The following is a 57,671-nucleotide window of genomic DNA, read 5'->3' on the forward strand; positions in this document are numbered from 1 at the left end:
TCAACTTATATCCCACCGATTATCCGGCAAACGTCAGGCCGCTCGATCAACGGGCGGCCCGTTCGCTTCAAGTAACTGATTCCTGCTTACTCCGCTTGAAATAGGATCCGGGCATCGCCCCAATCCGCGTGATCCCAATCCGTTCCGTTGCCGCCGTTCGTGACGACGAGCTTCAACTGCTGCGCACCGCTAATATCGACATCGATATCGATCGTATCCGAATTCGCATCCATGACGCCGCTGTCGTAAGCAAGTACCCCGTCCAACCATACCTCGAAGGAGACAGAACCGTTGCCGTACGTCTCGTCGTCGACCCCGACGCTTGCTTGGAACTTCTCATACGCACCGCCTACCGTGTATACAATCTCAGAAGCGGCATGCGTTCCAAAACCTTTCGCATAGACTACGCCGTTCAACGTTATCGGCCGGCCATCCGAAGACTTATCGAGCTGGATGTTGCCCCAGCCTGCCGTACCGGAATCCCAAGCATAATCGCTCAAATTAACAGCCGATGTCGGCGCGTTCATTGTGACCGATGCCGGTGCGCTCGAATCCGAGCGATTGCCGGCTGCGTCCCTCGCCTTCACGGTGAAGCTGCTCGTCGTGCCCGGCAGCAGCCCTTTAGCCGTATACGAAGTTGCAGCTGCTCCTGAGGTTGTACCGATTAGGCTGTCATTACGGTATATTTCATAGCCCGTTACAACCTTGTTATCGGAGGATGCCGACCAAGAGAGAACAGCACTTGTTTCGCTCGCTGCAGCGGCCGTCAGGTTCTCAGGCGCTGTAGGCGGTGACGAGTCAGGTGCCTCCGTCGTAATGGAAAGCGCCGAGCTTGCTCCCGATACATTACCCGCCGCATCTCTAGAACGTACAGTCACGCTATACGTCGTTAATGGCGCTAGACCTGTCACCGTGTACGATGTTTCACCCGGTTCCGTCGTACCTTGCAATACTCCATCCACGTATACGTCATAACCGACGACACCCACATTATCGGATGCCGCTTGCCAGCTCAGCTCTGCCGTCTCATCGGTCTGCGACGGTGATGCCAGGCCTGTCGGCACGGCCGGTGCTTGGCGATCCGGCATTCCCGGCCTAACGAGCAAGCTCTTCTCCTTCAGGTGGGAGCGCCCTTCGTTATCCCATACGACCAGCGTTACGCGGTAAATACCCGCTTTATCATACACATAGGTCGGCGAGACGGCTGTGCTTGGCAGACCGTCGCCGAAGTCCCATAGACGGTGGGCGATCGTACCGTCGCTGTCGAACGAGCTGTCAGTGAACTTTACGGGTTCTCCTACGCGGATGAGAACCGGAGCAGAGAAGTCGGCCGCCGGCTTCTTATTTTGGAAGCCGCGCGACTGCAGCTGCACATTGCTGCCGTTGCGGAGCACGATATTGCCGGACCATTCCAGATGCTCGGCCGCAGCAGGATACGGATCCATCGTTATCCCTTTATTTCCCGTAATGAGGTTATTCGTGAAGCTCAGCCGATCAACGCCTGCGGCACCGGTTATTTCAATCGCTTTGCGGCCGTTACCCGCAATCAGATTGCTGTCGAACGTTAAGTTCTGCGAGCTTCCGTGAATCCGGACGCCGTTGCCGTCATAACCGGGATAATTCGCTTTCGGATTGCCCTCTTGCGTATTAATGAAGCTGTTCTTATAGAAGTATTGGAACTGCTCGTTCTGTCCGGAGCCTTCTCCTTGGAGCTGCATGCCCCACATGACCATGTCCTTCACGATGTTGTAGCCCCAATATTGATGCCCCGTTCCCGGCGACTGCTGAATCCCGACCTGCTGCCCGCCGTTCACGAGGTTATCGGTCGTAATCGCATCGTCCGCCATAATCTCCAGGCCGATGTTGCCGACTCGGCCGTCCTTCGGCTGAATGATATTGCGCCTAACCGCAATCTTGCTGGAGCGGACCGCGCTGATCCAGAAGTCGACTTGGTTGTCTTCAATAATGGAATTGTCCACGTTTGTATGCAATTCAATGGCGAGACCATGCTCCTTCAGCCCGGAACCCGTAATCTTATTGCTGCGCACGACGGCCCACGGACTGTTGTCGTTCACGAGAATACCGCCGCGTCCCGTATCGGCAATGACATTACCTTCAATCGTGGCATGCGAAGAGCCCCATCCGGCACGTATGCCAGCGCCCCAAATGGAAGCGATTCCAATATTGGTGATGTGATTGCCTGAAATCGTTACGTACGGCGAGTTATCAACGAACAGCGCATGCGGGCCGAATCCTTCGGTGGCGGTAAAGTCCTTCACCCGAAGGTTCTTCATGCTGTTGTCGCTGCCGCCCGACACCGCGACGGCCGACATCGCAATTAAGCTGCTATTGCCGTCGAGCGTCAAATCCGATACGGAAGCGTTCGTTACATTTTGCAAATAGATCATGTATGTATCCGACTCTGAGGTGAACTTCACAATCGACTGATTCTGCTTCGCGCCCTTAATAGCAACCCCTGACTTGCCATATACCGTGCCTGACAAATAATAGGTACCTTTAGGAATGAGAACCGTGTCTCCTGGCGATGCGGCATCGACGGCTGCTTGTATGGCTGCCTTGTCGTCCAACGTATCCGTGCCGTTCGCGCCGTACTCGGCGATGGACCTTGCCGTTCCCGCAGAGCCTGGCGATGCTTGTACTCCCGGCAGCGGTCCTGCCGCCAACAGCAGCGACAGCGACAACAATAGGCTGACCCGCGCTCGTTTGGATTTCATCACTACTATCTCTCCCTTGCCAATAGAATAGGGCGGGAACGCGGTACCCTGTCCGGGTACTTTGCTTCCGCCCTTCTATCTTGCACTATGGATTAACGCTTCGAAACTGTTCAATTCTCGATTTACTTTACTTGCAGGCTGTACATATGGCTAATAGCTGTATTATTTCAATTCCCGCTGTCGAGGCTTGTCGAGCAATTAACGGGGAAACTCCAGCTCTGCCTCATTCAGTATACGCACGAATTCCAAATCAATGGATCCATTGTTCCAGCCTCCGCTAACGTTATGGGCGAAAGGCGTCGCCTTCTCCCCCGATAAGGCGGGTATATATCCGATATAATACGAAGAAATCCGAGGATTAACTTCGAACATGAACGGTCTCCGCAGCTTAGCGCTTTGCATACGCCCATCCGTCTCAAGCATAGCTGCCCATTCCTTTGGGATTTTTACGGCGCCATACGACCGTTCCGCAAGAATAGCTTTCCATTCCATCTGAATGCGCGGGTTATAGTAGTCCATTCCGTTCGTCCGTCCGCCGTTCCTATCCCGAATAAAATAAAAGGTTAGGTCTTGAATCGTCGATCCCGGACTCATGTTCCATACGATGTATCGGCTGGACGGATCGTTCGCCCGAAGCCCCCATATATGCGGATAAACATTAATCTGAATCGCGCCGATCTCCCACTTGAATCCGTCCCAGACCCAGAAGCTCATGCCATGCTCGCTTTGATCGGTTACGAAGGGAACGAAAGCATGTCGAGCGTCCAGCTTGACGATGTCTTGTATGTTCTTCACGCCAGCTTCTGGATATTGTTTGATAATGGCTGCCGCAGCCTGCTCGGCATTAGGTAGTTCCTTCGGTTTTACTCCAATCTGTAAAAACAGTACAACCCCGGCAATAACGGCCAACAGAATCGTCATTACGATTTTCTTATTCATCGGTACGACCACCTATCTCAAGAAGCGACTCCTCAGAGACGTAGTAATAATACTGATCTCCCCTGGAGACTAATAAACCTTTGCCGTCAGACTGGATAAAGATTTCAGCATGAATGCCGCTGCCCCATCTCGGTTCCACGCCTATTAATGCGTATGGAAACCGCTCATGCCCACTGTCCCTGGATTCATAAAACCAGTCCATGCTTAGATTCATTTCCTCCGGCCGCAAGGAACTAAGCTTCGACTGGAATAATGACCGATCGAAGACAGCTTCCGGGGCTGACGGGTGGACGGATACAATACCAGCGGAATCCACGTTCGCAATATAGGTAGCAACCTCGCGTTTCGGATAAATAACCTCATGACTATAATAAGCAGCCAAGTGCGATGCCATAAAAATATAATTTGCCAAAAAACCAATCCAAGCTATCGCACGATACTGCTTCCAAGTCGTCTTTGCCGTAACGAGATAGACTACCCATACACCGAGCGGCAAGACAGCGAACTTCGCCGTCGTTCCGCCTATTGTCATCTGAATACTGAAAGCAATGATGCTTATGAAAAAAACGATCAAAGCCCGCCATAAACGAGGTTTCTCGACCGCTCGCCGATACTTTTGCCAGACTAGCGCCAATAAGATCAACCATCCAAGCAATAATCCGATAACCGCTACAACGTTCTCAAACCCTTCCAATCGAAACAACAGCACTTGATCTCCCCTTCCTGGCAGTCGCTAAAACCCCCTCTTTTTACTCTAACACGCCTGATTTGGGAATGTAATCCTTTTTATACGAAGGGGGTCATAGCCTAAAGCAAAAAAAAGGCCGTACCGTCGGCAACTTTCGTCACCCTCGGTACAGCCTATCTCCTCTTGCCCCATCTTACTCGATGTAACTATAGTCCGTGAACGTCGCGGCTTGTCCTCTGTACACACCTGCTGCGTCGATCAGATTCCAGACGGTAGCTTGCTTCATATAGAAGCGCCGCCCCGAGCTGGAAATGCGCACGCCGGTGTAATCATCAACATAACCGTTTGCCGTCACCATGGTGAAGAATCGGTCGCGTTCCTCCCGCTCCAGCGACTCCGCAGTCAAGCGCGAAGGTATGCTCGTCAGCTTGTCCCACTCCATCTCCCACAGCTTAAGCGCAAGCGCATTGCCGAAGTTTAATACAGGGTCAGCCTCCGTGCCATGCGACAAAATAACTCTTGGGGCTTGAAACAACAAGTCCGCAGCTGACGTCACATTGCTTAACGACTCTCGGTCGACGAGCTCCCTGCCTGTCCAGCGCAAGTAGCTGTCCATTATCAACAGCGCATGTGCCTCCGTTGCTCCAACGCCTGATCTTAACGAGTCCGTCATCGCTTACGCCTCCTCGTGCGCTGTCAAAGCGTCACTTGCAGGCTTTTCTCCGCGGAAAGCATTGTTATAGCAGCGTCTGCATACCGGCTTATAATCCTCGTTGCCGCCAACTTGAATCTGCTCGCCCGCATTGACCGGCTGGCCGTCTCGGAAGCGAATGACCATCGTCGCCTTGCGGTCGCAATACCAGCAGATCGTCTTGATCTCCTCAATCTTGTCCGCTTGCACGAGCAAATAGTAGCTTCCCTCGAACAACTGATTCTGAAAGTCGTTCTTCAGCCCGAAAGCCATGACGGGTATGTTCAGCTCGTCTACAACCCGCGTCAGCTCCAATATATGATGTTTCTTCAGAAATTGAGCTTCGTCAATAAGAACGCAATAAATTTGCTTATGCTGCGCTCCTGGATTAAGGAACGACTTCACGCTTTCGAACAGATCCGTTTCGTCGTGAACCGGTATCGCATCACGCTCGAAGCCTACGCGCGAGCCGACTCGGTCTACCTCGCCTCTGGCGCTGACCGATGGCGAGAATATAAGGACCGGCTTTCCTTGCTCTTCGTAGTTGTGGGCGACCTTAATAATCTCGAACGACTTGCCGCTGTTCATCGTTCCGTATTTGTAATAAAGCTGTGCCACCTGTATCTCCTCCACCTAACGTATCAGTACAACTATTATACAGGAAGATAACGGCGCAACGGACAACAACTTTACTCGTTTACTCATTTGAATCTGTTTCTGCTACTCATTAAGCAGTTGCTTTGGATTTGCCTTCTTCTTCTTCCTTGTCGCTCGACAAGAACCAGCCAAGTGCCGCGATGATGATGAGTACGATGTAGAACGTCAGCTTCCAGCCCGTCGAATGCGCGAAGTGCTCGGAAACAACGCCAATGGACGGATGTGCAAGTGTAATAACAGCCAGCTTAACGCCTACCCAGCCTACGATGAAGAACGCCGCAAGCTCAAGACCCGGTTTACGCTCCAGCAGCTTGACGAATGCGGATGCCGCGAAACGCATAATAAGCAAGCCGATAAATCCGCCAAGGAATATAACGGTGAATTGTCCAACATCCATACCGCCAAAAGTACCCAAGCCTGTTGCCGGAAGCGCTACTGCAAGCGCTACTGCTGCAAGAATCGAGTCAACGGCGAAAGCGATGTCGGCAATCTCGACCTTAACGACCGTCATCCAGAAGCTGCTACCTTTCTTCTCCTTGGCAGGTTTTCCTGCCGCCTCGTCAGCTTCGTCCTCGGCTTTCTTAATGAGAAGCTTTCGGAATATGTGGTTACATGCAATGAATAACAGGTAAAGCGCTCCAATTGCTTGAACTTGCCATACGTCCACCAAGAACGAGATGGCGAACAAGGAACCGAAACGAAGCACGAATGCTCCGACCAAACCGTAGAACAATGCTTTTTTGCGCTGCTCTTCAGGCAAATGTTTAACCATAATCGCCAAGACAAGCGCGTTATCCGCCGCAAGCAAACCTTCCAGTACGATCAATACTAGCAATACCCAACCGTACTCCAACAACAGTGATAAATCCATGCTGATCCCTCCATTTAATTTGTAGTATCTCCCGAGGCATAAAAAAAACCTCTGCCTAAATAGGCAAAGGTCTGGCTAACAACGTTGACGTTGCCAATAAAGCCGGAGAAGGTCATTCTCGTAATGACGACTTTACTGTAAAAGCTACTCCCCTTTGGAGTGTTCAGTACGCTATGCAATTGTGTAGCATTCTGATTACCGTATAGTTACGAAGCCCATATTATTTAGGTTTCAGTTTTTTTAAATTTTTTTTCCTTATATAACGGAATGCGGATAAGGACGGTTGTGCCTGCGCCAAATCGACTGCCGATCTCGACGCCATATTGCGGACCGAACTGCAGCTTGATTCGCTCATCGACGTTGCGAATGCCGTAACCTGCTTGATCTCCGCCGCTGCGCTGATTGATCGCCAGAACATGCTGCGGCTTCATGCCGACGCCGTCATCAATTATTTTAAATACAATGGCGTCCTTCTCCCGATATGCACATAATTTGATCGTTATGCAGCTTTGGAACAGCGCGTGCTCCAATATATTTTCGATAAAAGGCTGCAAAACAAGCTTAACCGTATCATACCCGTAGACATCTGCTTCTATGTCATACATAACCTCAACACGGCTGCCGTATTTGATCTTCTGAATTTCGATGTACGTCTTTGCCTGCTCGATTTCCTTCTCCACCGGAATAATGAACTTCCCATGATTGAGCGTCAGCCGGTAAAACTTAGCGAGGCCGGTTACCATCTGATCGAGCTTGTCGATCTCGCCGAACTTGCCTAGGCGACTAATTGACGACAGCGTGTTGTAAAGAAAATGAGGATTGATCTGCGCTTGAAGCGCTTCAAGCTCCGCCTCCTTCTTCTCCAGCCTTGCTTCGTACACTTCCTTGATGAGCGAGTTGATATGCCGCCCCATATCGTTGAACGCTTCAGCGATTTGGAAGAACTCGTCATTGCCCGAATATTGAATTCGCTTATCGAAGCGGCCTTCGCGGAAGGCGTTAAGCGAGCGAATGATCTTCGTTACGCGAACGGAGAAGAAACGCGAGATGAACAGGCTGATGCTGGAGAGAACGATGAAACTGCCTAAGCATATTAAAACGGTCAGCCATTTCACCTTATCGGCTTCCTTCGACAGATCCTTATGCGGAATTAAAGCAATAATCGTCCAATCGACATTCGGAAGCTTCTCCACGACAGTCAGATGCCCTCGTGACAGATCCTCCGTCCACGTTGCGTATGCCGGATAGGAGGTTTCCTTGGAGGAGGCATGAATGATCCGATCGTTTTCGTTCAAAATAATAACGCTGCTCTTGTCGCCGAATTTCCGATAATCCGCGCTGCCGGCAATATCCTTCATCCGAGCGATAATACGCATGAAGCCGATCTGTTTTTGCTTCTTGTAGTCGAACATCGGCCGAAGCAAGGAGATATTATCGTATCTCGCATCCTCCTCGATCTGGCGCCAGAAGGATCGGCTCTCAATTTTTTCCGCGTCGACTTCGCTCGACTGAAATGATTTAAACCAGTATGTATTCATGATCCGATCCATATGGAACAGCTCGAAGGAATCGACCAATAGCAATGGGTCGCTCCCCTTCGTTGGTACAGCGTATATTTCCGGATACGTCTTATTCGTAATATAAAACTTAAGCAGCGCCCGATTCGGCGTTAAGTTAATGGCGTTCTGCAGCTTCGGCACGATCGATTTCATTGTCTTGTCGTAAATGGTCCAGCTGTATTCATTCAGCCGAAGGTCATCCTGCAGCGCATAGTCCCAGTACAACTGATCGGACGTTCGCTGAAGCTGATCGATCTGATACATCATATTTTCCTTCGTCTGCGTGAGCGTGCCTTGAATGGTCGACTTCGCATGCTCCGTAATCGCTTTCACGGAAGTCGTATAGGCAAAGTAACCGATCAGAATAACGGGTATAAGTACAATAACGAGATACGATGCCATAAGCTTGTAACCAAAAGGAATCATTCGTCTCTGTCTCTTGCTGGCTGCTGCCATTGCTTCGTCTCCTCGTCCCCTCTGCGGACTGATCGCCTTTAGTTAGCTTCGTTTGCGATAATCGCCCGGCGTCATGCCGGTTGCATCCTTGAACAGCTTGCTGAAGTAGGCAAGACTGCCGCAGCCGATCTGATCGGCAACCTCGTACACCTTGAGACTCGTATCCTTAAGCAGAAGCTTCGCCTTCTCCACGCGCTTGCGCGTCATGAAGTCGCTGAAATGCTCATCCGTCTCTTCCTTAAACAACTGGCCCAGATAATTTGGAGAAAAGCTGAATGCGGTTGCCAGCTCCTTCAATGTCACGTTCTGATGCAATCTAGTATCTATATATAACTCGATTTCTCGGATTAGTTTCATATTTTTGCGCTGCTGCTTGCTTTGCAGCTTGTTGGCTAGAAGGCTTACCGTCGTCGTCAGCCAACCATGGAAGGCGTGAATGTCGTCATATTGAAACAGCTGATCCACCTGCATAGCGTCACGTTCCAGAATTACGCTCAAATCCTCGTTCAAATCGTTCAAGAACGTATCGAGCTTCGATACGATATATGTCACATAACCTTGCAATGCAGCCTTGTCGTTGCCAATCTGCTTCACATTAAAGAACAATTCATCAAGAAAATCCTTCATCCGCTCCAGTTCATGGTTGGCCATCGCAACAAGCAGGCTCTCTACGATGGCATCCAAATTAGCGGGGCTTGCTTGCGCTATATCGAACGTCGGAGCGAAGCCTGTACCGCTGTTCTTGCCTCTGAATAGGAAATACGACATCGATTGCTTAAGCGATTGCTCCCACTGCTGCTGATTGCGCTCGCGGATAAGCGTGCTGCGCACGCCGGATAACGCTTCGAATATTTCCGCATCGCCGACCGGCTTGAGCACATAGCTGCTTGCATTGACCGCAATGGCCCCTTTTGCGTAATTGAAATCCTCGTGCCCGCTTACGAATACAATCTTAAGGCCAGGACGTATCGTCTGCGCCTTGCCTGCCAGCTCGATGCCGGTCATGATCGGCATCCGAATATCGGATACGAGCACATCGACCTCGTTCTCATTAAGAAATTGAAGCGCCGAGAATCCGTCGTTGCATGCGCCGACAACCTCCATCTGCAGCTCGTTCCATGGGACGAGCATTCGTATGCCTTTCAACTCTAGCTCCTCGTCGTCCACTAGCAACACTTTGTACATGATCCCGCCTCCTTAAGCGCCGTTAAGCCCAAAGAAGAGGACATACGCCTGGCGGCGTACACCCTCTTGACCTTGAAGCCTACATGAATATATTACTTGCCGTTGATTTTCGCAACGTTTTCTTGCCATTTCGTCGTACGGTAATCAAGAACCTTTTGGAAGCCGAGACCGTCCGTCTCTTTTTTCGCTTGCTCGATCAAGCTAAGCACTTCATCGTCGCTCTTCGCGAACAGCATTTTACCGAAGTATTCAGCCGCAAGCTCAGTTACTTGCTGGTTAATGATGCCTTCCTCTGTTTCCGGAGCCGGATCGATATTATTGTACTCCGTGTTGTTGTGCGACGTCTTCCAAGCGACATTGAATTGCGCGATCGCACCCCAGTTTTGTTGTTCCTTAGGAAGCATCATTTCAATCTTCGTTTTCGAAGTATCTACATAAGTCGCGTTGCCTGCCCATACGTAGGCCTCGAGCTTCTCTTTATCCTTCTGCTCTTGCGGCGTGCTGTACCACTTGTCGTTCGGAATCGGAGCGCCGTCTGCATCGAACTCATCCCAATACAAGCCTTGCGGACCGAAGAACATAATCCGTTGACCCTCTTCGCCCGCCATCCAGTCCAGGTATGCGAAGATCGCCTCAGGGTTTTTCGCGTTCGTTGTAATAACGTTGACATTCCAGCCGAGCGCATTGTAACCATTCGGGAATACATTGTTTTTGTCTACGCCTGGCTTAACGATTGGCCAGATGAATTCATAGCCGCCGCTTGGGTCGGCGTTTTTCCACGTATTGTGGCCTTCTCTGCCGACGTTCGTTGCATTGCCGCCTACATAAACCGCTACGCGGCCTGTAGCCAGCTTCTCTTTCACTTGATCTTCCTTCTGCGTCATCGCGTCTTGCGTAATAAGTCCTTCTCTGAACAGCTTGCTTGCGTATACCATATTTTCTTTCCAAGCTTCATTATCATAGATCGTGCGGAATTTGTCTCCGTCCGGATAAGATTTCATATGGCTGTAAGCCGTCGTATTGCCTTCGCCGAAGCCTGGGAACATGACTTCCACGCCTTCTGCCGTTCTTCCGACTTCGAGAGGCACAACGTCCGGATAGCTAGCTTTCACTTGCTTCAAGTAGCTGTAAAGGTCGTCCGTCGTTTCAAGCTTCGGAGAACCAAGCTCTTTGTAAATTTTCGAGTTGACGAACCAGCCGCCATTGCCCGTAGGAGCAGCCGTGAACCAGTTCGGGAATTGATAGATTTTGCCGTCGCTTGAGCGAAGCATGTTCAGCGTCTCTTCGCCTGCCCACTTCTTCAGGTTCGGATATTTATCGATGAAGTCATCTAAAGGAACGAGCACGCCTGCTGATCTCAGACGCTCAACGTCCGGACCGCGGTCCATCATCATCGCGTCGGGAAGCTCTTTGGATGCGATCATCGTGCTTAGCTTCTGTGCAGCTGCGCCGCCGGATTGAATCGGCTCAACGGTTACTTTCTTATTCTCTTGAACCCATTTACTGTTCGGGTTAGCCCCCCATGGCTCGGTTGTCCACCAATCGTAGTTAACATAATAGGTGAAAGTGAATGGCTGTTCGCCGAATACAAAACCATTTTCTTCCTTCTTGTCGCCTTCCTTGTTGCCGCCGTTGTTGCTGCCTTGCGCAGGCTTCTGGTCGTTAGCAGGCTTGTCGTTGTTCGACGAGCATCCAGCCAAGGTCATGCTTGCGGTAACAGTTAGCGCCGTAAGTAGAACGAGCAGCTGTTTTCCTTTCATCTTTTAAACCCTCCCGTTATGTTTGTACTCTTAACTTTCATTTATCTATTCATAACCCGCCGGTAGCTAGGCGGCAGGATCGAATACTCCCATTCCAGCGCCTATTCCTTCAGCGAGCCGACGAGCACGCCTTTCACAAAATATTTCTGTACGAACGGATATACCATAATAATCGGGATTGTTGCAACCATCATTGTCGCCATCGTCAGCGATTTGGTCGTTACGCTCTGCATCCGGCTGAGCGCGTCGGCAGCGGAAGCGTTGCCCTTGGTTGCAATGGAAAGCTGCTCCGACATGATGTTCGAGTTCAGAATTTGCTGCAGCATCGTCTGTACCGGGAACAGCTCCGTCTTCGTAATGAAGATCGTCGGCGTGAACCAATCGTTCCAGTGATAGACGGCTGTGAATAATGACAGCGTAGCCAAAACAGGTCCGGACAATGGCAGTACAATCTTAAAGAAGATGCCGAACGTGCTGGCCCCGTCGATTCGCGCCGATTCCTCAAGGCCTGAAGGCAAGCCCATGAAGAATGTGCGGAATATAATCATATTGAAGACGCTGACGGCAGTCGGTATAACCATAACCATGAACTTGTTCATAAGACCAAGCTCGACGTTAAGCAGGTAGTAAGGGATGAGGCCGCCGCTGAAATACATCGTAATGACGGCGAACACCATGTAGAACTTCTTGCCCATGACGCCTTTGACCGACATGCCGTAAGCGAATATCGCCGTCATAAAAATCGATAGAATCGTGCCGGAGATCGTCCGCAGCACCGAGATATAGAAGGCAGTTACGATTCTGCCGTCTTGGAATACGATTCGATAGTTGTCCAGCGTGAACGCCCTAGGCCAGAACGTGACGCCCCCTCTTGAGGTATCCATACCGACGTTGAAGGAAATGACTGCCGCGTTCCAGAACGGATACAGCGTTGCGATTCCAAGCAGGACGAGGAATATATAGATGAAGGTATGCAAGGTTTTGTCTCCGCTGCTTAGCTTCACAAGGATTCACCACTTTTCTGAAAATAAATGACACAGCTAACGGCTACCATAGGCTCGACCCTGCTCTTCTTGCGATATAGTTCGCGCCCGTAAGAAGGCCGACGCTTATAATAGCCTTGAACAATCCGACTGCGGCTGCATAGCTGAATCGGTTGTTAATAATGCCGGTTCGATACGCATAGGTGTCGATTACATCCGCGACGTCGCGCAGCATCGGGCTTGAGCCGAGCAGGAGCAGATCGTCGAAGCCCGCGTTAAGCAGGTTGCCGATGCTAAGAATCAAGAAGATGATAATGACTGGCGTAATCGACGGCAGCGTAATGAGAAAAATTTGTTTGAACTTATTCGCGCCGTCTATAGAAGCCGCTTCATACATGCTCTGATCGACCCCTGCAATCGCAGCCAAGTAAACGATCGTCACGAATCCGACTTCCTTCCACAAGTTCGTCGTGATAATGATGGCCCAGAAGTTCTCCGGCATCGACAAGAAGTTGATCGGCTTATCGATAATGCCGAGCGCTTGGAGCAAAATGTTCAAGCTGCCGTTATCGACGGACAGCATCGAAATCGTAAAGCCCGATACGATTACCCATGACAGGAAGTGCGGCAAGTAGCTGATCGTCTGAACGATCCGCTTGAATGCCATGTTCTTCACTTCGTTCAGCATGAGCGCAAGAACGATCGGAGCCGGGAAGTTGATGACCAGCTTCAGGGCGCTGATTACGATCGTGTTGCGGATAACCCGGAAAAAGTCAGGGGAGTTGAAGAACATGTCGAAATGCTTGAACCCTGCCCAGGGACTATTCAGGAAGCCTTTGTACAAGTTGTAATCCTGGAACGCCATCAGCACGCCGTACATCGGAATGTAGTTGAAAACGAGTATGAACAGAAGCGCCGGAAAGATCATGACTTGAACTTGCCATTGCATCAGAAACCGCTTCCAAGCCGGCTTTTCCGTTCTGGCTGCCTTAACAGGCGTGTTAACGGAGACAGGTGACTGCAAGGATGATTACCCCCCATTTCTATTTGATACTGTAATTCTAATATTGTAAGCGCCCTCATTCTACTCGACAAAACAACGGAATGTATCGAAATACAACGCTTTCATTTTCCATATTGCGGACAGCAGGACATACAAAAAAAACGGCGGCGCAGGGACAAGTGCCTGCACGGCCGTTTCTCTATTTGTTAACCTTTGACCGCTCCCGCCGTAATCCCGCGCGACATTTGCTCCGTGAACAGCAGATACGTAATGACCGTAGGCAGCGCGATCATCGTCATAACAGCGAACTGGGCGCCGTAATTAGACGAGTATTGCCCGGCGAACTTCATGATCGAGAACGGCAGCGTCTTGAAGCTCTCTGACGTCAGGAACGTATTCGCCATAATGAATTCATTCCACCAGCTGATGAAATTCATAATGCACACGGTAGCAATCGCCGGCTTCGTCATCGGCAATATAATGCGGAAGATAACACCGAACACCGAGCAGCCGTCCATGACGGCGGACTCTTCGATGCTCCTCGGAATCGTTTCCAGGAAGCCCGATATGATAAGCGTGCTGATCGGCAAAGAGAAGGCGATATACGGCAAAATAAGCGACAATGGATTATCGATGAGACTAAGCTGATCGAACAGGATAAAGTTGGGCAGCAGCGTCGCATGGATCGGGACGATCATGCCCAGCATGATGAAGGAAAGCGTCGTGCCGCGCAGCTTCCATTCCATTCGCGAGAAGGCATAGCTTAGCATGAGCGATAGCACGGCGGCTACGAGTATCGTAATCGTTGTAATGATCAAGCTGTTCAGCAGAAAGCGCGGCACGCTGCCGTAAGTAAACGCATTGTGATAGTTCTGCCACTCGAGCGACTTCGGCCACTTCAGCAGACTGCTGCCGAAGAAATCGCCGCTCTTTAGGAACGAATAGTTGATGAGCCATACGAGGGGAAAAATCTGAATCAGCGCGACGATCCACAATGCGGTATGAAGGGTCGTTCGACCGAGCAGCGCACCTACGGTCAGCCGCTGCCTCAACTTCTTAGGCTGCCGCGGAGTCGCCGTGATTGGTTTGATAGCTTCCATAGACATACTCACTCCTTAGGCTAGTCTAGTTAGAATTCGCCGACATCCTTCTTGAACGCTTTGTTCATCGCGACGGTTATTAATAAACAAATGATGACGAATACGACGGATATGGCATTGCCGTAGCCGTACAAAGATGACGTGAAGGCGGACTTATACAAATAGTTTCCGATGAACTGGGTCGTATTGGCCGGTCCGCCGTTCGTCATAAGGAAGACCGTCTCCATCTGCTTGAGACAAGCGGTTACCGCAATAACGACCGCGACACGGACCATTGGCGTCAGCAGCGGAATGACCACCTTCGTGTACAGCTTCACCGGTCCTGCTCCATCCAGCTCTGCCGCCTCGAATAAATCCTTCGGTATGCCTTGCAAGCCTGCATAATAGAGCAGCAGCGCATAACCGAATCCTTGCCACATGACGACAACGATAATGCACCAGATAGCTAGCTGAGGGTCGCCGAGCCAATCCTGCTTCCAGGCAGAGAGCCCTACCCCGTCGAGTGCTTTATTTAACATCCCGTAGTTTGGATGGAATACGCTAACCCACATTTTCGAAGTAACAACAACGGAAATAACGGCCGGAATGAAAAATACGGTCAGGAACAGCTTCTCCAGCCTCCCGGCATGCGTAACGAGAATGGAGAACAGCAGCGCGATCGGATGCTGAATAAGCAGTGTCGCGGCGAGCAGCAGCAAAGCGTTCCGCAATGAACGCCAGAAGACGGGATCATGGAACAATATATTGGAATAGTTCTTGAAGCCGACGAATTCGTAATCGCCTAGCCCGGTCCAATTGGTCGTACCGTAATAAGCGCTCATGGCGATCGGAAAACAAACCATGAACAGAAACAACAATAATCCAGGCGCTACAAGCCATAATATCGTCAATCGATTGCTCAGCAGCTTATGCATGGCCACTCCTACTCCCTTACCTTGCTTAGTGAGAAAATGTAGTGAAGACAAGGAGCAGCCCAAGCGTAAACGGCTGTCGCCGTCCTATGGCGGCAACAGCTATCGTTTCGCGGTGACATATAAGCACAGTAATAAGCAGCAAATTTCATACTGTCTTATATGTGAACCTGAATTCGCCTGCTCCTTATCCGGCTTGCTATTTCAATACGGCTACCGCCGCGTCCATCTGATCAAGGAACTGCTCAGGCGTTATTTGCTTGCCGAACAGCTGCTGGTGCGCCTCAATCACCTTCGTCTTGAACTCCTCCGTTCCTTTATCGAGCACCGGGGTGCCGCTGGAGGAAGAGATCGAGCTGAATATCGAGACCAGTTCCTTCTGAAGCGATGTCTCCGTGCCGGTGAGGAACGCTTCGAATTGCTGCGCCGGCGTACCTGCGCCTGTCTGCCATACTTGCTTCGCCCAGTTCTCGGGCTTGAAGAAATATTTCAGGAAAGCGACTGCCGCTTCCGGATGCTTGGATGCGCTCGATACGGAATAACCGCCGCCGAACCACGCCGCTACATCGGATGCTTTGCCTTTGTCGGATGCCGGGTAAGGAATAGCGCCCACGTTATTGCGGAAATCTTCCGGGAAGTTCTCGTCAAGCGCGAGGCCCGCTTCCCAGTTGCCCATGATGTACATCGCGGCTTGGCCTTGGCCGAACAGGTTGCGGGACGTGCCGTAGTCTGCCGTCAGGAAGCCGTCGGCAAGCGCCTTATTCTCCGCCAGCGCAAGCAAATCTTGTGCCGCGGTCAGGAAGTCTGCATCGCCTGCGAACTTGCCAGTGCCTTCAAGAACTTGGTCGATCTTGTTGAAATCGCCCGTTGCGCGCTGAGCCGCATATTCGAACCAGATCGGCAGCGACCAGCCCTCCATCGCGTTCGTCGTGATCGGATTGATGCCTTTCGCCTTGAATTGCTTCGATACTTCGATCAGCTCTTCTTTCGTTGTCGGCGGGTTAAGGCCGTTATCCGCGAACAGCTTCTTATTGTAGTAGATGACCAGGAAGTCCGTGCTTCTTGGCAATCCGTACAGCTTGCCGCCTTGCGAGAAGCCGTCGGTAGCGCCCGCTACAAAGTTGTTTTCCGTAAAATCGCCAGGGTTCAGCTCAAGCAGCATGTTGCTGTCGATGAGCGGCTTGATGAAGGAGGACTGACCCCAAGATTGAATAATATCTGGCAACGCATCCGTCGAAGCGTACACTTTCACCTTCGCTTTGTAGGGCTCATCTTGCAGCGCCTCTACTTCGATCTTCACGTTCGGGTTTTCTTTCATATAGGCATCGATAATGTCTTGTTCGATCTTGCCTGAACCGCTTGCGCGATCGGCAAGCGCCGTGAAGAACTTCAGCGTAATTTGTTCCGGCTCCGGCTCTTTGGCCTCTTCGGTAGCCGCCGGCTTGTCGGTCGCTTTCGGAACGTTCGTGCTCTTGTCATTGCCTTCGTTGTTTTCTTTGCCTGAGCTGCAAGCCGCCATCGTGAACACGAGAATAACGGCTGCGAATACGAGCAGTAATCTTTTCATCCAAACCCCACCTTCATTTGTTTGACCAGGCATGCCCTGTTCTGCACTCATTATATCGTGTTAAGTTTCGGCAAAATATGCTTCATAATTTAGAAGAGATGCTTCATTTTTTGGATGATTGGAAAAAACCGCCGCATGAAGGAAAATTGTTGCTATACTGATTTTACTCTTACATTTCTATTAAAAAAGGTGAAGCGTATGAAGCTACTATCTCCCTCCCTGCGAAATATGCCGCTGCAGCGCAAGCTGCTGGCGCTCGTCATCCCGCTGCTGATCGTTACCGTCGGCATTACAGGCTTCTACTCGTATACGATCGCCTCCGGCGAGGTTGTCGATAAGATTCGACAAGCCCAGATGAGTATGGCACTCAAGACGAAGGACCAGCTCGATTTCGTAGCCAACAACACGCTAAGCTTCGCGAACTACCTGTTCCTCAATCCGACCGTGCAGGGCATGGTCATGAACGGCGACACGCCGCAACGGCGCGACCTGGTCTACAAGAGCCTGCTGCCGCTTATGGTAACGGGCGAGACGATACAATCGCTCATCTTGTACCCCGTACCCGGCGACGATTCCAATGGACAGCCGTTCACCATTACGCAGACCGGCATTGCAAGCGCCATTAGCTTGCCATCCTTCCAGCTGACCTCCTACTACGAACGACTGAACGCATCGAAGAGCAAAGTGATATGGGATATGCTGATCCCCTCCGACAATATATTAACGGGCGACAACCATTACAAGCTTGTCCTCATAAAGAACTTCAAGAGCTTCTACGACTATAAGCAAAACGGCGTGCTCATCCTCGGCCTCGACGCCGATAAGCTCAGCCGAAGTCTGTTCCACGACAAAGGTTACGGCCAAAACGATGGCGATGGCGCGCAGTTCATCGTGAACGAGCGGGGGATCGTGCTCGCCGCCACCGATATATCGTGGATCGGCAAGCCGATTACGAGTCTGCCTCTCGTCAAGCAGGAGCTTAGCGTCGATATCGAGGCGGGCTTGGCGCTGGACGCGCTGAAGCGGAATGACAGCTTCATCGTATCGGACTCTTATTCCGAGGTGACCGGCTGGCATACGGTCGTCATACAGGACCGCAGCACGCTCGTCGCCGAGCTGAACCATATCGGATCGGCCACTGTAACGATCATGGCGATCGTGAGCATCATCGCGATATTGCTTTCCTGGGTGATCGCCCGCGTTGTAACGAATCCGATGAAGAAGCTGATGCATTCGATGAAAGCGCTGCAAATCGGCGACTTCTCTCAGCGAGTCAGCTTCACCGGCAATGATGAGATCGGCCGGCTCGGCTACTTGTATAATTCAATGGTCAGCCAGATCAAGATGCTTATCGACGATGTATACGCATCAAGCCTTAAGCAGCGGGAAGCGGAGCTGAAGGCGCTGCAATCGCAGATCAACCCGCATTTTCTATACAACACTTTGAATCTAATTAACTGGAGCGCCGTTCAGAAGGGCGATAACGAAATTTCGGAGATGGTCGTATCGCTGTCGCAGGTGTTCCGGCTAAGCCTTAACAGCGGCAACGAATACGCCCTGCTGGAGCAGGAGATGGAGCTTGTCCGCCATTATTTGTTCCTGCAGAAAAAAAGGTATACGAGCCGCTTCAGCTTCGAAATCGAGATGGATCCTATTGTCGCCAAACTGCAAATGCCCAAGCTGCTGCTGCAGCCGCTCGTCGAGAATGCCATTATTCATGGCATTGAGCCTTCGGAAGGCAACGGCATCATCTATGTTCGGGCGTATGCCGAGCAAGAATGGGCTGTTCTTGAGGTGACGGACAACGGGCCCGGCATGCCGGAGGAGCAAGTGAAGATGCTGCTTGGCAAAGGGGGCATGCCGCTCCGCAACAGCAACACGGTCGTCTCGCATTCGGGGATGGCGTTGTCCAATATTAAGGAGCGGCTTGCATTGTTCTATGAGCAGTCGGTATTCGATATCGAGAGCAGAGAAGGCATCGGCACGAGAGTACAAGTTCGAATTAAACAGGGGGTCGACGGACATGTCGCTTAAAATGATCGTGGCGGAGGATGAACAGTCGTTCCGCGAAGGAATCGTTCGTTTAATTGATTGGCAGCTCTACGGCATCGAGATTTCGGGCGAAGCGGCGAATGGCCGCGAAGCGCTGGATATGATTATTTCCGATCCGCCCGACCTCCTGCTGACCGATATACGGATGCCATATTTGAATGGGCTTGATCTTATTCGCGAGGCGCGGGCGACCGGCGCCCAGTTCCATACGGTGCTGCTTACCGGCTACAACGAATTCGAATACGCGAAGGAAGCGATCAAGCTTGGCGTTTCCGACTACTTGCTCAAGCCTTGCATGCCGGCAGATATTATACGCGTAATTCTTGATGTGAAGGGCAAGATCGAGGCGATGGAATCGAGCGGCAACGAGGTGAAGGCGCTCAACCGGACGTGGAAACGGAATGTTCATCTGCTCAAAAATCAAATTCTGTCCCAATGGGTTCAACAGCCGCTAATGCCGCTTGAGAACCGCTCCATTGCTATGCAAGAGGTATCCCTTTCTCTCGACAATGGACCCATCCAGATCGGCATGCTCCAAATCGATTCGGGCGGCAGCTCGCGAGCGTTCGAGACGATGCAGGATCTGGAGCTCATTCGTTACGCCATGCTGAATATTGCCGGCGAATCGTTAGCTCCTCTATATGGCGGCAAGATTGAAGTATTCCGCCATGACGATGAGATGTTATGGATCGGCAGCTGCGGCCCTGACATGCCTGCGTGGCAGGTTGAGCAGTCGTTGCGCACGCTGCAAGCGAATCTGGAAGCTTTCTTGAAGCTGTCCATCTCTTTGTCGCTTAGCTCTATCCAAGCTTCTGCCGACTATGCGCACACCGGCTATCAACAAGCGTTGTCTGCGATGGAGGGACGGTTCTACCAAGGCAAGGGCGGCATCTATCTGTATAACGAATCGCCGGAACAGTCGACGTCGCGGACGTCCATTCTCGACGATGCTTACTTGCACCGAATGGAGAAGGAGCTGCTCACCCTCCTGCAGAACGAACAATACGGCGCTGCGGTCGACGTAATCGAAGCCATTTTCGGCTACATTAGGGACAATACGCGCTATACGAAAGCAGATGTGGTGTTGCGGGCGACAGGCCTCATACTGGAGCTGCAGAAGTTCGCCCAAGAGCGAAGCGCCCCGTCGATCGAATGGCAAGATAGTGTGGTAAATGGCGTAGACAGCATTCCGAGGATGGAGACTTTGGAGGAGTGCGCGGCGATTCTGCAGAAGATCGTCCAAAGCATCGTCGAAGCCGTCTCCAAGCAGAAGACGGTTCATCGCACCGTGCAAGCGACGATTGAGCTTATAAAAGCGAGGTACAATACGAACTTGACACTGGAGCTCGCCGCGAAGGAGACGTTCGTCAGCAACAGCTACTTAAGCTCGCTGTTCAAGCAAGAGCTCGGGGTCGGCTTCCTCGATTACTTGCATCAGTTCCGCGTCGAGAAATCGAAGGAGCTGCTCCGCGAGAGCTACAAAATATACGCCGTCGCCAAGCTCGTCGGCTATCAGGAGGAGCGCCACTTCAGCTCCACCTTCAAGAAGTGGACCGGGCTGACGCCACGGCAGTATCAGAAAAACTACGCCTCGAAGCAGGCGTAGAATCGGTCCGCCCGTACGCCTGCCGTTAGGAATTCCAGCATCGCTATTTTGCCGAATCCCCTCAATCTGGATCAGTTGCGAATCTAGGACACCTTATTTCCATCAATTCAACGAAAAAAGCGCTATTTTGCACAAATAGCGCTCCTACGATTCCCAACTAATTTAACTTTTTAATAACAATAGAGGCATTTACGTTTATTTGCGTACCTCCGGCTAGAGGCTGAAGAGTAACTCCGGCAGTTGAAGTGTGATTTCGCAGCGTAATAAAATCACCGGCCGACATAGCGACTATCACCTGACCGCTGCTTAGCTGAGTGCCGGCACCCGAACCATATACGGTTCCAGCAACGGGCGCGTTATTTAAAAATATCGTAAATTGGTTTGGTTGTTGACCCGACGCGGAAAAAGTAACCTCATAGTGGCCCGTCTCACTAACCGAAATCTGAGTCGTTCCTGGGGTATGCGTGATGCCTGGCGTAAGAATACCATTAGTATCAAAAATAATATCCTCTTCTAACGCAACGACTCGAGAAGTTAGGTTATAAATATACCCGTACTGTGAAACTCCACCTGCCGCACCGGTGGCACCAGTCGCACCGGTAGCTCCAGTAGCTCCAGTGCCGCCTACAGCACCTGCAGCGCCTACCGCGCCTGCTGAACCTACTGCGCCCGCAGTCCCTACACTGCCCGCCGATCCAACTTCTCCAGCTGGGCCGACCGACCCTGCAGAACCTACACTGCCTGCCGATCCTACCGAGCCTGCCGAGCCTACACTACCAGCACTATTAATATTCCGTATTACACGAATAATTCTCTTTCTGATGATGATTTTTTTGCAACAATCTTTTCTTTTCCGCTTGCACTTTTTCTTTGTCCCTTTAGGTTCCATAGATGGCCAGACAAGCGTATCCACTTTTATACAACTACTTTTTCTCTTAGGCTTATTACATCCCAATGCACACACCTCCACTTTGATTTACTGTATAGTACTCTAATGGTGTGCTGGAGGCATGGACATTTATCTCAAATCGGATAGACGGCTATCTATTTATTCGAAAAATAGGTATATACTAGCATCAGAAAGGTATATATATCGTTCTTGAATTATGGTCAGATATAGATTAATAGAATTTACCTACTAACTATTAGACCTTGGAGCAGAAACCGCCACTATAATTAATACTGTCTGTTCCTCAGATCTTTGTCGTCGAACCAAATTTGGATGAGCTCTACTTTATCAGCGCCGCTCAGTGAAATGACGTATTCGCCATTGTGATATAATCCCTCCGTCAAATGCTTATAGCCTTGCGACAACAGCATCTCGATCGCAGCCTTCCTATCATCTCCAATGTTGATGCCGTACACGGCATAGGCTGGTTCCCAAAAGGCAATGGAGCTCACTTGGCCATAAAGATCATTGTCCTTGTCTCCGGAAAAACCGATGCGAATGCCTTTGTCCTCATAGGTCCGAAGATATCCGCCGAAGCCTTCCACAAAATCGCCTTCACCGAACAAAGCGATTATTTTCTCCTCGGTTTGAGCTAATTGCACACTCGCAGCGGATAGGTTCTCATTTAGATGAGTGAGAGTTTCAACCTGCCTCCCCTTTTGCAGCAACAGCCACGTGAGAAGAGCTGCGCATAGTACCGCCGCAATGATGCCAATCCATACGAATTTCCGAGTTCGGGATACCACGATTTCATCACCTCATCTAATCATTTTCGAGAACCGCTGCGGTTCACTTCACATTCCATTCATGTCCCTATTCTAAGTATCCTATAACATCAAGGCCCTGTGCCTGCGCTAGCTACGTACCAGAAGATGCCCGTTTTTTTCAAATAAACCGCTCCAAGCTCGTCGCCTGTTGCCCTGTTCATGTAGCCGTCCACACTATATAAATACCCATACTGCGGATCCACCCTGCTCGTCGTCGAAATATCCGCCTTCAAGCTATTAATCGGCTGCAAACTCTCCAAAATATGTCTTCTAATCGTCCATTCCGGCGATAAGAAGCTTGCCGCCCATAATAGAACGATAACAGCAGCAATAACGATCCCGACCGTTCTTTTCCTCATAATCATGAAGCACTACTCCCCTTTTCATGGCGCGGATAGATTGAATATCTGAATAAAATATAGTAAATTACAAGTAATAAGTGAAGTAAGAGGTGCGTAAACATGGCTATCCAAGAGCTCGAAGAAGCAACTTTATTAGATCGAATCCAACAAAACGGCGGCCAGACTGGCGTCTTTTTATTCACGCCGTTATGCGGCACCTGTATGGTCGGAGAGCGAATGCTCGAAATTGCCGAAGCGACAGGCGTCAAGACCCCGCTCTACAAAATAAACATTAACTATGCGCCTAAGCTGCGCGACCAATGGCAAATCGCAAGCGTCCCTTGCCTCGTCGTGCTAGAGGGCGGCTCCCCTGTACGCAAGGAATATGCGATGCAATCCGCTCAGCATCTGTATTCGATTCTTCGCTAACATGCCTTAATCATAACCCCCTTTAACCTCCGGCAGCGCCTTGTACTCATCCTTCCCTTCTACGATCGCGATAACCTTCTGCACCATCTTCGTCATCGCCTCGTTATCTTCGCCGCTGTTGCATTCCGACCATTCATAATGCCTCTCGCCGCCATTAATACGAACGGTTAAGTTGTAGCTGGCATGAGGCTTCACGTCGCATGCGGCCGACAGCTTCTTCTCTTCCAAATAATTAGCAAGAACCATTTCCTTGTAGATGAGACCGCGTTCTTCACTCGTAAGCGTGAAGTCGGATAGCTCCGCTACCTCTCCATTCTGAAGATCCTTGACGAGCTTATGCTCTGCCGTATGGATCTCGTTCTTCTCCGTTATGCCGTGCAGTAACGTGAATTCGAACAAATCCTGCTCCGAGACGTTATAGTCTAGCGTCAGCACGTCAATTTCGTCGCTTTCACCCTTGCAGCCGGTTAATGTATATCGAAGATCGACTTCCGACTCGCGCTTCTCGAAGCCTTTGCAATCGTATACCTTCACGAGCGGAGAGCCGAACTTGTCTTCGCTCGTATCGTAACGAAGCTGGAAGCCGCTTTTGCTATATTTCAAATCATAAAAGATAGGGTCTCCTTCGATCGTGTAATGCACGATCCGCTGCATGCCCTCATTCCCATCCGTGAACGAATCAAGCTTCTCCCAATTGCTGACTCTGTTATGCATCGCAATAACATCATTCGATTCATTGATATCGTAATCTTCTCTCCACTCTGAGCTAGTATTCGTACCGGGGACCTGCTTCTGATCGTTACTGCCGCATGCTGCAAGCAGCATACACATCATAAGCGCTACAATCACCGTTTTCCATTTCCCCATATCTGGTTCTCCCCCATCTTTCATTATTAGGCTAGACGAGGCTAGGCGGATAATTGTTACATAAAGTTACGTGCGACAGAAGTGACTATTTGCAAAAAGAAAAGAGACAACCTGTATTTTCACTTTATTTGGCAGGTTGCCTCTAATGCGTATTTTGGATTTAAGGTTTCTTCGTTGCGGTTGGTTTTCTCGTTGTACCTTGATTGGCGTCCGGAATAAGCTTCTTTGTTGACTTCGAATCCGGTTTATTGGTAACCGAGGGCTTCACGGCAGGTTTTTTGGTAGCGCTAGGCTTGGCAGTTGGTTTAATCTTCTTCTTTGGATCATCATTATCATCATCATCATTATTATTATCGTCATTAGTGCCGTTATCATTCTCATTGCTAGTTACTTGGGTTGGCGCTTCAGTAGACATAGGATTATTCGTTGAATCCGTTCCCGCCAAACCGTTTTTTGTATTTAGCAATGGTACGGCAGTCGTGGCAGCAGGGCTAGCGTTCGGCGCATTCTCGCTTAATTGGCTTCTAATCTTTTGCTCTACTTCATCGGGCATATTTCCCGTACAGCCGATCAATGAAATAAGAAAAATGAACATACTAATTAAAAAATACTTTTTGTATCGCCTATCCTTACTGCGCTCGAAATTATTAAACGAGACACTTAAACCAAGCACCAAAAAGATAATAAATGAAATCGTTGTAACCGCTAAGAATACAATAAAGCCAACCAAACTAGATCCCCCTCTTGAATAATGAATTGCTGCAGCTCTCATTTAAACGTCACCGATTCGGTTGTGTTTCATATTTTTGGAATTTTTTTGCGAATGAGCCAATACTCGTTCTTGGCATACTGCTTAGCTTACTGTTACTCTTAACAAGTATTCGCAACTATTTTCACGATTTCTGAATATTGGTCATATAAAATTAACTCCAAATAACAAACAAAAGGGGAGCCCCGACTATGTCTGAAACATACGCAACACAGCTTGACCGCTCCTATATCGTTAACCAGCTGGAGGCGCTGCTGCGCATTCCGAGTCCGAGCGGCTTCTGCATGGACATTATGAAATACGTACAAGAAGAGATCGGAAGGCTCGGTTATGCGCTCGAAATGACGCCAAAAGGCAATGCAATCATTACACTGCCTGGACCGGGCAACGAACGAGTCATCGGCTTATCCGCCCATGTCGATACGCTTGGGGCTATGGTTCGCTCCATCAAGCCGAACGGCATGATCCGCTTCACGCCTGTTGGAGGATACAACATGCATACCGTTGAGGGCGAGTACTGTCTGGTTCACACCCGTGACGGCCGTACATACGAAGGAACGGTATTGTCTTCCAAAACTTCCGTTCATGTGTACACCGATGCGCGCGATTGGAAACGCGAGGAAGCGAATATGGAGATTCGGATCGACGAAGCCGTGAAATCCAAGGAAGATACCGATAAGCTGGGCATCGCCGCCGGCGATTTCATTTCGTGGGATCCTCGAACGCGCGTATTGCCTAACGGCTGGATTAAGTCGCGCCATCTCGATGATAAAGCTAGCGTAGCTGCGTTATTCGGCTTGCTGGAATGGCTGAAACGGACCGGCCAGACTCCGGCTCATACGCTCAAGCTCATCCTGTCCACCTATGAGGAGGTTGGGCACGGCAGCTCCCACATTCCGAGCGACATTACGGAAATGATCGCCGTCGATATGGGGGCGATCGGCGACGATCTAACCACGACGGAGCTGGATGTATCAATCTGCGCCAAAGACTCCTCCGGCCCATACGATTATAATATGACGAGCCGTCTGATTGAGCTGGCGAAGCGCGAGCAGATTCCGTACGCCGTCGACATCTATCCGCACTACGGCTCGGACGCTTCCGCTGCGCTGCGCGGAGGAAGCAATATCCGTGCCGCTCTCATCGGTCCAGGCGTTCATGCCTCGCACGGCATGGAACGGACACATGCCGAAGCGGTCGTTAATACGGCAGCGCTGCTGCTTGCTTATGTGATGGAATCGGAATAGAAGATATAACACCGCTGACAGCAACATACGCTCTGCATCATTCGTTTATAAATGGAATAAATTATGCGATCGAATGAGGGAGTGGCTATCATGGAGCTGCGCAGGCGGCGAATCATTTGGACCGTATGTATCGGTATTCCGGTGCTTACGGTCATCCTTTATCTTTATATGGCAGCCGATGCTAAGCCCGAGCGCGAGGCGGTCATACCTGCAGTAACACCTCTTGTCTCGGCACAACCAATTGCTGACGCAGCACCGGACTGGTCTCCTCCCTCAGAACCGTTTGATCCCGATACGGCAGAGCCGCTTGTGCTCTGGAAGAAGGATCATAGCAGCATTTACGTACAGAACTCGCACCTCAATTACTCATCGGACGGAGTAGACGAGCGAGTCCTCTATACATGGGAACATTCTCTCCCCACACAAGCATGGGTTAGCGGTAATGCCCTGCTAATTGGCACTCAGCTTATCGACAGCAGTTCCGAGCAAGAAGGACATCGCGGTGCATGGATCTCGGTGCAAACGCAGCCTACGCCCGCTGTTACCGAGCTGGACAACATTTATTTTGGACCGCAACAGGTGCTAGCCATCACAGCCGCCAATGAACCCAGCCTATTTCTCGTCATGGCGCGCAATGGCATATCCAACTTTTCCGAGTACATCGTCGCCCCCTCACATAAAGAATGGATCCCCAACAACAGCCCGAGAACGTTCACTCCGGATCCGAAAGAGCCCGGATCTGATAATCAACTGCGCTATTTCAAAAACGAGCATACCTTTCATTTACCTGGAGGTCCTGACGTTTACACCTTTTCCGACGAGTACAGCAGCCTGCTTTATATCCAACCTTATCTCTTTGTGTGGCGCTTTACGGACTATAGCTTAATCGACGTAAAGCAAATGTTGTCTTCAGAAGGACAAACAAGTCGGTTAGTCGGCCGGTTCAACAATGAGGCTGGCGATGAGGCCATATCCATTCTCAACGAATCATTCGCCTATATGCCTTATGAACCGAGGCTATGGGAAGGAGAGTGGCAGGATCTGAACAGCTACGCGTTCACCCGAATTACTCCCGAGCAGATTGAAGTGATTGCTTACAAAGAAGATGCGCCTTTCGACACTAACATACCGACGTATAGTCATTTTCCAACGACAGAAGGACGATTGACAGCTGTGAAAGGAACGCTTGCGGAGTACGACGTGCAAGGAGTAACCAAATATATTTCCTTATATGATCTCGTTAATACGAAGGATACGTCTGCCAGTCATCTATGGTCTTCTCCCTTGAAAGGTTTCGTCGTCAAGAAGGAAGAGCGTCCCGCTTATATTCCCCCATACTTCAGCTACGAGATTCCCGAATGGAGCTATCAGGATTACAATACGAATGATTCAATTCCTCAAGAGCTGCTTAACGAAATTGGCGAAGTAAGAATAGAAGGAGATTATGGTTATGCGAAAGTATTCCGCAAGTATGGATCCCAGTGGTTTGCGTTATACGATCGTTATTTCTATGAATATACGGACGGGCAGCTGTACGAGCTTGGAGAGCTTCCAATCACGGTTAAAGTTATGATCGGGGAGGCGGCAGGCGGGCTAGGAGCGATGGACTTCGTTCGTTGGAGGGACGCTTGGTTTATCGCGGATACGGAAGGCTCACGCGTCATCAAGCTGAATGACAAGCTGGAGGTAGAAGCCGAGTTCGCCGTTCATAACCCTTACCAGCTAACCGCTGACGGCGATCAATTGCATATTGCATCGGTCGCGGGTCAATTAACGGTTGACTCGCAGTTTAAGCTTCTGAATACGAAACAGCTGCCATTCGAATCCACGGCAAACAAGAAAAAAGCGATGTTCGAAGGGTTCATGCCGCAACAATTGTACGTGGATACGACATCTGGACTTACTTGGTATTACTTGGGAGGTTTCCTCTATCAATACGATGCCAAGAAACAGAGGTCACGTTCCCTTTATACAGGCTACACGGTCAACATGCGAGCACATGTTAAGATCATCCCTTACAAGGACGAGATGGTTGTTCTGCTTGACCATCGGCTGGAGCGGTTCGATCGACAGGGCAATTGGCTAAGCACGCTGGCCTATCCTCGTTCCACTCCCGACGGCATTTATGATACGACGACACAGGGGGAAAGCACCTTGATCGTCGATGAATCGTCGGAACTGTATTATCTCGTTCAAGGCTATCGGATATTGGCGATCGATTTGGCTCGTAATGAGGTGAATACGGTGTTCCGCCAAAACTATGCGGATATAGGGTCGCTCATCAGGCACGGAAACAGTATCTACTTCCTCCTATACGGCGACTTGCTTGATATTTATAACCAACGCACGCAACAGTTTCCGAATGAGATGCCTTACACCGAAATCGTAAAGATTGATATGCCAACCCAGACAATCAGCCGTTCGGTCGTTGATGGCTACTATAGCACCTTCGATATGGAGGGCAACGCCGGCGACGAGCCTTCTTTCGTTTTAACAAGCTATAATTAATCAAACGGAGCCCTAAAAACAAAGAAACCCAACGCTCGAAAGAACGTTGGGTTTCTTGACAATCTGATAAGAACTGACGCAGGTCTTATTATTGTTCCGATTGTTTCACAACCGCTCTAATTCGAAGCAGCGCGACCAAGATGATGATGAACGCTGTTAGCGCAAGCATCGGTATCGTAATAAAGCCGAACCAGTTGAGATAGTCGCCCTTGCACGAAACCGGACCGCATGCACTAAGCGCCGAATCATGCGGCAGTTTCTGCAAAATCATGTGGTACAATGAGAAACCTCCGCCGATCGCGACGAGAGGCAGTGCATACGACACGATGCCTTTATCCCCCTTGGCATACGCCACTATGAACAGCAGCGTCAGCGGATACATGAATATGCGTTGGAACCAGCATAAGCTGCAAGGTACAAAATGTTGAACCTCGCTGAAATACAAGCTTCCCGACGTAGCTAATACGGCAACTGCCCAAGCGGTAAACAGCCAAAACGATACCTTCTTCTCCTGCTCTTCCGTCAAGCCAAGCCCTCCTTGCTCTTTAAACGAACTCTCTCTTATTTTCGCTTAAAAAGCCGCTTCCGCACATGACTCGATCGAGCTATCCGCAGCAGTAGAAGACATCGTTCCGCCTCATCTTGGCTTCTCTTTTATTTTGAGACGACGGGGAGCGTAAATTCCAGATCCTTCAAGTATTGCTTCTCCCTTGTGTTCTCCTGCTTGTAAGGCTTTACGATAAGCGTCTTCGGCAATTCCTTGAACGGCTCGAACATTAGAACGTTCAGATACGTGTTCTCGGCTGCCCCAGGGGTAGAAGTTCCGCCTAGCAGTGTTGCGACCTCTCCTCTTTCATTCACGATGTCGTAGTTCATGTAATCGCCGATCGGCTCCATCTCTTGGCCTGCCTTGAAGTGCAGCAAAACCTCAAGCTGCATCGTGGCTTCCGTCATTTCCAGCTTACTTATGCTCATATCATAATCGCCTTGCGTCTTCGCTTCCTCAGAGGCAAGCACGATATATTGATTCGTCGTCCTCTCAACAGGGAAGGTCAGCTTGAATTCTTGATTAATCGTCGCATCCTGAATCTTAACCTCGAATTCGAAACGCTCTGGCAAATCGAATGCCGATGACCCGGTTGCTCCTACGTCCGGCTGTATCGTTAGAATGGAGGAATGATGATACGCAATATCAGAGGCCAGGTGACGCGAGACGGCCAGTTTTACACCATTCGCGCGAACCTCGATGACATCGCTTGGCGTTTCGTCTTTTTTCAAAGCAGCAATATACACATCCCTCGATTTGTCCACCCACTTCTTAAGCGGCGGGTTCTTGCCGTCACTCGTCTCTCTCGTCAGCACCATCGAAATTCGAGTACCGTCGTACATCATATCCGATATCGTGAACGTCACACCCTCATGGGTTACGCTCGTATTCACATTCTGAATCATCCCTTGCTCGGCCACCGTCTTCAGCCCGGCATCGCCTGCCTGACCGAACAATCCGCCGATAAGCGGCAGCTGGTTAAGCGCGCTCGCCATCATCGGCGACACGAATCCTGAACCTATGAGGCAAATAATAACCGCCGCCGCGGCTGCAATAGCAATACTTCCTCTGCCTATGCGGCTTCTCTTTTGAACCGGGGCTGTCTCCCGCTGCAGCATTTTGTCCAATATGGCCGCTTCCGCTTGGTCACTATTAGCGCGGAGATAAGCCGGTTTTGCCTGACGAATACGACTCTCCAAATTCACCGCTATCACCTCTTCTTAATCGATTCTCTAATTGTTTCCGTCCTCTTGCCAGCCGCGTCTTCGCCGCTCCCTCACCGATTGCAAGAGCATAGGCAATTTCTTTGACAGACATCTCCTCAAAATAATACAAAATAATCGGTATCCGGAATTTGTCTGCCAAGCCCATAATGCCTGCGTACACTTCCTTATCTCTGCTGCGCTGCATGTACACGTCCTCCGTGCTGGCGATACTTATCTCCGGAACATGCTCAGCCAGCTTCTCCCGCTTCTGATTCCGGATCGTGTTCAGACATTGATTAATGACGATTCGAACGAGCCATGGGTACGGCCGATCCATATCCTTCAATTGCCGTACTTTGAGATAAGCATTTACGAATGCCTCCTGCACGACATCCTCCGCTCTGCTCCGATCCCGCACATACGTATAGGCTACATAGCAGAGCCGATCGTAATATTGCTCCATCCATTCCTTTAATTGCTTATCAATCTCCAACTGTCTCTCACCCTCTTCCCTACTACAATGACACATGAGAACGGAAATGGTTTCATCAAAAAAATTAGGGTAACGCACCAGTACCATAAAAAGTTGGAACTATCCGTTACTAGCCCCTTAAGCGATTATGGGATATATACCATATCCTTCAGGAGGTGTACAGGATGAATCACGTCTATGTAACGAGCATGGGAAAATTTCTGCCGGGAGAGCCTATCGGCAATGAAGAGATGGAAGACTATCTTGGCCGAATTAACGGCAAGAGCTCCAAGTCCAAACGCCGCATCCTCGAGCAAAATAAAATACGCTACCGTCACTATGCGATCGACAAGCAGCAACGGAGCTTATACAGCAACGCCGAGATGGCGGCTTTAGCGATTCAAGATGCGCTCGCGCGCAATTCTAACGCGCTGGATGAAGGGATCGATTTCCTCGCCGTCGGCACAACGCAATGCGATTTGCTCGTTCCAGGCTTCGCAAGTATGGTTCATGCCGAGACCGGCTTGCCCGTCATGGAAAGCGCGACGCATCACGGCGTCTGCGCCAGCGGTATGCAGGCGATGAAAAACGCCTATCTGCAAGTGCTGTCAGGCGAGAGCCGCATTGCCATATCATGCGCAAGCGAATTTCCGAGCCGCGTCTTCAAGCATACACGGTTCGAGGCGCAGCAAGCGTATGGCGATAGCGCCGTACCGTTCGATACCGACTTCCTGCGCTTCATGCTGTCGGACGGCGCGGGAGCAGCCGTCTTACAGAACGCGCCGGCGGTAAGCGGTCTGTCGCTTCGCATTGAGTGGATCGACAACAAGTCGTATGCGAACAGCTATGACGTATGCATGTACGCAGGGTTTAATAAAGATAACAACGAGAATGCCTGCTGGCATGATTATCAGTCCATACATGACGCAGCCGACGACGGGGCGATGAATCTGAAGCAAGACATTCGGCTTGTGAATGAAATGCCGAAAGTTGGTGTCGATCGTTTCTTCGAGCTTGTGGAGGAGGGCGCCGTCGATCCTTCCGCGATTGATTGGATGGTATGCCACTATTCCTCGCACTTCTTCCGCGACGAAATATTCCGGCTGCTGAAGCTGGGCGGCTTAACGATTCCCGAGGAGAAATGGTTCACGAATCTATATACGAGGGGCAATACGGGAGCGGCATCGATCTACATTATGCTGGAGGAGCTGCTTGGCAGCGGCAAGCTGTCACCAGGCGAAAGGGTGCTGTGCATGGTGCCGGAGAGCGGCCGATTCCAAACATCGTATATGCTGATGACGGTTGTCGGTTCGAAGGACTCGGCAAGTAAAGCTCCGTTCGAGGAGCGCGTACCCGAAGCCCCGCAGCTTGCGTATGACGCGTCCAATGATGTGCAGGCGCAGCTCGTTCGCCAGCTTGTACGCGTATGGATCGATTTCGAGCAGAAGCTGGCCCGCGTACCCGTTATCCGCAAGCTGTATGAGGGCAAGTTCACGATGAACGACTACAAAGCATTAATGGAAAATATTCGACAGCAGGTCATCGACGGCTCGCAATGGATCGCGCGGGCAGCCTCCTACATCCCGATCGAGCATATCGATCTTCGCTCGACGTTCATTGCCCATGCGCGCGACGAGCACCGCGATTTTCAAATACTGGAGCGCAATTATGTAGCTGTGGGTGGAGACTTGGAGGCTATTCAAACAGGGGAGAAAAATATCGGCAGCGAGGCATTGTCGGCCTACCTGTTCCAGCGTGCGAGCCGCGACAATCCGGTCGATCTTATCGGCGCGATGTGGATTATCGAGGGACTCGGCTGCCGGATGGCGCGTTATTGGGGCGAAATGATTCGCGACCAGCTTGGGCTAGACGACGAGCAAGTGTCTTTCTTGCTGTATCATAGCGATTCCGACGAACTGCACTTTGAGCGCCTGGAGACGGTCGTGCAGCATCCGCTGCTCACGGCGGATATTGCGGCGCGCATCGTGAAGACGGCAAAGACGACGGCACGGTTATATTTGCTGCAGTTAGAGGAGCTGAATAACGTATGAGCGAGGCTGACTTTTTCCGCAATATGAAGCATGACCGGAACGATCCGAATCCTTTTCTCGCGATCTATCTCGATCAGAGCATTCCGTTCAATGAAGAGGCGAAGGCCGCCTATTTGATGGACTGCTCCAGCAGGTCGCGGCAGTTTCTGCTTCCGCTGCTTCGCCCGCTTGCCCGTTTATTAATCATTTTGCTGCAAATCTACAAAATCATCGTACCGAAGGCGCTCACGTCTTCCCGTTTGCTGCACCGGGTGCTGCATTGGGGCATGAAAACATTCGTCAGCCCGAGCGCCAACTATATGATCCTTCGCCACTTCTACCTCGGATCGGAAGTACTGCAGTTTATTCGCGACAACGTGCCGGGCGTGAACATCACAATGAATCCGCTCAAGCCAACGAATTTGGAGCCGGTGAAGGATGATCTGTTCCTCATCCATGACCTCAACTTATATAACTTCGTCATCAATTTGAACAAGGAATTGCGTGACAACAAGCTAGAAGTGACGAAGCAGGATCGGCTTAACTTCGCGGCCATTACGTCAAGCCCGCTGCCTATCGAGCCGATGCCGAGGCGGTGGACGAACTTCATGGATTTGACGACGGCGATTGAGTGCTTCACACCCGTGTATCAGCTATTCCTGACCGACAACGACTTCTGGCGGGCTACGAATTCATTGCAATTGGATGAAACGATCGGCATTCTCGCTTCGAAAATTATCGGCAGCAACGATCGGCTTGCGCTCATTAATAACAAGCATCCGATGGTGCCGCTGACGACGCTAAGAGCCGGTTTCCGGCTCGTCCTGCATGGCCTCGCGACGGAGCAGCTGCACGCGCTGCTTGTCGAGCTGAAGCATAAACAGGAGCAAGAGCCGGGGCTTCCAGCTTAACGCGGGGCGCGATTATTCCAAATCAGGCGGGAAGCGGCGTTTCGTCGCTTGCTCGAAGCTGTAGGCGAGCCGAATTAAGGTCGGCTCGCTAGATGCCGTTCCAGCGAAGGCAATGCCGAACGGTCCTCTCGTCGAGAAGTCGTTCGGATGGCGATAGCCTTTCTCGGACCAGCCTGCAGGAACGGTTATGAGCGGATAACCTGCTATAGCAGCAGGATCTTGCTCGTCATGCATCGCCGGCAGCAGCAGCGCATCCAGCTGATGCTCATTCAGCGCATAATCGATCCCTTGCCCGCGAGCCCTCTCTTTCGTGAGGGCTGCTCTTGCCAAATAAGCAGGGTCATCCGTCGTTAAGGTCATCGTTTCCGACCATTCAAGCACGCCTTGTCCGTACTTCAATGCGGCTTCCGCATGCTCCTTATTGAAGGCGATTACGTCGCGCAAACTGCTAACGGACGCATCTGGCGTTATCGGCAATGCAGACAAATAAGCATTCACGCCTTGCTTGAATTCAATCGCGAGCAGCTCATGATCCCATTCTGCGTCCTCGCAGGGCAGCTTCACATCGTCGATGATTGTCGCTCCCTGCTCCTTCAAGATTGCGATCGCTTCCTCCATAATCGCAAGTCTTTCTTTATGCAGACGACGATAGTAGAAACGCGGAATACCGATGCGCGCTTGCTTCAAGTACATCGCATCCAAGTATCGCGTATAGTCAATTTCGGTTAATGTCCCTAGTAATATCGCCGCATCCGTAACCGTCCGTGCAATGGGTCCTGCCGTATCTTGTCTATGAGAGATCGGAATGATACCGCTGCGGCTAATAAGGCCGACCGTCGGCTTGATGCCGACGACCATGTTCTGACTAGCCGGCTCAATGATCGAGCCGTCCGTTTCCGTGCCGATTGCAGCCGCTGCTAAATTAGCCGCCACAGCTACAGCCGATCCGGAGCTTGATCCGCCGACGAACAGTTCACCCGGCCCGTACGGATGCAGCGTCTGCCCGCCTCTTGCGCTGTACCCCGACCACATTCCGTTAGCCATAAAGTTTGCCCATTCCGTCATATTCGTCTTCCCGAGTAAGACAGCGCCTGCAAGCCGCAATTGTTCGACCAGTGCGGCATCCGCAGCGGCAATCGATTCGGCTAACGCCAGCGATCCTGCGCTTGTATGCATCCGATCCTTCGTTGCAATATTGTCCTTGAGCAGAATCGGTATGCCATGCAGTGATCCTCTGCTGCCTTTCACTATCCTCTCCCGGTCCAGCTCTCTAGCAATCTCTATCGCATCCGGGTTCACTTCCAGCACCGACCTAAGCTTTCCGTCGAACTTCTTAATCCGGTTCAAATAAGCCCCCGTCAACCGCTCCGAGCTTAAGTCTCCCTTTTCCATAGCGAGCTTCATGCTCCCTATATCCGCTTCTATTATCCATTGTTCCAACTCGACGTTCAAACTCATAGGACTCATCCTCCCTCGACCCCGTTTCTATTATTTTAGGAAATGTAGCGATCGAGAGGAAAGATAATTTTTGATTTTAATCAAGATGTACTCATAAAAAAAACAACACGACTAGAAAAAGCGTCATAAGAACGGACATAACACCGGAATACGGCCATAATCGACAGGCGTGATACGCGTAGTTGGAAACTCCATAGTAGATGCATGCACCAACCATCCCAAACAATCCGGCAAAAACAGCGAATCCATTAAAACCGCCTAGTACAATAAAGGGCAGCATACCGCCCAAAAAATAAAGCGGAAGCTTGTACAATATTTTATCTTCAGGAATCGTCTTGCGTATTAAAAAATCGATGAGGACGGAAATGAATATGGCATACCCGTAGTAGACCATCCAAAAGTACGGTACTTTGGCCGTCTCCGCCCAATTATCAAAATGGAAGCCTTCGATGATAAGAATCGTCACCAAATACAGCACTCCCGATCCGATCAGCTTTGATGCCGCATATTGCGATACTTGATTCCAATTCCATGTTCGAAACATATTTAATCTCCTCTCAGGGCTGCGATTCTTCCTTATGCTTAGCATAGTTCTTCTGAGAAGAATGCAGCAGTTCTAAGTTTTGTAGAACCGTCCTCCACATAGACAACAAGAAGCCCGATGCTAATTTTCAGCATTGGGCTTCCCGCTTGCACACATTATTTAGTTCGAGACATAATTCGTATTGAACCATTTTGCCGCTTCGAGCACTTCACCGCGCGTCAGTTGATGTCCGTAGCTTTCCCAGTGCAGTGTCACCTCACCGGATGCGCCCTGCAACAAGGCAGCCAAGTCCGTCGTCTCGCTCGGCGGGCAGATCGGATCGTTGTCACCTGCTCCGATAAAGATTGCGGTTCCGCCTAGATCGGGCAGTGTGATGCCTCTTCGCGGCACCATCGGATGGAATAGAATCGCGCCGTTCAGCACGTCTTTATAGTGGAATAACAAGCTGCCTGCAATATTTGCGCCATTCGAATAGCCGATAGCGATAACGTTGTTCCTGTCGAACTTGTATTGCTCCGCGCTCTCGTCGACGAACGTCTTCAGCTCCTCCGTACGGAAGATCAGGTCCTCTTCATCGAAGATGCCTTCTGCCAGCCGGCGGAAGAAACGCGCAGCGCCATTCTCGGATACATTGCCCTTCACGCCTAGCATCGATGAGCCCGGAGAGATCATTCGCCCGATTCCAAGCAAATCCTGTTCGCTGCCTCCCGTTCCATGCAGCAGCAGCAGCGTCGGCGCATTCGGATTGTCGCCTTGCTCAAATATATGTTTCATACTCCTCACACCTTTCTATATTTTCCACTTTTATTGCTATTCTAATCGTTATCCAATAGGCGTGCTGAGCGGCTGCAAGCCCGCTTCGATCTGTGCTCTTCTGCCTTCTAAGAATGGAGGCAAGGAAAGCGCTTCGCCGAGATGATGGATATCCTCGTCCGTATCGAAGCCAGGTCCGTCAGTTGCAAGCTCGAACAAGATGCCGTTTGGCTCGCGGAAATACAACGAACGGAAGTAGAAGCGATCCACGAAACCCGAGTTTGGAATTCTTACGCCGCGGATGTGCTCAATCCACTCGCGCAGCTCATCGTCATTATCGACGCGGAAGGCAACATGATGGACACCGCCGACGCCCTGCACCTCGCGAGGCAGATCGTTCCGCTCCTCGATATGGATCTCCGCGCCGCTGCCGCCTTCTCCGGTCTCATAGACGACAATATCCTTTTGTCCTGCGACAGTCGATGCGTATTGGCCTTTCTGGCGGAAGCCCATAAGCTGGGTCAACACGAGAGCGGTCTGTTCCGCGTTGTGAACCGTCAGTTGTACCGGGCCTAAGCCGGTAATGCCATACTGCGCTGGAACCGGGCTTTTCTCCCACGGTATGCCGCCTGCGACGCCCACGTTGTTCTCGTCGGAGACAAGCACGAGACGCTGGCGCTCGAAGTCGCGGAAAGCTAATGTCTGACGGCCGGCGCGTTCGATAATGTCGTCATGCTCGACGCCAAACTCGGCAAAACGCTCTTTCCAGTACGAAAGCGCCGCATCGCTTGGAACACGCAAGGAAGTTGTCGAGATACTGCTCACGCCTGCGCGGTTCTGCGGTACACCGGGAAATTCGAAGAACGTCAATTCCGTTCCCGGATTGCCTTTCTCATCCCCGTAGAACAAGTGATACACCGAAGTGTCATCCTGGTTGACGGTTTTCTTTACAAGGCGAAGGCCTAATATTCTTGTATAAAAATCAAAGTTCGCAGACCCTTTGCCGGTAATCGCGGATACGTGATGGATACCTTTTAATTGCATAGTATGGACCTCCCAATATGGATGTATTTTTTTACTTCTGAATTTTTCTCAACAGTCGTACGAGCTGCTTCTTCTCATCTCGCGTCAAAGCATCGAATTGCGACACTTGGAACCGCTCCTGCTTAGGGACGACTTCAGCATATAGCGCTTTTCCTTTGTCGGTTAGCGATACGAGCTTGATCTTCCATTGCTGCTCGCGAGTAATGAGCCCTTGCTCCTCCAGCTTCACTAACAGCTGCGTAATATTCCCCTTAGTGACGAACAGTTTATCCGCAAGCTGCTGCTGAGTAAGCTTTCCTTGTTCGCCAATCTGTGCGATCACATCGAATTGAGCAACCGACAAATCCCATTTTTTCAAATGCTGCTGTGTCTCGCGAACGTTATGACCGTATACCCGGGACAAGCGGTACCAGATCAACAACCCTAATCTTTCGTCTTGCTTGCTGTAATCAGACGCTGTATCGTTTGGCTCCAACTTATCACCTCGTTTCTTCTTCATGTACTCAGTTTAGATCTAAACTGATAATTTGTCAACCACTTAACTTTTCATTATCATTTCTTACTTTAGACTTAAGACTAGGGCGCAAATATAGCTCGTATGATAATATTAGCGGATAACTTATCCCACTTTTGCAGAATACTTATACAGCCATAATACCGATATCTATCGGCAATATTTGAAGGAGAACACGAATGATTGAACGCACTTCCTTTACGCCCGGCACGATGCCTCAGCCCCCGCTTCCCTCTAGTCGGAAGTCGGCAAGCAGGCGCAGACGCAATCAGTTCCTTATATTCATCATTACTTTCCTTATAGCAGTTACAGCTTGGAAGTTGCTTCAACGATCAGGCGCAGAGCTGCCTTTCACACCTGAAATTAATGTGCCTCCCGTAACAGAATTACATCCGATTGTTGCAGCCAAACAGCAAGAGCTAATCACGCAGACTGCCGCAGCTGGCATTACGATATTGATTACGGACGGCTTCCGTTCCACTGAGGAGCAAAATGCGCTGTATGAGCAAGGAAGAACATTAGATGGACTTGTCGTGACGCAAGTTCGCGGCGGTCATTCGTACCATAATTACGGCCTTGCGATCGACTTCGCGCTTCGAACGAAGGAAGGCGATGTCGTGTGGGATATGAAATATGATGGAAACGGGAATAGTAAACCCGATTGGATGGAGGTTGTCGCGATCGCGAAGAAGCTTGGCTTCACTTGGGGCGGAGATTGGGACAACTTCAAGGACTATCCCCATCTACAAATGGACTTCGGCTACTCCATTCGCGAGCTGCTGCGGGGCAAGCGTCCTCAGGTGGAATAGAACAACCGGTTTGGCATGAGTGGCACGTTGAGGCGCTATAACGGCATTTTGGGCAACTAATATTCGGGTTACGCTTAACAAGCCTCATTTAGTTTGATTTTGGGACACTAATGTGGCAGTTTTGACTTTCCTATTATAAATGAGCCAATTAGTTTGACGAAATGACATTACACGCTGCCTTTTCTCATATCACCTCATTTAGTGCGACGAAATGACATTACACGCTGCTGTGACACCTACCTTCTATTGCATCACAAAAGAAACCTCCAAGCGACTGCGCAGCTGCAGTCACCTGGAGGTTTCTTACTCGCTTATTGGTATAAGCTCGATACGATTTCGTACGAACGCAATCGGGCTTGATGATCGTAAATATGTGCCGCTATCATGATTTCATCCGCGCCGGTCGCGGCAATGAAGTCATCCAGCTTTCGCTTAACCGTATCGGGACTGCCGATGATTGACGATCCAAGCTGCTGCTGTATCGCAGCCTTCTCTTGCTCGCTCCATACTTCATCCATATTGTCGACCGGCGGTTTCAGCGGGCCTGGACGGTTGCGGACGAAGGACAGGAATAGCTGCTGCATGGACGTCGATAGTCGAATCGCTTCCTCATCCGTATCGGCGGCAATTACGTTGACCGCCACCATGCCATGAGGCTTCTCCAGCACTTCTGAAGGCTGGAAGATGCTGCGATACAGATTCATCGCCGGTACCGTGAAACCTGGGGAGAAATGTCCTGCGAAAGCGAAAGGCAAACCGAGTTGTCCGGCTAGATTCGCACTAAAGTCGCTGGAACCTAGCAGCCAGATCGGGATGTCTTGACCTTCGCCGGGAATCGCTCTTACTCCGCGATTAACCGCGGAGCCTCCCGGCTCTAAGAAAGCGCGCAGCTCTTCCAACTGATCAGGGAAGTCGAGCCCATTGCTGCGCCGACCGCCGCGAAGCGCTGCCGCAGTCAGTTGGTCAGTGCCTGGCGCTCGACCTAAGCCAAGGTCGATGCGCCCTGGAAATAACGCCTCAAGCGTACCGAATTGCTCGGCAATAACGAGCGGGGCATGATTGGGCAGCATGATGCCGCCTGCACCGACGCGAATCGTAGATGTGCCGGCAGCTACATGGCCGATTACGACAGAGGTTGCCGAGCTTGCGATGCTTGGCGAATTATGATGCTCCGCAAGCCAAAAGCGGTTATAGCCCCATTGCTCCGCATGGCGGGCAAGATCCAGCGTATTATGCAGCGAATTCGCCACTGTGCCGCCCTCTATAATGGGGGAGACGTCCAATACCGACAACGGAATCGATCTGTGTTGCATTTGTTCATTACCTATGGAGGACATACGTTCACCTGCTTTATCGTATTGGTTGTGAATACAGTAACTGTATGAAATAAAAATACATTATAACTAGGAGTAGACCATAACCGGCTGCGGTTGTGCCCGCTCCGTTATGCCTGCTCCAGTTACGATTGCTGCGGCTGCTCGGATAACTTCTTCTGACTCTGCTGACAGAGCCTAATTCGTTCAAGCACCGTTTGGATCGTATTTTGTTCCAAATACGATACGTAATGTTGCTCCGCTTCATGGAAGAAATGATCCATTACGCCTTCGATATTAGCGGACACGAGACATTCCTCGTCCGGATTGCCCGAGCACCAGTGCGGCTTAAGCGCACCGCCGCCGAAAGCTCTGTATACTTCCGCAAGCGTGACCTGCTGCGGCTCGCCATTCAGAATATATCCGCCGCCAATGCCTTCCTTCGTGCTCACAAATCCATGCTTGCGCAATATGCTCATAATCTTGCGAATACGAGTCGGATTCGTCGATACATTCCGCGCAATCGTCTCGCTGCTCGCCATATGCTCCGGCAAGTAAGCCAGCAGCACAAGGCTGTGAACAGCGACTGTGAATTCACTATTCATCGATGCAACGCCTCCTATGAAGGATACTGTAATTCTATTTCATACAGTTAATGAAGTCAATCTTCTTGTCTTATAGCGGAGCAGACCGCAGTCGCCAATCGCCTAAAGTTCATCAGCGATCATTGGCGACCACTCGTCTTGTTCCGCTCACTACCGCTTGCCTTCCGATTACTCCGGCTGCTGCCACACCTGATACTTGTTCCCATCCGGGTCCTTGAAGTTAAGCTGATGCCCGCAGGTACCTTCATCACGAACCTCAGCTTCGAGCCATAAGCCAGCTTGCCGCAGCGATTCATACAGCTTCTGAATATTGTCCGTCTCGAAGCAGATCGGGAACATTTCGAACGACTCGCCCACTTCCGTCCAGCCTGTTGTCGCAAAAGTAAGCGGCGTCATATTCGGGCTTGGCTGCAGAAACAACCATCCGCCGTCACCCATAATCATAATCGCCCCTCTGCCTGGCTGGATCGCTGACCGAAGCTTCATGCCGAGCACTTCTTCATACCATTTGGCCGATTTCTCCACATCCGAGACTGGGACATAAGCGCATTCAATCCGTTTAATCATGTTATTCTCTCCTCATATCTTAGGCGAATCAGTTCACCCAAGTCTCCGAATGATATTCTTTCATAAAATGAAGCAGACGTTCCAATAAAGCAACACCTCGCGTCTCGGCTTCTTGCGCCTGCTTCAGCCATGCGATAGCCTTCTCTGCTGTCTCTTCGTCGTTCGGACTACCTCCCTCAGGAAAAGGAAACAGCTCTCTCATATTCCCTAACGACTCTGCGACCGCACTATAGCATAACGCCGCTTCACCTGCCAGCTTGCGCACATTCCTCTCCACCACGTTGCCGCCATCCCATCGAAAAGCTAAGTCTTGCAGAAACCGTGCCGCATGCTCCCTTGCGTCGGCGATAACCTCCGTATTGTACGAATGGCCATAAGCATCCGCGCTCCTGCGTTCAAGGACGGATATCCACGCCTCGTAACCGGCAAGGCCTTGCACGAACTTGCCTTCGAAAACATGCATCCACTCTCGCCCTCTTGCATGATCTACAATCATATCGAGTGCCATTCTTAACATCTCATATTTGGAATGCGGCAAGCTCTCGCTTATGGTCGTCACAAACAACAGATCAATCTTGGGGTCGGCGAACTGGGCATACGTAATCGTTCCATCCTTGGATACATCCTTCGCATAGAATAGCTGTTGATCGTCGTCATAACCATAGATCAAGCCGAACTCAGGAATGAACAGATCAAATGCTATCGCTGGCACACCGCGATCAATCGATTGTTGGACTAGCGCTATCGTCCTTTCCACCTTATCAGGGGTCAAAGGTGCATCGGGATCGGCCAGGCAGCTTGTAAAACCAAGATTGCACAAATTCCGCCGCAGTATGTAGCCCCCGGGAAAGGAAGTCGGAGCTGCAATATGCATCGTCTCCTTATCGATGTTCATCCGGAACGCATGCCCGGTAAAGCCCATGACATCGGACAACGTCAAATGCTTCTTATCCGTGTAGCTGACGGCTCCGTGTACCGCGATTGCTGCAGATGTCCATGTCTTCGCCCAATCCTTCTCCTTCATCATCCTTCTTCCATCTCCGTTCTATATCCATCCTCATAGTATAGGGGGAGTGAGCAGTTTCCTTCTTGGCAAGCCTAGCGCAGATCTCCGCTGAACGTACAGACTGATGGAATGGCGAATGCGCTCCTTCTGCAGCTTGACGCGTGAACGGGACAGCAGATTATATACATTAGCCGTCGTCATGTCGAACAGCTCGGCTATCTCCGATGGGGGCAGCTCGCCGAAAAACCTCGCCTCGAAGATGTTTCTTTCCCGTTTGCTCAAGCAGTGAATAAGACTATGAATACCTTGCAGCGTCTCTTGTCGCATCATATGCTGCTCGGGATTATGGCCGCTCTGTGCCTCCTCGGCATGGCTCGCTAAGTGAAACAAGATACTGTTGATATCACCCCAATCCACTGCTCCATTATTCGAGCCATTGTCCGGCAGGCCCGATTGACTTAAGAATCCGATGAACGGCTTCTCCTTCGCATATGGACCGCCGCGCCGAAGCTTCATATAAGCTTGGTTGCGAATAATACGATGCAGCCATGGCATGAAACGGCTCGCATCTGTAAGCGTCCCCAAATGCAGAAACGCCCGAATAAGCGCTTCCTGCACGATGTCCTCCGCCATATAGGCATCCTTCGTCAGCGCCCCTGCCAAGCCAAGAGCCTTCGCCCGATGACGGCGAACGAGCTCTCCGAACGCCTCGCTCTCCCCGGCTCGCGCACGCTCAACCAGCTCTTCCTCATTCGTCTCGGCAGCTGCCCCTAAGCCTGCAATCTCGATCATCAACCTGATCTCACTCCTCCTACCTAACTGATGCCGAGTGGAAGTCAAATCTGTCATCGGAATTCAAAATTATTTTAAAGCCAGCCTATTCTCAGCTGATTGTAAGTATTGGAAAAGATAACCACAAACTCATATTAACGCAGAACATTTGTTCTGTAAACAACAAAAATAGAGCAAATCTCTTTAGCGAGATTTGCCCATTTTCCTGCCTAGAAGCCTTGCCATTTAACGATGTTGCTCATAACGATTAGCGCGCGAGATGCTACGAATCGCTTCAAGCTCGGAATCCGATAGCGGCGCAGCGTTGCCAGCCTCCACATTAAGCCGCAGTTGTTCGAACGAGCTTGCGCCCGGTATAGCGATAGCGACCGCCGTAGATGACAGCGCATAGCGAATCGCTGCCTGCGACAGGCTGCGCCCCTGCAAATCCAGCTTGAGAAGCTGTTCCCGAACGTGAATCGCCTCATCCTTGCTGTAGTCCAAATAACCTTTGTCCGCCTTGGCGCTTCCATTGCCGGTCAATATCCCTTTCGCGACCGGCCCTCTTGCGATCAGACTAATCCCCTTCTCGGCAAGCAGCGGCAGTACCTCTTCCTCAGGACGTCTATCTAAAATGCTGTACTGGCTCATCACGCTCACCATATTCGAACGCTTCGCATACTCTCGAATAACATTCGGACGGATCGACGATATGCCGTAATAACGGATGAGTCCTTCCTGCTTCAGCTCTTCGAACGCCTCAATCGTCTCATCAATCGGGTCGTCCAATGTCCCGCCATGCAACTGATACAAATCGATATAGTCCGTTTGAAGCCTCCGCAAGCTCCCCTTCACCGAATCCTTGATGTATGCCTTGGAAGGATCCCATACCCAGCCTTCCTGCCCCGGCACGCGCCGATTGCCAACCTTCGTAGCCAGAACGACGTCCTGACGCCTGCTGCGAATGGCCTCGCCTACGATCGTTTCGTTCAAGCCGTCATCGTACAGGTCTGCCGTATCGAAGAAATTGACGCCATGTTCAAGCGCCTGGTTGACCAGCTTCATTGCCGCTTCCTTGTCCGTTCCAAGCAACATGCAGCCGAGACCGATCTCGCTAACAAACAGATCCGAACTTCCTAATTGATTTTTTCTCACCCGTAATTCCCTCCTCTTATAGCTTCTTATAGAAGCCTAAATGACATCCCGTATATACCAAGCGATAGAACTCAATTTTAGACGGTTGACCGCTTAAATTCCATTTCTATTTCGCTTGACGAATCTCCTGCCCGTCCTGTATATTGGTGGAAATTAACCAAATACCGACCCGCTTACGATGGAAGCACCCGTAAGAGAAGGCGCGCTCGCGCCCTTTCTTGCCGGTGCTTTTTTTGCGTTCTGCCGCGGGTCAAATTCCGAGGAGGTTAACATTAATGATTATGAATTCAAGATGGCCGATTCTGCTTGCCACGATGCTGCTTGCGATTGTCGTCGCAGTAACCACAGCTGTACCAACTGCCTTCGCCGCCCCGTTCGAGCTCACCGTCACGTACAAAACCGCCTTCGACAAAATGACCGCAAACGCCGACAAGACAACGGCTGCCAAGCTTAAGCAGCAATATACCGATCTACTGGCTGCTCAGAAGCAAGAGGTGTCGTGGGACAAGCTTATAACCGGGCTTCATGACCGTAACACGGCATCCGAAACAGCCGTGAAGGAGAAGATCAAGCAGGTAGACGCCTCCAAGCTTGCGAAGCTGAAGGCCGAAGCAGACCAAACACGCGACAAGTACGCTGACTTATTCGCGCTGTACGAGAAGAAGAACAGCCAGATGCGACTGGCGAAGTCCATCGACAGCAAGACGGCTGTCGCGCTGCTGAAGCCCCAAGTGGACAGTCTTAAGATTGCCGTCGCCATCGCTCGCGAGGAGATTCGCGGCAAGGACGCCGCCTATAAGACAGCGAAAGCGGCTGCCGCGAAGAAGATCGCAGCGTACAAGAAGCTTCTTTCGGGTATCGAGCCTTATGAAGCGAAGATCAAGGCAGCCAAAAGCACGAACAGCAGCACCAAGAAGCTGTTCGATGCGGAGACTCGAATAGTAAAGGACGCGATTAAGAGAGGGGAATTGAAGTGGACGCTTGATTCGTTCGCGAAGCTGCTGAACTACGCGAAGCAAATCAATGACAACAAAACGAAAATCTATGGCTACGAGGGACAAATAGCCGCAATTATCGCGGCAACAAGCAAGCAAATCGTTTGAGTTTAATTTCCAGATGTCGTTATGTAGGTTATAATAGGTTAGCCTAACTTAACGATAGGAGAAATGATATGGATATTATACAAATAGCTACGGATTTAATTGACGAGGATAAAGATCAGCCTAGATACCAATTCGACGATGAAGCGTTGCAGGAGCTCATGAAGAGCATCGGGGAGATCGGTCTATTGTCTCCTATTAAAGTGAGAACGACCGGCGACGGACGTTACAAAATTATTTACGGAAATAGAAGATACAAAGCTTGCAAGATGCTTGGACTGCCTACTATGCCGTGTATCGTGTCCACCGTGACGGACGAGCTGGAAATTTATTTGGAACAAATCGCGGAGAACTTAACACGGGAAGGGTTCTCTCCCATCGAAGAGGCAGAAGCGTTTAACAAGCTGCTGAACGACCCGAAATTCCGCAGCTCGACCAAATATTTGTCCGGCAAGCTGGGCAAGCCGGAATCGTACATTAAGAACAAGTGTGAGCTGCTGAAGTTCAGCAATGCCGTGAAGAAACTGATCGTCAGCGGAACAGAGATTCGGAAAGACAAGCTGACCGAAGATCAGCTCCTGCCGCTTAAGGACTTGCCGATGGAGCATCGCGATCCGATCGCGCTCATCGCGGCGCGGGATGAGCTGCCGGTCAGCGATGTGAAAAAGATCGCAAAGCTGTTCAAGGACAAGACGATCTCGGAAAGCACGAAAGCGAAGCTTCTGTTCAAGACAGGCAGCGGCTTGCTCGAAACTTGGGCGACCCATGAGCAGAACAAGGCGGAGCGCGCTAAGCCCGCCGAGCCGAAGCCTGCCCCTGCTGCGGCCGGGGCTGCTGATAGCACCGTCCATGAAGGCAGCGCACAGACCGCCACCGCTGCTGCCGCTCCAATTGAAGCGAAGCTTTACAAGCTTATTTCGTCCATACCGAGCCATAGCCCGCTTAGCAGCTCGTTGCTAGCCTCCGTGCAGAACATCGATGCCGCGGATCAGCTTGGCTTCTCGCATATGCTCGATCAGTTGATCGACACGCTGGAGAAGCATCTCGCCGAATGGAACGCCGTGAAGCAGCTTATATCGGCTGCGAATGAAGTTCAAACCTAACATTACAGTACATTAGCAATAATTTGTAATCGTATTGAAATATTTCTTTCATCCCTCTTTAATAATAGAGGGCTATAATAAGTCTCAACCCCCTTTTGAAATATAGAAATACTTTAAGCCCCGCAGCCCGTTGCTGCGGGGCTCTTTTTGCCCTTTTCCACCTATCGTATCAGCTCAACCATAATAATTTCCGGACGATTGAAGAGCCTTTGGGGAAAGGTGCTGTTTCCTAATCCGCGGCTAACGATCATCGTCGATGGTCCGCTTACGAACTTGCCCGCATCGTAACGGGGAAATAAACCTTGGTTGGGAGCAAGCACTCCGCCGAGGAACGGCAATCTGATCTGACCGCCATGCGCGTGGCCGGAGAATGTCAGATCGATTCGGTTGTTGGAGTAGACATCGAACATCTCGGGCCTGTGGGACAGCAGAACCGTGAAAGGTCCCTCCTGCGTGTTGTTTGTCTTTTCATCGAATGAATCCAGCACCTTCCGTATTCTCTCGTCAGCGCCTATACTCCCCCGATATGTTCTGCCGTCGAACGTCGGATCATCGATGCCGATTAAGCGGAAGCTTCCATCTCCCAGCTTCATGGTTTCACCGGCATTTCGCATCACATGTACGCCGAGCTCAATTAGTCCATCCTCGAGCTCGCCATAGCGTCCCGAACCCCATTCATGGTTGCCGGTCACGTAATATACGGGCGCGAGCTTTAGCATCTCGCGCATCGCCGTCAAGCTAGTCTCCGCGTTATACCGCCTAGCATCCACCAAGTCGCCGGTCACGACAATGAGATCAGGCTTCAGCTTGGCCACCTTGCGGACTAATTGGCTTTGATTATCGCCGAACATTTTGCTATGCAAATCTGATAACTGTACGATGCGGTAACGATCGAAGCCGCTGGGCAACTTATCCGATTGCATACGGAACGTCGTCGTCGTAATCGCGTTATTTTCGAAATATAGGAACGGAATTCCTAATGCAATGACGACAATAACTGCAATCAACCATTTCTTCTTCGTCATTCGCAGCCTTGCAAAACGCATAGCTCCCCCTCTCCTTTCTTAACCAACTCTTATTTAGCCCTCTGTATCGCCACGCTCCATGACCGCCACTTGCCATGCGAGCTTGCCTCGCGTCTCCAATTCAATACAGCCACGTCTATGCCTTCCAGCTCAGGATGCTGCTTCTCCAATCGATAGATCGCAGGAGCTGCGTCCATGGAAAGCGTGCTTAGATACGTCATATCAATAATGCCTGATTGATGGAATCGTTCGATGTTTTTGTCGGCGATTCTCGCATCGATATTCAAATAGTTCATGAGTACATACGCCGCGATCGATACGCCGATGTAGGCTTTGGCGAGTGAGAAACGTTCCTTCCAAATTCGGAACACAGCTATGACACATAGCACTGTCAAATAAATCATGAAGCCGTGTACGAGCAGCCTAACCTGCGTATATCCGTATGCTTCTTCATATAAAGAAAGCCGGCTGTAAGCAGAGATGAGCATAACGAGCGTGCAGACGATAAGCGACGTCAACGACAGCTTCCGCACTAGCTCCGCGCCTCGGCCAGCTCGGCGTATTCGATGAAGACCTCCCAGAAGCAGGCATACATTAATAACAGACACGATAACAAGCTCGACAAAGCCTTTGCGGGCGTACTCGGCATAAGCCGAACCATCGGGAAGCATCCCGCCTGCCGCGCCGAACAAATAAGAGAATTGGATGCTCACAAACAATAAGTATACCGCATTAATACTTAGAAGAAATGTACCTGCGGTCACGGGATCGAGCATGATTTTCCCCCGATCGCTTGTGCCTGCAGCTTGCAATGGAGCTTCCTTCGACTCTCCGCCGGATTTACGGAACAGCAGCACCCATATGTAACAAAAAGCGTAGAGCGCGACAACTACGCCATAAAGACCACGGCCAATTAATTCGTCTACGGCGCTTACCTGGAACAGCCTGGGAATCTTGTTCAGCCACGACTGAAAGATCGAATCTGCCGACGCCAGCAGCGTAATGACGACAATAAGCAGCGGTGCGACGAGCAGCAGGCCGATGATGACTTTTTTGAACGCGGCATGCTTCGCATCACCCTTCTCCTGATCCTTCAGCCGGCTGACGATCAAGCCGAAAGGCACTGTCACATAGGAGAATGGCTTTATGAGGCTCAAGAACAGCAGCTCCCTGTAAAACCTCCCGCGATACCAAGGGAGGGCGCTGCTCTTCGTCAGCAGCACCGTCTGCGAGATAATGAGCGCGAATAGAACAAATCGATTCAATACACGGAATACGTCATTTGCGAACAAGCTGTAGGTCAATGTCAGTAAGCCAATCGGCACAAATAAAATCCACGCCGAGCTGAATTGCCCCCTCCACTTCTCGAAGCCGCCAATTCGTCCTTTCACTGCATAGAAAAACAGTCCATAAAAGGCGGCCACAAACAGCAGCATGGACAGACCAGCTCTCGTATCTATGAACAAATATTGACACAGAAGTCCGAAAACACAGGCTAGTACGACCATTCTATCGTATTTTTTCTGCCAAGGCGCCGGATCTCTCATTGGTTACACCTCTACTTTTGCGCAATTTGTGATGAAGCTCCTTTTATTGTAACCTAGAAAACAAGAACAAAAAGTGCAAGTTCCGAACTGGAAATTTCATATTTTAAGAACGGGAGTGTTTCACTGGTGAAAATACGCCGTCATTACATCACGTTAAGACGCGCTTACGCTCATGTGCAGGAGGGCTCAGCAGTAGAAGCCACTACGCAGGAACTCGCCGAATTGCTGGAATGCACGCACCGCAATATGGTTATGCTGCTGCAGCGGATGCAGCAGGAGAATTGGCTGCAATGGCAGCCGAAGCGCGGTCGGGGCAACCGCTCTCTGCTCACCTTCCTAGCGGGCGCTGATGCCCTGCTGCTCCAAGAGGCGCAAGAGCTTGTCCATAAGCAGGATCTGCAAGGCGCTCTTGCGATCGTGCAGTCGGCGCAGCAGTCCACGAGCGTACAAGGCCGCTTCCAGCAATGGCTTACTGGGCAGTTCGGCTTTCACTCCGAGGTGCAGGGCAACCGTCGTACCGACATCCTACGCTTCCCGCTTCCGCAGCGTATCCATTCCCTTGACCCTGCGGCTATTCATTACACGAGTGAATCCCATCTCGTTAATCAGCTGTTCGACGGACTTGTCCGCATGGATGCGAAAGGCGAGTCGATTTTGCCGCATCTCGCTCATGCGTGGGACGTCGATGAGAGTCGAACGCTGTGGACCTTCTACTTGCGGAAGGGTGTATTGTTCCATAATGGAAGAGAGTTGTCATCATCCGATGTGAAGTATTCGTTGGAGCGGCTCCGTGCACTTGCCCCAAGCGGGCTTCACGGATGGGTCTACGCCGGGATTGCTTCGATGGAGACGCCGGATGATACGACAATTCGCATTCGGTTAGCCGAACGGAACGAAGCATTTTTGGCATTCCTCGCTACGAATCGCGCCGCTATCGTACCGCAAAACGGATGCGACCCGGAAAGCGGGCAATTCCTTGGCAGCCCTATAGGCACCGGACCTTTCAAGCTGGCTGGTCAAGAACAAGGCGTATGGGTACTGGAGGCGTTCGCTCCCTATTTCCAAGGGAGAGCCTTTCTCGATCGGGTAGAAATATGGACGGTAGAGGTGACCACAGAGCGCGGATTGATGGAGCCGGGGCTGGAGAGCTTCCAGCTCATGCATAATGTGCGAATGAGCGAAGCGGCGAGCGAGCAGTGGCAGCAGGTTCGCCAATCCGGCATGACCTGCAAGTTCATAACGGTCAATGAACTCAAGCATGGTCCGCTTGCGAATCCCGCCATTCGCGAAACAATCGATGAGGCCATCAGCCGGGAGCGATTGCTCACGCTGCTCTCCGGCGATGTCATTGAAGAAGGGGACAGCTTCTGGCCGCAGCAGTCTGCAACTGCTTCGAATGTCGAACTCAAACCCGCCTTGACTGCTGGAAATATTCGCGTACGGCTAGCCGAGGCCGGTTATAACGGGGATACGCTTGTGCTCGCGACGATCCCGCAGTATGCAGCGGATGCCGCGCTTATCCAGCAAGTCTGCGCGGAAGCAGGTGTCTCCATTGAAATAACGCTTATCGCTGCCGAACAGTTCAAGGGAAAGGCAAGGCTCGAAGCCGATCTGCTCTTGTTCGCCGTCATGCTGGACGAGCACAGGGAGCTTCGGCTCATTGACCTGTACAAGAGCATTCAGCAGCATATGCTGCCGGGCATGTACGCAACGCTCGGCGAGCAGCTTCAGTCGATACTGTCCGAGGCCGACCCGCAAAAGCGGAAAGCGTTGTTTCTGGCGATTGAGGATGAGCTAAAGCATTCGCACAGCCTTATGTTTCTATACCGAAAGCATTTGAAAACCGCTTTCCATCCGTCCATACGCGGAATTTCGCTCGAGTCGCTCGGCTGGGTTCGTTTTCGCGACATTTGGTTTACGTGACCGTTAGTAACCAAAAAAAGAAGCTGCAGAGGGCGACTATACTTGCCCTTGAACAGCTTCTTCGTCATTCCCAAATTTGCTAAGCCACCGTCAAAATAATCGGAGCTTCCTTCGTAATAATGATCGTATGCTCGTGCTGGGCCGCAACGCTGTTGTCCGGTGTACATAATGTCCAGCCGTCCGCCTGTTGCACGACATAATCCGCGCCGGTGGAAAGGAACGGCTCAATCGTTATGACAAGCCCTTCTCGAAGCACCCGCTTATCTCTCTTATTATAGAGAGGCGAGATTTGCGGCCATTCATGCACCGCTCGGCCCACACCGTGGCTGCACAGATCGCCGATGATCTGATAGCCGCCAAGCTTCGCCTGCTGCTCGAACATTTTGCCAATCTGATTCACCTTTACCCCGTGCTTGAGCGAGGAAATGACTTTCATCATCGTTTCATGCGTGAAGCTGCAGAGCCGCTGAATCTCCTCCGTATAAGGAGCTATTTGAAAAGACGTGCCTGTATCGGCTACATATCCGTCCTTCTCCGCACATACATCGACATTGACCAGATCGCCAGGCTCGATTCTACGGCTGCCCGGTATGCCATGCGCCACTTCATTATTGATGCTGATACACGTATGCCCTGGGAATTGGAAAGCCTTCTTCGGCGCAGAGAAAGCACCGTGGCTCTTAAGCAGCTGTCCGCCAAGCTCATCCAGCTCTCTCGTCGTCATTCCCGCTTCGGCTTGCCGCTTCATCTCATTCAAAGTAATCGCAACAATGCGTCCGATCTCCTTAAGTCCATCTATATCCTTCTGTGTGTCTGCAGTCATAATTCCGTCCGCTCCCATCTCTAGTTGTTGGTTTCATCTTTCTTTTTCTTATCTAATCGTATCACTGATTACAGCTGCTTACTACCTGATCTAACCGTAAAATAACGGAAATACGGCATTTTAACATAGCGCTAGCTCGATAACAAGAAAAAAAATATTCATACATTCTCATTCTCATTGAACATAACGCGTCAAACCTGCGCCAACGCTCGTTTTGCACCAAGGCAACAGGAATAGAGCAGGTTTCCATGCCAATTTTTGCAGGGTGTTCGCGACTTATTTTTTAAATTTATAATACGTGAGACACTACTGAAGAGGAGCGATACCCTAATGAAACAAGGATTCAAAACAAAACTTGCGGTACTCATGATGGCGGTTAGCATTCCTGCTGCGGCATTGTTACACGATGTGAGCTTCGCAGCATCTGCATCCGTGGAGGCAAAACGAAACAAGGTTGTCCAAACAGCTATCTCCCTTAAAAACAAAGTGGATTACGTACACTGGAATCAGCGTCAAGAGAGCAAACCTCCATACAAAACGGACTGTTCCGGTTTCACATACTTGGCATACAGACTTGCGAATGTCGGCGTAACACTCGTTAATCGAGACGATGACGCTCAAGCAAAGGTTGGTACGAAGGTCTCATGGGGCAAATTCGAGAAAGGCGATCTGATCTTCACATGGAATAGCGGCTCGAAAAACAAAAGCGACGTTGGTCATGTAGGCATCTACATCGGCGACGGCAAAATGATTCACAACGCAAGCGTCAGCCAAGACGTTGTCATCTCCAACATTTACAGCGGCAGCTACTATAAAGACAGATTCGTCGTTGCGAGACGCGTCATTAAGTAAACGTTCTCCGAAAACGCAATCATAGCCATTAAAGGCGACAAAACGATATTACCCTATTAAGCGCGGCAGACAAGACGATGCGTTAATAGGGTAATATTATTTTCAAATAACCTTCAGTTCTGGCGCGTCGGAGCTGCGCTTCAGATGCCGCTTCACATGCTCATGCATCTTCTTCATCCGGATCAGCTCGCTGCTGCCTCCCGACTGCGCTTTGATCGTCTCCGCCAGCGGCAATATGCGGAACTTGCTTCTCGCCCCATTTCGCGTAATGCGCGTCCACGTCGGTATGAACTCTACGTCCCTGATCTCGATTTTACCGTTGTCGTTCTTGCGAACTTGAATGTGCGTAATAAGCCCGGTCAGCGTATGGTCATTATAATACAGCCTCGTCGAAATGAAGTTTCCTAGGGAATAGATGGCGAATCTGCGCTTGTTCGCGCCCCATATATCTCGTGATTCATAAAATAACGCCGGTTGAATAACATGCGAATGCGCGCCAAGAATAATATCGGCTCCGTTCTTGAATAATAACGGAACGAGCGTTTTCTGCTGGTCAATCGGATACATGCCGTATTCTTTGCCGAAATGCATACATACAATAATAAGCTCCGCGCCTGCCGCTCTCAGCTTCTTCAGATCGGCTACGATCTTCGAGTTGTCAATAAGATTGACTGCCCAGCTGTGATCGGCTGGAACGGGAATTTGATTCGTTGTTTTCGTATAAGCGAGTACGCCAATCTTAATACCCTTGACCTCATGAATAAGCATTTCTTGCGACTCACTCTGTGAACGGAACGTTCCCGTATGAGCGATGCCTACCTTATCCAAAACGTTCAATGTGCGCTTAAGACCGCTTATTCCGCAATCCATGCAATGGTTGTTGGCCGTCGTTAGCACATCGAAGCCAAGGTTCTTAAGCGTATCGGCGAACGGATCGGGACAATTGAACATCGGCCAATTCGTCTTCGGATGCCGCTTAACAATGGAATAGTCGCTGGCCTTCGGCCCGCCGAAGTTCGTCTCCAGGTTGCCGATCGTAAAGTCCGCGCTCCACAGATGGGAAGCGACAGGCTCGAATATCGGATCGAACGAATATCCCTTATCGCCTGACACCTTCGCTGAATTAATAATTCTCGTCTTCATTAGAAAATCGCCGACCGCGGCAATCGTAATGTCCGTGCTCATGATTCATCTCCGTTCTATGACCTTTGCCAAAAGTGAAAGCGAGCGGTCTCCCTCGGGGTCTTAGACCGCAGCACAACACAGTATATGAATAGGCGAATGACTCCGTATGGATAAGTGCCTAGATCATAATTTGTCCGTCAAAAAAAAATGAGGAAGGGATGAAGCTCCGCTCGTATCGGCGGAACTTCATCCCTTCCTGTTGTTTCTCTACTCGTTGATTACTTTCGTATACGTAGCGCTTGTCGTAATATAGACGCTCTTGCCGTCCACTTTGACCTCATACCAATAGCTGTTCGTTTTCTTTACTAGCTCCGCTTTCTGTCCCAACTCCAGACGGCCGACCGTTGCCGAGCTCGAGCTTGCCGACGCTTTCAGGGAAACCCACCCTTTGACGGTCGTCACATAATCCTTCTTCTGCGCTTGCGGCGTTGTGGAACCGGATGATGACCCGCCGATGACGTCCGTGTACGTGCTGCTCGTCGTTATATAGACTGTTTTCCCGTCCACTTTGACCTGATACCAGTAGCTGTTCACCTTTTTCACAAGCTCAGCCTTTTGTCCTAGTTCCAGTCGCCCTACCGTTGCCGAGCTCGAGCTTGCCGACGCTTTCAACGAAACCCAGCCCTTCTTCGTTACCACATACTGCTTGTCCGACTGCTCTTCCCCTGGATTGACAATTTCCGGCTGTTGCGGTGTCGGGTCCGGTTGTTGTACGATAGGGCTATCCCACTTCGGGATCGATTTTTGGGGCGGAAGTATGTAGGACTTCGGTATTACTGGCGCCTGCTCTGTCTTGCCTGCCATGCCTGTGAAGGCGGAGTCTGGCAGAACGCGTCTTGCCGAGTGGAAGTTCTCTCCCCACCAATAGGACCAGCTGTCTACCGTTCCGAGCGCGGTTGGGTTGCCATCGCTTCGCGTACCGATTACGACAGGTTGTCCATCACGATTCGTTCCCATATAAATCGCTACGTGCATAATATGGTCGGTTGTTTGCCATGTCAGCAAATCGCCAATTCGTAAGTTCTCAATTCCGGTCAGCTGCCATTTGCCGTTCACTTTTTTCTTGCCTACGCCTGCTACTTTGGTGCCGACGCTGTCATAATTTTTGGACGTTTCGGTAATGCTATAGCCGAAGTCGCCGTATACGAGACTTGTGAATCCAGAGCAATCCTCGTAGCCGTATTTGGCATATGCCTTGCTTCCATGACCATAAACAAAATAGCCGTTTTCCATGTACCATATTGCCCGCTCTACAAGCTTATATGCTAGCGTCTCCGATTGTCCGGCGTATTTGGCTCGGAAGTCTGCTACGTTATACAATTCATCTTTTACATAACTGTCAGCATTAATATACTTATTGTATTTGGCTACTGCATCTGCCTTGGTAGAACTTGCGGCACCGAATGCAACACCCGTCGCGCTTAGTGATAGTGCCAGCGATAATACGATAATCTTCTTCTTCATCCATCTATCAGCTCCCTCGTTGAGATGTATCCCTATAATAGCAAGATTTACACCCCCTTTTCCTTGGTATATCTAACCAATGGCTTTATTTCTGTCAGCCTATTCCATATGTAAGCCGTCCATCGTCTCCTAATGAAAGCGATTTCGGGCGAAAATTTTCTTATTTTTCTAATAATTGACGAGCATATTGATAGCCGATATGCAGGCTTTGCTCCCATGCCTTCTGCCCGTAAACCCGCTTCATAATCATCTTCCCGGGCTTTATGTTAACCTCGATCAGCCACGGCTTGCCGCTCCTGTCGACAGCAAGGTCGATCCCTAATTCTGACAGTCTTGATTTGTACGATTTTTCCAAGAACGAAGGGATGTATTCTGCGATCTCCGTCACCGTTTCCGTAAGCTTTTCCCCCATCTCGGCACCAAATTCATTTGTGAGATACTGGGAAACGTCGTAGGCGTCGCCGCCGCTTTTGATGTTCGATGTAATCTTGCCTCTTTTCCCTTCACGTACCGCCATTCCGCTCGTCTGCCAATCCCCCGATCCATTCTTCTGCAAAAGAGCGCGAATATCAAATACGCTTCCCTTCGTATTGCGAATATCAATCCACTTCTGCATCAGATGCCTGCCGCTCCCGAGCACGCCTCGAACATATTTCGCTAGCTCCGCGCGCGGAAGCTGCTGATTGTCCTTGCCGTCCCGCTGTACGATGAAATGATCTTTATGAAGCGTGACTCGAATGATCCCTTTTCCTCCCCAGCCGTTGATCGGCTTCAGCATGACGCTCTCATGCTTCTTCACGAAGGAGACGAATGCCTCGGCCGTCTTCACCTGTTCTGTTGGAAGCAAGTAGGGCTTCAAATAGGTGGACTGCACCAGATGGCTCTGAATTTTGCACTTGTTGCCGAGACCATAGCCCGTGAAAGGCAGTTGACTGCTCTTCTTTACGATCGTTGCTCTGTGCATATCCTCGGGCGAGTAGAAGCCGATGTCGAGATTTATTGGCGGAAAAGGGATTGTCGCTTTCGACCAACTGCCGTTCTTATATAGATTGCCGCTAATCTGCCGTTTCTTCATATTCACGTCTCGCGGTGTGTACATCAGCAAGCCGTCGAACTTCTCCGCGATTGCCGACTTCGCATGGCGGCTGAACGCTTGCGGACGGGACACCCGATGCGTCATTATGCCTAATATTTTTGTCATGATGGATTCGCTCTCCTGTCTCAATCTGCTCTTCTGCTTGGAAGCCAGTGGCTTGCAGCTTGGAGCCGTACATTATCCTATGACATTCGCCCGCAGGCGGGCCTTAGGCGATAACCCAATTCATGAATGCGACAGGGGACAGGTACGCATTGGGAGCTGTGCGAATAACATAAAGGACGTCGATCGAAGCCTATTGCACGCTCGTACAGTCGCTTTTACGTGAAGCACGGAGGAGATTTCACCATGAAGGCCAAACAGATCAGGTATCCCGGAAGAAAGTGGCTAAAGCATGAGTCGCTTTGGAGTGAACCGCTGCTTAGGGAATATTTGCCCGACACGATGCTGTTCACGCCGAAAAATTTTATCCAAATGATCGATAAATATACCGTCCTCTTCCTCAAGCCGGATCTAGGGATGAAAGGGCAAGGCGTAATGAAGGTCTCGCGCGAAGAAGAAGACTATATTATCCGAACCGCTTACTACACACATAAATATCCAAGCAAGAAGCTGGCTGCGCTGAAGCTAAAGCATCTGATCGGCGATAAGCGCTATATCGTCCAGCAAGGCATAGATCTAATTAAGATTGAAGACAAACCAATCGACTTTCGCGCACTGATGCATCTTAAGCCAGAAGGCGATTGGCGTTTCTTCGGCATTATGGGCAAAGTTGCCGCGCCGAACAGCTTCGTGACGAACCATAGCAACGGCGGCAAAGCCATTCGGCTATACGACGCGCTTGGCGTATCGAATGAAGAAGGCAAGGAGTGGTATTTGAAAATTAAGGATATATCGCTGTTGATCGCATCTGCGATGAAGGAGCATTTTCCGAAGATTGCCGAGCTTGGGCTAGATATCGCTATCGACACGGAACGCAAAATATGGCTGGTAGAAGCCAATACGAAGCCTCAATTCCAGCTGTTCCGCTATCATTCAAACCCGCGTTTGTACGGTCAGATCGCGGCGTCCGTTCGCGCTATCCGATCTACATCCGCCTAACAGCGCCTGCTTGCTGCTTTATCGGCCTTTCGCGACTCCGCTGTCTTGCAGAGGAATCGTTTGAACAAGTCGGTGCTGGGAAGGAGTATTCATGAATAGTACAAAGGT

53 protein-coding genes (1 of these 53 cut by a window edge) are annotated in these 57,671 nt (G+C 50.6%); 14 read left to right on the top strand and 39 right to left on the bottom strand.

Annotated features, from left to right (window positions below):
* Positions 1-86: 86 nt before the first annotated feature.
* From AC1DF0_RS01965 to AC1DF0_RS02030, 14 genes are all read right to left on the bottom strand, one after another.
* Positions 87-2,735: an NPCBM/NEW2 domain-containing protein gene (locus AC1DF0_RS01965; RefSeq protein WP_477572900.1), complete on the bottom strand. Its 2,649-nt coding sequence runs from the start codon at positions 2,733-2,735 to the stop codon at positions 87-89.
* Positions 2,736-2,933: 198 nt separating this feature from the next.
* Positions 2,934-3,674, bottom strand: coding sequence for a hypothetical protein (locus AC1DF0_RS01970; RefSeq protein ID WP_442048721.1), 741 nt, complete (start codon positions 3,672-3,674; stop codon positions 2,934-2,936).
* A complete protein-coding gene (locus tag AC1DF0_RS01975; RefSeq protein ID WP_477572901.1) occupies positions 3,667-4,383 on the bottom strand; it encodes a hypothetical protein in 717 nt (238 codons plus the stop codon). The genes AC1DF0_RS01970 and AC1DF0_RS01975 overlap by 8 nt, the downstream gene beginning before the upstream one ends.
* Before the next feature lie 172 nt (positions 4,384-4,555).
* The gene (locus tag AC1DF0_RS01980) at positions 4,556-5,035 is read right to left on the bottom strand and encodes an MEKHLA domain-containing protein (protein WP_477572902.1); all 480 of its coding nucleotides are present in this window, start codon (positions 5,033-5,035) and stop codon (positions 4,556-4,558) included.
* A gap of 3 nt (positions 5,036-5,038) precedes the next feature.
* Complete coding sequence (locus AC1DF0_RS01985; protein ID WP_477572903.1) at positions 5,039-5,671, bottom strand: thymidine kinase; 633 nt, start codon at positions 5,669-5,671, stop codon at positions 5,039-5,041.
* A gap of 109 nt (positions 5,672-5,780) precedes the next feature.
* Positions 5,781-6,581, bottom strand: a complete 801-nt coding sequence (locus AC1DF0_RS01990; RefSeq protein ID WP_442048725.1) for a TerC family protein — start codon at positions 6,579-6,581, stop codon at positions 5,781-5,783.
* 224 nt (positions 6,582-6,805) lie between these two features.
* Positions 6,806-8,596 (bottom strand): sensor histidine kinase, encoded by a 1,791-nt coding sequence (locus tag AC1DF0_RS01995; RefSeq protein ID WP_477572904.1) that lies wholly within the window; start codon positions 8,594-8,596, stop codon positions 6,806-6,808.
* Positions 8,597-8,638: 42 nt separating this feature from the next.
* Positions 8,639-9,781 (bottom strand): response regulator transcription factor, encoded by a 1,143-nt coding sequence (locus AC1DF0_RS02000; RefSeq protein ID WP_477572905.1) that lies wholly within the window; start codon positions 9,779-9,781, stop codon positions 8,639-8,641.
* A gap of 92 nt (positions 9,782-9,873) precedes the next feature.
* The gene (locus AC1DF0_RS02005) at positions 9,874-11,541 is read right to left on the bottom strand and encodes an extracellular solute-binding protein (protein ID WP_477572906.1); all 1,668 of its coding nucleotides are present in this window, start codon (positions 11,539-11,541) and stop codon (positions 9,874-9,876) included.
* 101 nt (positions 11,542-11,642) lie between these two features.
* Positions 11,643-12,545: a carbohydrate ABC transporter permease gene (locus AC1DF0_RS02010; protein WP_337100189.1), complete on the bottom strand. Its 903-nt coding sequence runs from the start codon at positions 12,543-12,545 to the stop codon at positions 11,643-11,645.
* A 43-nt stretch (positions 12,546-12,588) separates the two neighbouring features.
* A complete protein-coding gene (locus tag AC1DF0_RS02015) occupies positions 12,589-13,473 on the bottom strand; it encodes an ABC transporter permease (RefSeq protein ID WP_477573125.1) in 885 nt (294 codons plus the stop codon).
* Positions 13,474-13,733: 260 nt separating this feature from the next.
* Positions 13,734-14,627 (bottom strand): carbohydrate ABC transporter permease, encoded by an 894-nt coding sequence (locus AC1DF0_RS02020; RefSeq protein ID WP_442048729.1) that lies wholly within the window; start codon positions 14,625-14,627, stop codon positions 13,734-13,736.
* A 29-nt stretch (positions 14,628-14,656) separates the two neighbouring features.
* Positions 14,657-15,541 carry a carbohydrate ABC transporter permease gene (locus AC1DF0_RS02025; RefSeq protein ID WP_477572907.1) on the bottom strand — a complete coding sequence of 295 codons (885 nt, stop codon included), beginning with the start codon at positions 15,539-15,541 and terminating at the stop codon, positions 14,657-14,659.
* A gap of 196 nt (positions 15,542-15,737) precedes the next feature.
* On the bottom strand, positions 15,738-17,105 hold the full coding sequence (locus tag AC1DF0_RS02030; protein WP_477572908.1) for an ABC transporter substrate-binding protein: 1,368 nt from the start codon (positions 17,103-17,105) through the stop codon (positions 15,738-15,740).
* A 198-nt stretch (positions 17,106-17,303) separates the two neighbouring features.
* Here AC1DF0_RS02030 and AC1DF0_RS02035 point away from each other — a divergent pair, with 198 nt between their 5' ends.
* Both AC1DF0_RS02035 and AC1DF0_RS02040 read left to right on the top strand, forming a co-directional pair.
* Positions 17,304-19,139, top strand: coding sequence for a sensor histidine kinase (locus tag AC1DF0_RS02035; protein WP_477572909.1), 1,836 nt, complete (start codon positions 17,304-17,306; stop codon positions 19,137-19,139).
* Positions 19,129-20,763: a response regulator transcription factor gene (locus tag AC1DF0_RS02040; protein WP_477572910.1), complete on the top strand. Its 1,635-nt coding sequence runs from the start codon at positions 19,129-19,131 to the stop codon at positions 20,761-20,763. Before AC1DF0_RS02035 ends, AC1DF0_RS02040 begins: the two co-directional genes overlap by 11 nt.
* Positions 20,764-20,920: 157 nt before the next feature.
* On the opposite strand, the gene AC1DF0_RS02045 is transcribed toward AC1DF0_RS02040, so the two are convergent.
* The 3 genes from AC1DF0_RS02045 to AC1DF0_RS02055 form a co-directional block, all read right to left on the bottom strand.
* Positions 20,921-21,718 carry a BclA C-terminal domain-containing protein gene (locus AC1DF0_RS02045; protein WP_477572911.1) on the bottom strand — a complete coding sequence of 266 codons (798 nt, stop codon included), beginning with the start codon at positions 21,716-21,718 and terminating at the stop codon, positions 20,921-20,923.
* A gap of 221 nt (positions 21,719-21,939) precedes the next feature.
* Positions 21,940-22,458 carry a hypothetical protein gene (locus AC1DF0_RS02050; protein ID WP_477572912.1) on the bottom strand — a complete coding sequence of 173 codons (519 nt, stop codon included), beginning with the start codon at positions 22,456-22,458 and terminating at the stop codon, positions 21,940-21,942.
* A gap of 89 nt (positions 22,459-22,547) precedes the next feature.
* Positions 22,548-22,844, bottom strand: a complete 297-nt coding sequence (locus tag AC1DF0_RS02055; protein WP_477572913.1) for a hypothetical protein — start codon at positions 22,842-22,844, stop codon at positions 22,548-22,550.
* Positions 22,845-22,940: 96 nt separating this feature from the next.
* Here AC1DF0_RS02055 and AC1DF0_RS02060 point away from each other — a divergent pair, with 96 nt between their 5' ends.
* Positions 22,941-23,249, top strand: coding sequence for a thioredoxin family protein (locus AC1DF0_RS02060; RefSeq protein WP_442048737.1), 309 nt, complete (start codon positions 22,941-22,943; stop codon positions 23,247-23,249).
* Between the two features lie 6 nt (positions 23,250-23,255).
* Here the strand turns inward: AC1DF0_RS02060 and AC1DF0_RS02065 are convergent, their stop codons facing one another.
* Together AC1DF0_RS02065 and AC1DF0_RS02070 are read right to left on the bottom strand one after the other, a co-directional pair.
* Positions 23,256-24,116 carry a DUF4362 domain-containing protein gene (locus AC1DF0_RS02065; protein WP_442048738.1) on the bottom strand — a complete coding sequence of 287 codons (861 nt, stop codon included), beginning with the start codon at positions 24,114-24,116 and terminating at the stop codon, positions 23,256-23,258.
* A gap of 160 nt (positions 24,117-24,276) precedes the next feature.
* Positions 24,277-24,888: a hypothetical protein gene (locus tag AC1DF0_RS02070; RefSeq protein ID WP_442048739.1), complete on the bottom strand. Its 612-nt coding sequence runs from the start codon at positions 24,886-24,888 to the stop codon at positions 24,277-24,279.
* Positions 24,889-25,076: 188 nt separating this feature from the next.
* Here AC1DF0_RS02070 and AC1DF0_RS02075 point away from each other — a divergent pair, with 188 nt between their 5' ends.
* Complete coding sequence (locus AC1DF0_RS02075; protein WP_477572914.1) at positions 25,077-26,132, top strand: M42 family metallopeptidase; 1,056 nt, start codon at positions 25,077-25,079, stop codon at positions 26,130-26,132.
* Between the two features lie 90 nt (positions 26,133-26,222).
* Positions 26,223-28,640: a hypothetical protein gene (locus AC1DF0_RS02080; RefSeq protein ID WP_477572915.1), complete on the top strand. Its 2,418-nt coding sequence runs from the start codon at positions 26,223-26,225 to the stop codon at positions 28,638-28,640.
* A gap of 88 nt (positions 28,641-28,728) precedes the next feature.
* Here the strand turns inward: AC1DF0_RS02080 and AC1DF0_RS02085 are convergent, their stop codons facing one another.
* From AC1DF0_RS02085 to AC1DF0_RS02095, 3 genes are all read right to left on the bottom strand, one after another.
* Positions 28,729-29,166 carry a disulfide oxidoreductase gene (locus tag AC1DF0_RS02085; protein WP_442048742.1) on the bottom strand — a complete coding sequence of 146 codons (438 nt, stop codon included), beginning with the start codon at positions 29,164-29,166 and terminating at the stop codon, positions 28,729-28,731.
* Positions 29,167-29,294: 128 nt separating this feature from the next.
* On the bottom strand, positions 29,295-30,392 hold the full coding sequence (locus AC1DF0_RS02090) for a DUF4179 domain-containing protein (RefSeq protein WP_477572916.1): 1,098 nt from the start codon (positions 30,390-30,392) through the stop codon (positions 29,295-29,297).
* Positions 30,340-30,885, bottom strand: coding sequence for an RNA polymerase sigma factor (locus AC1DF0_RS02095; RefSeq protein WP_477572917.1), 546 nt, complete (start codon positions 30,883-30,885; stop codon positions 30,340-30,342). The genes AC1DF0_RS02090 and AC1DF0_RS02095 overlap by 53 nt, the downstream gene beginning before the upstream one ends.
* 164 nt (positions 30,886-31,049) lie before the next feature.
* Here AC1DF0_RS02095 and AC1DF0_RS02100 point away from each other — a divergent pair, with 164 nt between their 5' ends.
* Positions 31,050-32,915 (top strand): 3-oxoacyl-[acyl-carrier-protein] synthase III C-terminal domain-containing protein, encoded by a 1,866-nt coding sequence (locus AC1DF0_RS02100; protein WP_477572918.1) that lies wholly within the window; start codon positions 31,050-31,052, stop codon positions 32,913-32,915.
* The gene (locus AC1DF0_RS02105) at positions 32,912-33,805 is read left to right on the top strand and encodes a DUF6999 family protein (RefSeq protein WP_477572919.1); all 894 of its coding nucleotides are present in this window, start codon (positions 32,912-32,914) and stop codon (positions 33,803-33,805) included. The genes AC1DF0_RS02100 and AC1DF0_RS02105 overlap by 4 nt, the downstream gene beginning before the upstream one ends.
* A 12-nt stretch (positions 33,806-33,817) precedes the next feature.
* Here the strand turns inward: AC1DF0_RS02105 and AC1DF0_RS02110 are convergent, their stop codons facing one another.
* The 5 genes from AC1DF0_RS02110 to AC1DF0_RS02130 all read right to left on the bottom strand — a co-directional run bounded on the left by AC1DF0_RS02110 (position 33,818) and on the right by AC1DF0_RS02130 (position 38,103).
* Positions 33,818-35,257, bottom strand: a complete 1,440-nt coding sequence (locus tag AC1DF0_RS02110) for an amidase family protein (RefSeq protein ID WP_477573126.1) — start codon at positions 35,255-35,257, stop codon at positions 33,818-33,820.
* A 97-nt stretch (positions 35,258-35,354) separates the two neighbouring features.
* Positions 35,355-35,807 (bottom strand): hypothetical protein, encoded by a 453-nt coding sequence (locus AC1DF0_RS02115; RefSeq protein WP_477572920.1) that lies wholly within the window; start codon positions 35,805-35,807, stop codon positions 35,355-35,357.
* Positions 35,808-35,966: 159 nt separating this feature from the next.
* Positions 35,967-36,581 carry an alpha/beta hydrolase gene (locus AC1DF0_RS02120; RefSeq protein ID WP_477572921.1) on the bottom strand — a complete coding sequence of 205 codons (615 nt, stop codon included), beginning with the start codon at positions 36,579-36,581 and terminating at the stop codon, positions 35,967-35,969.
* Between the two features lie 48 nt (positions 36,582-36,629).
* A complete protein-coding gene (locus AC1DF0_RS02125) occupies positions 36,630-37,604 on the bottom strand; it encodes a ring-cleaving dioxygenase (RefSeq protein ID WP_442048749.1) in 975 nt (324 codons plus the stop codon).
* Between the two features lie 31 nt (positions 37,605-37,635).
* Entirely contained in the window at positions 37,636-38,103 is a 468-nt protein-coding gene (locus tag AC1DF0_RS02130) for a MarR family winged helix-turn-helix transcriptional regulator (RefSeq protein WP_442048750.1), read from the bottom strand.
* A gap of 194 nt (positions 38,104-38,297) precedes the next feature.
* Here AC1DF0_RS02130 and AC1DF0_RS02135 point away from each other — a divergent pair, with 194 nt between their 5' ends.
* Positions 38,298-38,927, top strand: a complete 630-nt coding sequence (locus AC1DF0_RS02135; RefSeq protein ID WP_442048751.1) for a M15 family metallopeptidase — start codon at positions 38,298-38,300, stop codon at positions 38,925-38,927.
* 311 nt (positions 38,928-39,238) lie between these two features.
* Here AC1DF0_RS02135 and AC1DF0_RS02140 read toward each other — a convergent pair whose 3' ends face one another.
* The 6 genes from AC1DF0_RS02140 to AC1DF0_RS02165 all read right to left on the bottom strand — a co-directional run bounded on the left by AC1DF0_RS02140 (position 39,239) and on the right by AC1DF0_RS02165 (position 44,344).
* Complete coding sequence (locus AC1DF0_RS02140) at positions 39,239-40,240, bottom strand: LLM class flavin-dependent oxidoreductase (protein ID WP_477572922.1); 1,002 nt, start codon at positions 40,238-40,240, stop codon at positions 39,239-39,241.
* A gap of 146 nt (positions 40,241-40,386) precedes the next feature.
* A complete protein-coding gene (locus tag AC1DF0_RS02145; protein ID WP_477572923.1) occupies positions 40,387-40,845 on the bottom strand; it encodes an RrF2 family transcriptional regulator in 459 nt (152 codons plus the stop codon).
* A 168-nt stretch (positions 40,846-41,013) separates the two neighbouring features.
* Positions 41,014-41,412 carry a VOC family protein gene (locus tag AC1DF0_RS02150; protein WP_477572924.1) on the bottom strand — a complete coding sequence of 133 codons (399 nt, stop codon included), beginning with the start codon at positions 41,410-41,412 and terminating at the stop codon, positions 41,014-41,016.
* Positions 41,413-41,440: 28 nt separating this feature from the next.
* Positions 41,441-42,439, bottom strand: coding sequence for a hypothetical protein (locus AC1DF0_RS02155; RefSeq protein ID WP_442048755.1), 999 nt, complete (start codon positions 42,437-42,439; stop codon positions 41,441-41,443).
* A 30-nt stretch (positions 42,440-42,469) separates the two neighbouring features.
* Complete coding sequence (locus tag AC1DF0_RS02160; RefSeq protein ID WP_442048793.1) at positions 42,470-43,210, bottom strand: RNA polymerase sigma factor; 741 nt, start codon at positions 43,208-43,210, stop codon at positions 42,470-42,472.
* A 225-nt stretch (positions 43,211-43,435) separates the two neighbouring features.
* The gene (locus tag AC1DF0_RS02165) at positions 43,436-44,344 is read right to left on the bottom strand and encodes an aldo/keto reductase (RefSeq protein WP_477572925.1); all 909 of its coding nucleotides are present in this window, start codon (positions 44,342-44,344) and stop codon (positions 43,436-43,438) included.
* A gap of 275 nt (positions 44,345-44,619) precedes the next feature.
* On the opposite strand from AC1DF0_RS02165, the gene AC1DF0_RS02170 reads away from it, so the two are divergent.
* On the top strand, positions 44,620-45,447 hold the full coding sequence (locus AC1DF0_RS02170) for a hypothetical protein (protein WP_477572926.1): 828 nt from the start codon (positions 44,620-44,622) through the stop codon (positions 45,445-45,447).
* A gap of 68 nt (positions 45,448-45,515) precedes the next feature.
* Positions 45,516-46,547 carry a ParB/RepB/Spo0J family partition protein gene (locus AC1DF0_RS02175; RefSeq protein ID WP_477572927.1) on the top strand — a complete coding sequence of 344 codons (1,032 nt, stop codon included), beginning with the start codon at positions 45,516-45,518 and terminating at the stop codon, positions 46,545-46,547.
* A 161-nt stretch (positions 46,548-46,708) separates the two neighbouring features.
* On the opposite strand, the gene AC1DF0_RS02180 is transcribed toward AC1DF0_RS02175, so the two are convergent.
* Both AC1DF0_RS02180 and AC1DF0_RS02185 read right to left on the bottom strand, forming a co-directional pair.
* Positions 46,709-47,593, bottom strand: a complete 885-nt coding sequence (locus AC1DF0_RS02180) for a metallophosphoesterase (RefSeq protein WP_477572928.1) — start codon at positions 47,591-47,593, stop codon at positions 46,709-46,711.
* A gap of 29 nt (positions 47,594-47,622) precedes the next feature.
* Positions 47,623-49,119 carry a DUF4153 domain-containing protein gene (locus tag AC1DF0_RS02185; protein ID WP_477572929.1) on the bottom strand — a complete coding sequence of 499 codons (1,497 nt, stop codon included), beginning with the start codon at positions 49,117-49,119 and terminating at the stop codon, positions 47,623-47,625.
* 126 nt (positions 49,120-49,245) lie between these two features.
* Between AC1DF0_RS02185 and AC1DF0_RS02190 the strand changes: the two genes are divergently transcribed.
* Positions 49,246-51,042 carry an ABC transporter substrate-binding protein gene (locus AC1DF0_RS02190; protein ID WP_477572930.1) on the top strand — a complete coding sequence of 599 codons (1,797 nt, stop codon included), beginning with the start codon at positions 49,246-49,248 and terminating at the stop codon, positions 51,040-51,042.
* A 79-nt stretch (positions 51,043-51,121) separates the two neighbouring features.
* Here the strand turns inward: AC1DF0_RS02190 and map are convergent, their stop codons facing one another.
* On the bottom strand, positions 51,122-51,865 hold the full coding sequence (map, locus tag AC1DF0_RS02195; protein WP_475823430.1) for a type I methionyl aminopeptidase: 744 nt from the start codon (positions 51,863-51,865) through the stop codon (positions 51,122-51,124).
* Between the two features lie 330 nt (positions 51,866-52,195).
* On the opposite strand from map, the gene AC1DF0_RS02200 reads away from it, so the two are divergent.
* Complete coding sequence (locus AC1DF0_RS02200; protein WP_337100221.1) at positions 52,196-52,717, top strand: C40 family peptidase; 522 nt, start codon at positions 52,196-52,198, stop codon at positions 52,715-52,717.
* A gap of 102 nt (positions 52,718-52,819) precedes the next feature.
* On the opposite strand, the gene AC1DF0_RS02205 is transcribed toward AC1DF0_RS02200, so the two are convergent.
* The 3 genes from AC1DF0_RS02205 to AC1DF0_RS02215 all read right to left on the bottom strand — a co-directional run bounded on the left by AC1DF0_RS02205 (position 52,820) and on the right by AC1DF0_RS02215 (position 56,567).
* Positions 52,820-53,902 (bottom strand): CapA family protein, encoded by a 1,083-nt coding sequence (locus AC1DF0_RS02205; protein WP_477572931.1) that lies wholly within the window; start codon positions 53,900-53,902, stop codon positions 52,820-52,822.
* Positions 53,903-54,109: 207 nt separating this feature from the next.
* Positions 54,110-55,366 (bottom strand): C40 family peptidase, encoded by a 1,257-nt coding sequence (locus AC1DF0_RS02210; protein ID WP_477572932.1) that lies wholly within the window; start codon positions 55,364-55,366, stop codon positions 54,110-54,112.
* Positions 55,367-55,526: 160 nt separating this feature from the next.
* Positions 55,527-56,567, bottom strand: a complete 1,041-nt coding sequence (locus tag AC1DF0_RS02215; RefSeq protein ID WP_442048765.1) for a YheC/YheD family endospore coat-associated protein — start codon at positions 56,565-56,567, stop codon at positions 55,527-55,529.
* Between the two features lie 243 nt (positions 56,568-56,810).
* Here AC1DF0_RS02215 and AC1DF0_RS02220 point away from each other — a divergent pair, with 243 nt between their 5' ends.
* Together AC1DF0_RS02220 and AC1DF0_RS02225 are read left to right on the top strand one after the other, a co-directional pair.
* Positions 56,811-57,563: a YheC/YheD family protein gene (locus AC1DF0_RS02220; protein ID WP_442048766.1), complete on the top strand. Its 753-nt coding sequence runs from the start codon at positions 56,811-56,813 to the stop codon at positions 57,561-57,563.
* Positions 57,564-57,654: 91 nt separating this feature from the next.
* Positions 57,655-57,671 carry the beginning of a YheC/YheD family endospore coat-associated protein gene (locus AC1DF0_RS02225; RefSeq protein ID WP_442048767.1) on the top strand. The gene runs 1,366 nt beyond the window's last position, so only the first 17 of its 1,383 coding nucleotides appear in the window; its start codon is at positions 57,655-57,657; the stop codon falls past the right edge of the window.

The sequence above is a fragment of the Paenibacillus sp. 05T425 genome, assembly GCF_056396205.1.

Excerpts from the sequence above, each read along its gene's own strand:
- map (WP_475823430.1), bottom strand. The coding sequence starts at position 51,865 with ATGACTGCAGACACACAGAAGGATATAGATGGACTTAAGGAGATCGGA.
- AC1DF0_RS02075 (WP_477572914.1), top strand. The coding sequence starts at position 25,077 with ATGTCTGAAACATACGCAACACAGCTTGACCGCTCCTATATCGTTAAC.
- AC1DF0_RS02220 (WP_442048766.1), top strand. The coding sequence starts at position 56,811 with ATGAAGGCCAAACAGATCAGGTATCCCGGAAGAAAGTGGCTAAAGCAT.
- AC1DF0_RS02175 (WP_477572927.1), top strand. The coding sequence starts at position 45,516 with ATGGATATTATACAAATAGCTACGGATTTAATTGACGAGGATAAAGAT.
- AC1DF0_RS02125 (WP_442048749.1), bottom strand. The coding sequence starts at position 37,604 with ATGCAATTAAAAGGTATCCATCACGTATCCGCGATTACCGGCAAAGGG.
- AC1DF0_RS02120 (WP_477572921.1), bottom strand. The coding sequence starts at position 36,581 with ATGAAACATATATTTGAGCAAGGCGACAATCCGAATGCGCCGACGCTG.
- AC1DF0_RS02100 (WP_477572918.1), top strand. The coding sequence starts at position 31,050 with ATGAATCACGTCTATGTAACGAGCATGGGAAAATTTCTGCCGGGAGAG.
- AC1DF0_RS02170 (WP_477572926.1), top strand. The coding sequence starts at position 44,620 with ATGATTATGAATTCAAGATGGCCGATTCTGCTTGCCACGATGCTGCTT.
- AC1DF0_RS01965 (WP_477572900.1), bottom strand. The coding sequence starts at position 2,735 with ATGAAATCCAAACGAGCGCGGGTCAGCCTATTGTTGTCGCTGTCGCTG.
- AC1DF0_RS01995 (WP_477572904.1), bottom strand. The coding sequence starts at position 8,596 with ATGGCAGCAGCCAGCAAGAGACAGAGACGAATGATTCCTTTTGGTTAC.
- AC1DF0_RS02000 (WP_477572905.1), bottom strand. The coding sequence starts at position 9,781 with ATGTACAAAGTGTTGCTAGTGGACGACGAGGAGCTAGAGTTGAAAGGC.
- AC1DF0_RS02185 (WP_477572929.1), bottom strand. The coding sequence starts at position 49,119 with ATGAGAGATCCGGCGCCTTGGCAGAAAAAATACGATAGAATGGTCGTA.
- AC1DF0_RS02215 (WP_442048765.1), bottom strand. The coding sequence starts at position 56,567 with ATGACAAAAATATTAGGCATAATGACGCATCGGGTGTCCCGTCCGCAA.
- AC1DF0_RS02015 (WP_477573125.1), bottom strand. The coding sequence starts at position 13,473 with ATGCAATGGCAAGTTCAAGTCATGATCTTTCCGGCGCTTCTGTTCATA.
- AC1DF0_RS02020 (WP_442048729.1), bottom strand. The coding sequence starts at position 14,627 with ATGGAAGCTATCAAACCAATCACGGCGACTCCGCGGCAGCCTAAGAAG.
- AC1DF0_RS02025 (WP_477572907.1), bottom strand. The coding sequence starts at position 15,541 with ATGCATAAGCTGCTGAGCAATCGATTGACGATATTATGGCTTGTAGCG.
- AC1DF0_RS02130 (WP_442048750.1), bottom strand. The coding sequence starts at position 38,103 with ATGAAGAAGAAACGAGGTGATAAGTTGGAGCCAAACGATACAGCGTCT.
- AC1DF0_RS02115 (WP_477572920.1), bottom strand. The coding sequence starts at position 35,807 with ATGTTTCGAACATGGAATTGGAATCAAGTATCGCAATATGCGGCATCA.
- AC1DF0_RS02205 (WP_477572931.1), bottom strand. The coding sequence starts at position 53,902 with ATGAGCACGGACATTACGATTGCCGCGGTCGGCGATTTTCTAATGAAG.
- AC1DF0_RS02055 (WP_477572913.1), bottom strand. The coding sequence starts at position 22,844 with ATGATTATGAGGAAAAGAACGGTCGGGATCGTTATTGCTGCTGTTATC.
- AC1DF0_RS01970 (WP_442048721.1), bottom strand. The coding sequence starts at position 3,674 with ATGAATAAGAAAATCGTAATGACGATTCTGTTGGCCGTTATTGCCGGG.
- AC1DF0_RS02135 (WP_442048751.1), top strand. The coding sequence starts at position 38,298 with ATGATTGAACGCACTTCCTTTACGCCCGGCACGATGCCTCAGCCCCCG.
- AC1DF0_RS02080 (WP_477572915.1), top strand. The coding sequence starts at position 26,223 with ATGGAGCTGCGCAGGCGGCGAATCATTTGGACCGTATGTATCGGTATT.
- AC1DF0_RS02150 (WP_477572924.1), bottom strand. The coding sequence starts at position 41,412 with ATGATTAAACGGATTGAATGCGCTTATGTCCCAGTCTCGGATGTGGAG.
- AC1DF0_RS02070 (WP_442048739.1), bottom strand. The coding sequence starts at position 24,888 with ATGAGAGCTGCAGCAATTCATTATTCAAGAGGGGGATCTAGTTTGGTT.
- AC1DF0_RS01990 (WP_442048725.1), bottom strand. The coding sequence starts at position 6,581 with ATGGATTTATCACTGTTGTTGGAGTACGGTTGGGTATTGCTAGTATTG.
- AC1DF0_RS02035 (WP_477572909.1), top strand. The coding sequence starts at position 17,304 with ATGAAGCTACTATCTCCCTCCCTGCGAAATATGCCGCTGCAGCGCAAG.
- AC1DF0_RS02180 (WP_477572928.1), bottom strand. The coding sequence starts at position 47,593 with ATGCGTTTTGCAAGGCTGCGAATGACGAAGAAGAAATGGTTGATTGCA.
- AC1DF0_RS02160 (WP_442048793.1), bottom strand. The coding sequence starts at position 43,210 with ATGATCGAGATTGCAGGCTTAGGGGCAGCTGCCGAGACGAATGAGGAA.
- AC1DF0_RS02030 (WP_477572908.1), bottom strand. The coding sequence starts at position 17,105 with ATGAAAAGATTACTGCTCGTATTCGCAGCCGTTATTCTCGTGTTCACG.
- AC1DF0_RS02210 (WP_477572932.1), bottom strand. The coding sequence starts at position 55,366 with ATGAAGAAGAAGATTATCGTATTATCGCTGGCACTATCACTAAGCGCG.
- AC1DF0_RS02145 (WP_477572923.1), bottom strand. The coding sequence starts at position 40,845 with ATGAATAGTGAATTCACAGTCGCTGTTCACAGCCTTGTGCTGCTGGCT.
- AC1DF0_RS02005 (WP_477572906.1), bottom strand. The coding sequence starts at position 11,541 with ATGAAAGGAAAACAGCTGCTCGTTCTACTTACGGCGCTAACTGTTACC.
- AC1DF0_RS02155 (WP_442048755.1), bottom strand. The coding sequence starts at position 42,439 with ATGATGAAGGAGAAGGATTGGGCGAAGACATGGACATCTGCAGCAATC.
- AC1DF0_RS02200 (WP_337100221.1), top strand. The coding sequence starts at position 52,196 with ATGAAACAAGGATTCAAAACAAAACTTGCGGTACTCATGATGGCGGTT.
- AC1DF0_RS02140 (WP_477572922.1), bottom strand. The coding sequence starts at position 40,240 with ATGCAACACAGATCGATTCCGTTGTCGGTATTGGACGTCTCCCCCATT.
- AC1DF0_RS02105 (WP_477572919.1), top strand. The coding sequence starts at position 32,912 with ATGAGCGAGGCTGACTTTTTCCGCAATATGAAGCATGACCGGAACGAT.
- AC1DF0_RS02065 (WP_442048738.1), bottom strand. The coding sequence starts at position 24,116 with ATGGGGAAATGGAAAACGGTGATTGTAGCGCTTATGATGTGTATGCTG.
- AC1DF0_RS02040 (WP_477572910.1), top strand. The coding sequence starts at position 19,129 with ATGTCGCTTAAAATGATCGTGGCGGAGGATGAACAGTCGTTCCGCGAA.
- AC1DF0_RS01980 (WP_477572902.1), bottom strand. The coding sequence starts at position 5,035 with ATGACGGACTCGTTAAGATCAGGCGTTGGAGCAACGGAGGCACATGCG.
- AC1DF0_RS02060 (WP_442048737.1), top strand. The coding sequence starts at position 22,941 with ATGGCTATCCAAGAGCTCGAAGAAGCAACTTTATTAGATCGAATCCAA.